Here is a 57671-nt window from a genome sequence, read left to right as displayed (position 1 = left end):
TGACCGTCACGCACTCGTCGACGACCACCGGCGCGAGCCCGCCCGACGCGACGACCGCGACCGGGGCGCGACCCTCGGGGTCGCGGGCGGCGATCTCGCGGCTGACGCGGGCGACGAGGCCGTCGACCTGCGCGGCGGCCCCGAGGACGAGCCCGGCCTGCATGCTCTCGACCGTGTTGCGCCCGAGCACCGAGCGCGGCACGACGAGCTCGACCGGGCGCAGCGCCGCCGCGCGCACGGCCAGGGCCTCGGCGGACACCGCGACGCCCGCCGCGATCGCCCCGCCGAGGAACTCGCCGCGCGCCGACACCCCGTCCACCGTCGTCGACGTCCCGAAGGTGACGACGACGCAGGGCCCGCCACGGCGCTCGAACGCCGCGAGGACCTGGACGACGCGGTCGGCGCCGACCTCCTTGGGGTTGTCGACGAGCAGCGGGACGCCGGTGCGCACACCGGGCTCGACGAGCAGGTGATCGAGCCCGGCGAAGTGCCGGGTGACCATGCCGCGCAGCTCGCGCAGCAGCGCCGGCACCGTCGACAGCGCGGCCACGGACGTCACGTCGGCGACCCGTGTCCCGAGGACACCCCGCACGAGCAGCGCCATCTCGTCGCCGGTGGCCCGGGGCTCGGTGCGCAGGCGGGCGTCCCAGACCGCGGGCCCGTCGTCGGGGTAGAGAGCGAGCGCGGTCTGGGTGTTGCCGACGTCGATGCAGAGCAGCACAGGTGGGTCTCGGGGGGCCGCGTGCTCAGTGGTCGGTGGAGAGCAGCGCGTCGAGCCGGCGGGCGTCGGTGGTCTCCGAGCCGTCGCGACGCCGACGTCCCCCGGCCGGTTGCGGCTCGGCACCCGGACCGCCGCCGACCAGGGTCATCGCCGGGCCCGCGGCCGCCCCGTGGCGCCGCGCCGGGCGGGCCCCCTGGGCCTCCGCACCGGGACGCAGCAGCGACGTGGTCGGCGCGGCGTCGGGCACGTGGGTCGGGTCGGCGCCGCGGTCGAGGACCCGGTTGGCGTCGTCGACGAACACCACCCGCGGCTGGTAGGCGCGGGCCTCGGCGTCGTCCATCACCCCGTAGGAGATGAGGATGACGAGGTCGCCGGGCGAGACGAGGTGCGCGGCGGCCCCGTTGATCCCGATGACGCCGGAGCCGGCGGGACCGGTGATCACGTAGGTCTCGAGGCGCGCCCCGTTGGTGACGTCGACGATCGCGACCTGCTCGCCGGGCAGCAGGTCGGCGGCCCGCATGAGGTCCTCGTCGACGGTCACCGACCCCACGTAGTGCAGGTTCGCGTCGGTCACCGTCGCACGGTGGATCTTGGACTTCAGCATCGTGCGCTGCACGTCAGACTCTCCTCACGAGGGACACCGCGACGTTGTCGATCAGGCGGGTACGGCCGGCCCGGGCGGCGACCAGGAGCCGCGCCGGACCGATGTCAGGGGTGGGACCGAGGTCCTCGTCGCGCAGCTCGAGGTAGTCGACCCGCAGGCTCGGCTCGGTGGCCAGGACCTCGCGGGCGGCGTCGAGGACGGCCTGCGGGCCCTGCTCGCCGGCGTACTGGCCGGCCGACAGTGCCGCGGACAGGGCCACCGCGGCGTCCCGCTCGTCGGCGGACAGGTAGGCGTTGCGGCTCGAGAGCGCCATGCCGTCGGGCTCGCGGACGGTGGGGACGCCGACGATGTGGATGTCGATGTCGAGGTCGCGCGCCATGCGGCGGATCAGCGTGAGCTGCTGGTAGTCCTTCTCACCGAAGAACGCGACGTCGGCGACGGTGATCGCGAAGAGCTTGTTGACCACCGTGAGCACCCCGGCGAAGTGCCCGGGACGGACCGCACCCTCCAGCTCGCCGCCGAGGGGGCCGGGGTCGATGGAGGTCGCGCTCTGCCACCTCTCGTGGCCTCCCGGATACATGTCCTCGACCGACGGCGCGAAGACCAGCTCGACGCCCTCCTCGCGGCAGATCTCGAGGTCGGCCTCGAAGGCGCGCGGGTAGCGGTCGTAGTCCTCGTTCGGCCCGAACTGGCGCGGGTTCACGAAGATCGACACGACGGTGGTGGCGCCGGGGATCCCGCGGGCGCGGCGCATGAGCTCGCGGTGGCCCTCGTGCAGGGCGCCCATGGTGGGCACGAGCGTCACCCGGCGCCCGGCGGTGCGCAGGGCACGGGTGACGCGGCGCAGGCCGGCGGGATCGCGGTGCACGGTCAGCCCGTCGGCGCTGTACCGGGGCCGCGCGCGCCCGACCAGGTCGTTCGTGCGCAGGCTGGAGGGTCGGGTCACCGTCGGGGCCTCTCGAGGGCGGCCACCACGTCGTCGGCGACGGCCGGGTCGACCAGTCCGCCGGCGCGGGCACGCTCGGCGGTGCGCCGGGCCAGGGCCCGGTAGAGCGGAGCCGCGTCGGGGGCGCGGTCGTCGAGGTGGCGCAGGTGCGTCGCCACCGTGCCGGCGTCCCCGCGGACCACGGGTCCGGTGAGGGCCCGGTCGCCGTGGCGCAGCGCGTTGTCGAGGGCGGCGGACAGCAGCGGCGCGAGGACGCGCTCGGCGGGCTCGATGCCGGCGCCGGAGAGGATGTCGGCAGCCTCGCGCACGAGCGTGACCAGGTGGTTCGCGCCGTGGGCCAGCGCCGCGTGGTACAGCGGTCGCATCGCCTCGGGGATCCGGACCGGCTCGGCGCCCATCTCGACGACCAGGGCCTCGCCGACCAGCCACGCGGCGTCCGCGTCCTCGGAGACGGAGCCTGCGGAACTCGACCGTCGATCGGAGACGGAGCCTGCGGAACTCGACCATCGGCCGGCGCCGGGGCCCTCGGGACCGGTCACGCCGACGCAGGCGCCGGTCAGGCGGGTGACGTCCTCGGCGCGGCCGGTGACCGTCATCGCCGGGTGCAGCGCGATCGGCAGCACGGCGTGCTCGGCGGCGGGGGCCAGGACGCCGACGCCGGCCGCGCCGCAGGTGTGCACGACGATCTGCCCGGGGCGCAGGCAGTCCGACGCCGCGAGCCCGCGCACCAGGCCCGGGAGCACATCGTCGGGGACCGCGAGCAGGGCGAGGTCGGCGCGGCGCACGACCTCGTCGGGCGGGAGGATCTCGGCGCCGGGCAGCAGCTCCTCGGCGCGGGCGCGCGAGGCGCGGGAGACCGCGGAGGCGGCGACCACCGTGTGCCCGGCGTTCGCGAGCGCGGCGCCCAGCACGGCCCCGACCCGACCGGCGGACACGACGCCCACCGCGAGCCGGGATCCTTCGCGCGGGGTGGGTGACGGCCCTGTTCCGGCCTCTTCCCACCGCCCGGCGCCCTCGCCGTCGGTGCCCACGCGCCACCTCACTCGTTCGGCTCGTTCCCGTCCCGCTCCCGCGGGTACCGGACGATCACTGCTGCCACGGTAACCGTCCGGACGCCCCGCGGCGGGCGCGGTGAGCGGGTTCACGCCGACTCGGGGGCGCGTCTCGTACCAGCGATGTCTCGTACCAGCGATGTCTCGTACCAGCGATGTCTCGTACCAGCGATGCGGCATCGCTGGCGTGTGACGCCAGGATCGCCACATCCTCGCTCGCGCGACACGCCGAGGGGCGTCTACCCCAGCCCACCTCAGCCCACCTCAGCCCACCTCAGCCCATCGGTGGGCGGGGCGGCGCGCCCGGTTCGTAGGGCCCGGCCGGCCCCTGCGGAGCGCCGGGCCAGTTCGGCGGCGGCCCGCCGGGACCGGGCGCCGGGCCGCCGGTGGGCCCCTGGACGCCGGGCGCGTTCACCGCGGCGAGCCGGGTACGCACGACGTTGTCGAGCAGCTCGGCGTGCCAGTCCGAGCGCGGCGGTAGCGCGCCCCGCTCGGCCCGGGCCCGTAGGAAGGCGAGCTCGGTGACGGCGTGCTGGTAGTCCTCGACGGCCCGGGCGGCCTGCGCGCCGGCGCGGCGGTGCACCGCGGTGCGCCACCGGCGCCGGCCGGCGAGGCTCGAGAGCAGCGGCACCTCGCTCGGCGCGATCCACCCGGCGGCGGCGAACCCCGGCATCTGGCGGGCGAGGACGTCGGCCTCACGCCGTCGCTGCCACACGACCAGCCCGATCATGCCGGCGAACAGCGGCAGCATGATCAGCACGTAGACGCCGAAGAACCCGGCGCCGAGCTGCGTCGACGAGTTCCACAGGGCATGCAGGACGACCGCGAGCACGTAGCCGCCGAGCACCGCCAGCGTGCCCACCACCCGCGACCGCGCCTGCGACGCGATCCCGACACCGATCCCGATCATCGCCGTGAACAGGGGGTGCGCGAACGGTGAGAGGACCCCGCGCAGCACGAACGTCGCGAGCACGGCCGGGCCCACGCCGCCCTCGGCCTCGGCGAACGCGCGGCCGAAGTAGATGATGTTCTCGGTGAACGCGAACCCCGCGGCCGTGATCCCCGCGTAGACGACGCCGTCGACGATCCCGTCGAACTCGCGGCGCCGGACCAGCAGCAGGCCGACGACGAACGCGCCCTTGACGAACTCCTCGACCAGCGGCGCCGAGATCACCGCGCCGACGACGTCGCCCTCCCCCTGCCCGAGCAGCAGCTCCGCGGCGATGATCGCGCTGGAGTTGATGACGACGGCCACCAGCGCCGACAGGCCCGCGCCCCACAGGAACGCGCCCAGCAGCAGGCGTGGCGGCTCGGGCTCGAACCGGTCGATCCACAGGAACGTCGCGACGACCAGCGCCACCGGCAGCAGCGCGAGCACCACGCCGATGACGACGCCGACGGCCCCGATCTCGGTACTGGCGAGACCGACCGTCACGAGGGCGCAGATCCCGAGGAAGATCAGGCCGACGACCGGCCACACGAGCGTCCGGCGCTGCTGTGGCGCCAGGCGGACGGGAGGGGCGATCACTCTGCGGGAGGGTAACGACCCCCTCCGGGTCCTACCCGCCCCAGGGGTGTCCGAATCACGACGTGACCGTCACGAACGCGGAGTTCGGACGCATAGAGGCAGCGAACGCCACGTTCGTTGCCAACGGAGGCGCGCGTCAGGGGTCGCGGCGACGGCGTCCGACGGTGCCGCCGGAGGCCGCGTGCGCGGCGAGGAGCTCCGCGACGGTGCGGCCCGAGGTCGCCGAGTCGGCCGGCGCGCGCCGGGGGCGCTCGTCGGGCGGCGCCTCGGCCGGGCGGTCGTAGCCGGCGGAGCGGACGTACTGGTCGACGAAGGACCCGGAGGCGAGCACCGACGGGTCGGCCTGCGGGGCCTCGGGATGCGGCCGGGGCGTCGGGCGCCGCGGGTGGGGCTGGGACTGCGACGGGGCGACGCGCGCCGCGGGGGGCGCGGGCGCGCGGGGGGCCGGAGCGACCGGAGCCGCCGGCCGGCGCTGCGCCGGCGGCGGGACGTGGGGGAAGGCCGGCTGCGGGCCGGAGTCGCCGACGACCCGCAGGCGCGGGCCGGCCGCGCGGGCCGGCGTGCCCGGCGCCACCGGGAAGCCGACGCCCTGCAGCGTCACGGCGTCGGCACCGCTGCGCGCCCGCTCGAGCTCCTCGCGCAAGCACGCCGCGTCCTCGCGGGCCCGGACCGCGTCCCGCTCGGCCTCCTCGCGGGCGGCGACCTCGCGCGCCAGGCGGTCGTCGGCGTCGCGTTCGAGCACGGCGAGGCGCTCGTCGGCGTCCTCCTCGGCCGCGGCGAGCTCGTCGGCGGCCTCGCGGGCCTGCGCGGCGAGGTCGGCCTCGGTGCGGGCACGGCGGGCGAGCACGACGCCCGCGAGCACCGCCGCCCACAGCGCGGCCACCACGGCCAGGCGCAGCAGGCGGGCGTCGTCGGACAGGAGCGTCGCCACGCCGGCGAGAGCGGCGAGCACGGCCGCGGCGCTCAGCAGCGCGGCGCGTCGGCGGTCGGGGCCGGCGCTCGTGCGCTGCTCCCCGTCCGGGGTGCTCATCGCTGCAGGATACCGAGCCTTCACCGGCGCCCCGCCGCCCCCGGGAACCCGCCCCGCCGAGACCGCACCCGCGGTCACGACCGGCCCCGCGCGGAGTCGCGGGGGTCGTCGCCGCGCGGGTCGTCGGGGGTGCGCAGGCTGTGCTCCAGCCACAGGCCGGCACCGACGAGCACCGCCGACCCGATCACCCCGACCACCGCGCTCGCGGCGTCCGCGCCGGCGGCGTCGACGCGGTCGCGCAGCGGGATCACATAGGCCAGCAGCCCGAGCCACGCCCCACCGACGAGAGCCCCGGCCAGCGACGACGCCTTCGCCAGCGCGACCGCGCGCGCGGCGGCGAGCGCGTCGACCGGACGCGCGCCGGGCCGGCGGCGGATGCGGGCGCGCAGGACGGCCGCGAGCACGAGCTCGGCGACCCCGAGGACCAGCGGGGTCAGTCCCGCGAGCAGCGGCAGCGGCGGCAGCTCGCCGTACGCCGCCTGGACGAGCACGTTGACCCCCAGGGCGGCGGCGACGGCCGCCACGACCAGCAGCGACGGGCTCGTCCGGGTCCTCACGGTGTCGTTCTCCTCGGGCCGTCCTCCAGCGCGGTCTCGTCGCGGTGCACGCCGTCGCGCTCGTCGGGCGGGAGCGCGGCGAGCAGGTCCGCGACACGCCCCCGGCCGGCGATCTCGGCGTCCGGGTCGACGTCGAGCCACGGGACCAGCACGAACGCCCGCTCGTGGGCCCGCGGGTGCGGCAGCGTCAGCTCGGGGTCGTCGTCGGTGGCCCCGTCCACATCGAGGACGTCGACGTCGAGCGTGCGCGGCCCCCAGCGCACGTCGCGGGTGCGACCGGCTCGGGTCTCCGCGGCGCGGGCGCGGGTCAGCCAGTCGCGGGGCCGCGAGTCCGGGTCCTCGACGACGACCACGGCGTTGAGGAAGTCGTCCTGCTCGACCCCGCCCCAGGGTGCGGTCGCGTAGACCGGCGACACGGCGACCACCCGCGCCCCCGCAGCGCGCAGGGTGGCCAGGGCGCCGCGCAGGTTGGCGGCGCGGTCGCCGATGTTCGAGCCCAGCGAGAGGACGGCGCGGCTCATCGGGACGCCCGCTGCCGGCGCAGCACCACCGCGACGTCGTCGAACGGCACCGTGATCGGCGCCTGCGGCTTGTGCAGCGTGACCTCGACCGCCGTCACCCGCTCGTCGGCGAGCACCCGGTCGGCGACCTCGCCGGCCACCGCCTCGATCAGACGCCGTGGCGGGCCTGCCACGATCGCCGCGGCGCCCTCGGCCAGAGCGCCGTAGTCGACGGTGTCGACGAGGTCGTCGGAGGCCGCGGCGGCGGTGAGGTCGACCTCGAGCACCAGGTCGAGCACGAAGTCCTGGCCGTCACGGCGCTCGTGGGAGAACACGCCGTGGTGCCCGCGCACCCGCAGCCCGCGCAGTTCGATGCGGTCGCTTCCCGACGGTCCGGCTCCCCCGTCGGCGTGCTTCCCCGATCGCTCCGCGTCCATCACGGCTCGATCTCCGCCGGCGAGGTCCCCCACGACCAGGCCGCCGCCACCGCGACCGCGTCCAGTGACGGGCCGACCTCGTGCACGCGCACACCCCAGGCACCGTTCGCCGCGGCGAGCGCGGACACCGCCGCGGTGGCGATCTCGCGCCCGTCGGGCGGGCGAGGGGTGCCGTCGTCGGCGGCGAGCAGCGCCCCGAGGAACCGCTTGCGCGACGCCCCGATCAGCACCGGGAAGCCGAGACCCGTGAACACGGGCAGCTTGCGCAGCAACTGCCAGTTGTGGGCCGCGGTCTTGGCGAAGCCCAGCCCCGGGTCGAGGACCAGCAGCGACGGGTCGACGCCGGCGAGCACAGCCCGGTCGACCTGCTCGACCATCTCGGCGCGCACCTCGCCGACGACGTCCTCGTAGGAGGCGAGCGCGGTCATCCGGTTGCTCGGCCCGCGCCAGTGCATGATCACCCAGGGCATGCCGGTCTCGGCGACCGTCCGGGCCATGTGCGGGTCGGCGAGGCCCCCGGAGACGTCGTTGATCATCGCGGCGCCCGCCTCGACCGCCGCCGCCGCCACCGCCGCGCGGGTGGTGTCGACGCTGACCCGCACGCCGTCGGCGACCAGGTCACGGATCACCGGCACCACGCGCTGCGTCTCGGTCGCCGCATCCACGCGCTCCGCCCCGGGGCGGGTCGACTCCCCGCCGACGTCGACCAGGTCGGCGCCGCGGCGGTGCAGCTCGATGCCGTGGGCCACCGCGTGGTCGCGGTCGAGCCAGCGGCCGCCGTCGGAGAACGAGTCGGGCGTCACGTTGAGGACGCCCATCACGACGCACCGCCCCGGCTCCGGGAGGGCGTTCGCGCGGGCTGTCGGGTCGGGCGGACCGCCCACGTCAGCCGCTCCGGATGAGGTTGAGGGCCTCCGCCCGCGTGCTGGCCGAGGTCTTGAAGATCCCGCGCACGGCCGAGGTCGTGGTGCGGGCGCCGGGCTTGCGCACGCCTCGCGCGGACATGCACTGGTGCTCGGCGTCGATCACCACGAGCGCCCCGCGGGTGTCGAGCTTGGTGTCGAGCGCGTCGGCGACCTGGCTGGTCAGGCGTTCCTGGACCTGCGGGCGCCGCGCATAGAGGTCGACGAGCCGGGCGAGCTTGCTCAGGCCGGTGACGTGGCCCTGCGGCCCCGGGATGTAGGCGACGTGCGCGACCCCGTGGAACGGCAGCAGGTGGTGCTCGCACATCGAGAACATCGGGATGTCGCGGACGAGCACGAGCTCCTCGTGGTCCTCGGAGAACGTCCGCTCCAGCGCCTGCGCCGGGTCGGCCCGGAGCCCGGCGAAGAGCTCCTGGTACGAGCGCGTCACGCGCGCCGGCGTCTCCCGCAGGCCCTCGCGGTCCGGGTCCTCGCCGATGGCGATGAGCAGCTCGCGCACGGCGGCCTCGGCGCGTGCGGCGTCGAAGCCCGGCCACTCCGGGGCCAGCTCGGCCCCGACCGGTCCGCCGACGCCGTCGTCGGTGGGGCGCACCCGGGAGTCACCCAGATCGCCGTCCAGCTCCTGACTGGTGGTCACGTCTCCCTCGCGGTCTTCCTCGACCCGGCCGGCTCGCCCGTCAGGACGCGCCGGCCCTCTCAGCCCTGGCCGTGTCAGCCGCGCGGAGTGTCGGAGGCGCCGGTCGACCCGGTGCCACCGTCCGAGCCGGTGGTGCCGTCGTGTCCCCAGCTCGGGGTCCCCGCATGGCGGCCCTCCGACCGGCCCTCTCGGCTGCGGCCATCCGGGTCACCGTACGGGTTCGCGGCGGACTCGCCAGCCGAGCGTGACGTGCCGTACGGGCTGGTCACGCCGTCGCCGTACCCGCCGGCGTCGCCGTACGGGCCCGAGCTCCCCGAGCGTCCGGCACCGCTCGGGTTCCAGGTGGTGCCGTGCGGCACGGTCGCCGGGGTCCACCCGGGCGGGGCCCCGTAGTTCGGCGCCACCGACGAGGGCTTGTCGCCGGTCTCGCCGGCCCGTCGCCCGTTGGCGCCCGTCCGGTAGACGTCCGGGATCCCCGTCGCCGGCATGCCCGCCGGGGGCGTCGGCGTCGAGCCGCCGTCGGGGTTCTGCTGCCCCGTGCCGTAGCCCGCGTCGTGCCCGTTGCCGGCCGCGTGGGCGCCGGCGTAGCTGCCGTTGGCGCCGTGGACGGCCTGTCCGTTCCCGCTGCCGTTGCCCGCGACCGAGCCGACGGCGGTGCGCTCGGTGCGCTCGGCGCGCTCGGGGTCGGTGGCCTCGCCGGGCGGCGGCCAGGGCTCGCCGCGCTCGGTGGCCAGCTCGCGCCGCGTCTTGATCGGTGGGCGGTCCGACGGCAGACGCTCGCCGAAGTCGTTGAACGTCGTGATGCGCGGGCGCTTGGTGACCGACGCGAAGATGCGCTCGAGGTCGCGGCGCTGCAGCGTCTCGTGCTCGATGAGCTCACCGGTGAGCGCGTCGAGCGCGTCGCGGTGGGTGTTGAGGATGTCCCACGCCTCGGTGTGCGCGGCCTCGATGAGCTTGCGCACCTCCTCGTCGATCTCGTGGGCCACCTCGAGCGAGTAGTCGGGCTGGCGTCCCGCCGAGCGGCCGAGGAACGGCTCACCCTGCTCCTGGCCGTACTTCACGGCGCCGAGACGGGCGCTCATGCCGTACTCGGTGACCATCGCGCGCGCGATCTTGGTCGCCTGCTCGATGTCGGACGACGCGCCGGTGGTCGGCTCGTGGAACACCAGCTCCTCGGCGGAGCGCCCGCCCATGGCGAACACCAGCCGGGCCAGCATCTCCGAGCGGGTCATGAGCTCCTTGTCGTCCTCGGGGACGACGAGCGCGTGCCCACCGGTGCGCCCGCGCGGGAGGATCGTGACCTTGTAGACCGGCTCGATGTCGGGCATCGCCCACGCGGCCAGCGCGTGGCCCGCCTCGTGGTAGGCCGCGACCTTCTTCTCCTGCTCGGAGATGATGCGGCTCTTGCGGGCCGGGCCGCCGATGACGCGGTCGACCGACTCCTCGAGGGCCGTCCCCGTGATCTGCGTCTGCCCGAGACGGGCGGTGAGCAGCGCGGCCTCGTTGATGACGTTCGCGAGGTCGGCGCCGGAGAAGCCGACGGTGCGCTTGGCCAGACCGTCGAGGTCGGCGTCGGGCGCGAGCGGCTTGCCCGCGGAGTGCACCGCCAGGATCTGTCGCCGGCCGGCGAGGTCGGGCGCCGCGACCGGGATCTGGCGGTCGAACCGACCGGGACGCAGCAGGGCCGGGTCGAGGATGTCGGGCCGGTTGGTGGCCGCGATGAGGATGATCCCGCCGCGGGAGTCGAACCCGTCCATCTCGACGAGCAGCTGGTTGAGGGTCTGCTCGCGCTCGTCGTGGCCGCCGCCCATGCCGGCGCCTCGGTGGCGGCCGACGGCGTCGATCTCGTCGACGAACACGATGCACGGGGAGTTCTGCTTGGCCTGCTCGAACAGGTCGCGCACGCGGGACGCGCCGACACCGACGAACATCTCCACGAAGTCCGAGCCGGAGATCGTGTAGAAGGGCACGCCCGCCTCGCCGGCGACCGCGCGGGCCAGCAACGTCTTGCCGGTGCCGGGCGGGCCGTAGAGCAGGACGCCCTTGGGGATCTTGGCGCCGAGCTGCTGGTAGCGCGTGGGGTTCTGGAGGAAGTCCTTGATCTCGTAGAGCTCCTCCACCGCCTCGTTCGCCCCGGCGACGTCGGCGAAGGTGGTCTTCGGCATGTCCTTGTTGAGCTGCTTGGCCTTGGACTTGCCGAAGGACAGGACGCGGTTGCCCCCGCCCTGGGAGTTCATCATCCAGAACAGCAGCAGCAGGACCAGGCCCAGCGGGATCAGATAGATCAACATCTGGGTCAGGAACGAGTCCTGCGTGACCCGGGTGTCGAAGCCCGAGGGCGCCGGGTTGTCACGGACCAGGCCGAACACCTGGTCGGTCGCGGCGGCCGGGTACTGCGCGTAGATCTGGTTGGTCGTCGTCGGCTGGGCGCCCTCGACGCCCGGAACCTGCACCGGGTTGGTGAGCGTCAGCCGGAGGCGCTGTTCCTTGTCCTCGATCGTGATCTCGGACGCGTTGCGCGCCTCGACCTGCGCCAGGGCGAGCGACGTGGGGGCCTCGGTGTACCCGCGGGTGTCGCTGAGCAGCGACGAGATCCCGAGGTAGACCAGGAAGAACACCACGATCCAGATGAGTGGATTGCGGAGAAGGCGCTTGCGGTCCATGCGGTTGCGGCCTCCAGGCGGCCCTCGACCCTCCCCGGGTGGACCCTGCGGTCGGTGTCAGTCGTCTCGGCTCCGGGTCCGCGCACGCACGGACGTCCGTGGGGCCCTGATCTGCTCAATGTACCCCCCGGTCACGACACCGGTCCGCGCGCGACCGGCCGAACCGGACGGGGCGGCCGGGAGCGTTCAGCGCCGCCGGCGGGCGGTGCCGAACAGACCCCGTGTGATCTCGCGGCCGAGCTGGCTCGCCAGCGAGCGCACGAACGACTTCACTGCCGGGTTGGCCATCGCCTTCTCGACCATCCCCGGCTCCTCGTCCTGCCCGGGCGGCGGGGCCTGGGGCGGCGCCGGCTGCGGCTGCTGGCCCTCGGGGAGGGGCTCGGCCGGGGCCGGCGCCCCACTCGCGCCGGTGGCCGCCGAGAGCTTCTCGTACGCCGACTCGCGGTCCACCGGCTCGCCGTACTTGCCCCACAGCGGCGACCCCTTCGCCGCCTCGGTGACCGCCGGCTCACCGATCGCGGCCATCAGCGAGCGCGGCGCTCGCACCCGCGTCCACGCCACCGGCGTCGGGGCGCCCCGCTCGGAGAGCACGGTGACGATCGCCTCGCCGGTGCCCAACGATGTCAGCGAGGTCTCGATGTCGTAGACCGACGACTTCGGGTAGGTGCGCGCGGTGCGCGAGAGCGCCTTCTGGTCGTCGGGGGTGAAGGCGCGCAGCGCGTGCTGCACCCGGGCGCCGAGCTGCGAGAGGACGTCGTTGGGGACGTCGGTGGGCTGCTGGGTGCAGAAGAAGACGCCGACGCCCTTGGACCGGATGAGCTTCACCGTCTGCTCGATCCGGTCGAGGAAGGCCTTCGACGCGTCGGTGAAGAGCAGGTGCGCCTCGTCGAAGAAGAAGACGAGCTTGGGCTTGTCGATGTCGCCGGCCTCGGGGAGGTCCTCGAAGAGCTCGGCGAGCAGCCACATGAGGAACGTCGAGTAGAGCATCGGGTCGGCCTGCTGGTCGGCGAGCTCGAGCAGGGTGACGCGGCCCTTCCCGTCCGGCTCCACGACCAGCAGGTCGGCGGGGTCGAACTCGGGCTCGCCGAAGAACTTGTCGCCGCCGCGCGCCTCGAGGTTGACCAACGCGCGCAGGATGACGCCCGCGGTCGACGTCGAGACCCCGCCGATGCCCTTGAGCGCCGCCTTGCCCTCGTCGGAGAGCAGGTGCTGGATCACCGAGCGCAGATCCTTGGTGTCCAGCAGCGCGAGGCCCTGCTGGTCGGCCCAGTGGAAGATCAGGCCGAGCGTCGACTCCTGGGTCTCGTTGAGCCCGAGCACCTTCGACAGCAGGATCGGCCCGAAACCCGTGATCGTCGCGCGCACCGGGATGCCGATCCCCTCGCCGAGCGAGAGGAACTGCACGGGGTAGGCGGTCGGCGTCCAGTCGTCGCCGGTGTCGGTGGCGCGCCCGGTGACGCGGTCGTTCTGCTCGCCCGGGCGGGCGAGGCCGGAGAGGTCGCCCTTGATGTCCGCGAGCAGCACCGGCACCCCGGCCCCCGAGCACTGCTCGGCGAGGTTCTGCAGCGTCTTCGTCTTCCCGGTGCCCGTCGCGCCGGCCACCAGACCGTGCCGGTTCAGCGTCGCGAACGGGATCCGGACCTTCGCCGCGGGGTCGACGGCGCCGTCGACCACGACGGTCCCCAGTTCGAGGGCCGCGCCGTCCGTCGCGTACCCGGCGGCGATCTCTGCAGCAGCTCCCTGGTCGGCCACGGGGGCAGGCTAACGGTGATCAGGGGCCCGCGGGGACGTCGACGCGCACGGCGGTGATCGCGCCGTCGGTGCCGCGCTCCGCGTGCACCGTCACCTGCTGCCCGGCGCGCAGCCCGGCGGGCCCGTCGGGGCGGGGCACGGCGACACTCGTGCCGGCCGTGGTGCGCAGCGCGGTCTGGGTGCCGTCGCCGGACCGGATCGTGACGATCGGGAAGCCGCCGCCGGTGGGTTGCACGGACTCGATGACGCCGAGCAGGTCGGGCACCGAGCCGGGCCCGGTGTCCGGGGCCGTCGCGCGCCCGACGAGTGCGCCGAGCGCGAGGCAGACGATCCCGCCGAGCACCAGCAGCAGGATCCGCGTCGAGCGCGCCAGGCCGGGACGGCGCAGGCGCGTCGCGAGGTCGACGTTGTCGACCGGCTCGTCGAGCACCGTCGCCGCGTGGTCGGCCTGCGTCCGGTCCTCGTCGCGGTCCGGATCCGGGGGCTCCTGCTCCGCCGTCCGGGTGCTGCGCGGCGGCGGGTCGGAGCGCCGGGCCGCCTGCGGGACCGGGATCTGCTCGGTGGTCGAGGACGTGTCGGCCGGCCGGTCGCCGGTCCGGTCGCCGTCGGATGGCTGGGTCACGAGTTCCTCCCGGGGACGCGCCTCACTCGCGGCGCAGGGCTTCGATGGGCCGCAGGCGCGCGGCGCGGCGGGCGGGATAGGCACCGAAGAAGATGCCGATGGCGGCCGAGACGCCGACCGCGGCGACGACGGCGGAAGGCAGCACGACCGGTCGGAAGTCGCCGAGCGGCACGAGCGTGCCGGCGTAGCCCACCGCGACGCCGAACAGGCCGCCGACCACGGACAGGATGATCGACTCGACGAGGAACTGACCGAGGATCGCCGACGGCGGCGCGCCGAGGGCCTTGCGGATGCCGATCTCGCGGGTCCGTTCGGTCACCGACACGAGCATGATGTTCGTGATCCCGATCCCGCCGACGACCAGCGAGATCGCCGCGATGGCCGCGAGCAGCAGCGTGAACGCCCCGAGGGTGTCGTCCAGGACGTCGGCGAGCTGGCGGGCGCTGAGCACCTGGTAGTCCCGGTCGTCCGGGTTGTCGATGCCGTGGCGGCGGTCGAGGATGCTGTTGATCTCGCTCTCGGCGGCGGCCTGCGCCTCGGTGGAGCGCGCCTGCACCACGATCTGGCTGAGGTCGCCGAAGCCGGTCAGCGAGCCCTGCACGGCCGTGATCGGCGCCAGCACGTTCTCGTCGGGGTTGGACAGGCCCTGGCCCTGGCCCGCCGGCGCGAGCGTCCCGATGACGTTGAACGGCACCCCGCGCACGAGCACGTCCTGGCCGACGGGGTCGGAGCCGACCCCGAAGAGGTCGTCGGCGACGGTGCGGCCGAGCAGCACGACCTTGCGCCCCGCCTCGACGTCGGCGTCGGTGTACTCGCGCCCGGTGCCCATCCGGACGTTGGCGCCCGGGAAGTAGGACGGGGTGCTGCCGACGACGGTCGCGTCGGTGCTCGCCCGCCCGGCGTCGATCGACACCGAGAGCGAGACCACCGGCGAGACCGAGGCGATGTCCGGCGCGCCCTGGGGGTCGGCCAGCGCGCGGACGTCGCCGGTGGTCAGGGGACGCCCGTCGGTGCCCGCGCTCGCCGGCGGCTGACGGGGCAGGACGGTGATGCTGTTGGCGCCCAGGCCCGCGATCTGGCCCTGGATGTACTGCGACGCCCCGTTGCCCAGCGCGGTCAGCAGGATGACCGCGGCGATGCCGATGATGATCCCGAGCATCGTCAGCAGCGAGCGCAGCCGGTTCGCGACGAGGCCGCGGACCGCGAAGCGGACGATCTCCACAACGCTCATGCCGGGCTCATCGCCGCACCTGGGCTTCGGACAGCCGCCCGTCGGCGACCACGACGACCCGCTGCGCCCGCTCCGCGACCTCGTCGTCGTGGGTGATCAGCACGATCGTCCGGCCGGAGGCGTGCAGGCGGTCGAACAGGCCGAGCGCGTCGGCGGTGCTCTGCGAGTCGAGGTTGCCGGTGGGCTCGTCGGCGAGCAGCAGGGCGGGGGACGTGACGAGGGCGCGCGCCACCGCGACACGCTGCTGCTGGCCGCCGGAGAGCTGGTTGGGGCGGTGGTCCTCGCGGCCCTGCAACCCGACGAGCGCGAGCGCGGCCATCGCCCGCTCGCGGCGCACCCGCCGGCCCACCCCCGCGTAGACCAGCGGCAGCTCGACGTTGGCGAGCGCGGTCGTGCGCGGGATGAGGTTGAACGCCTGGAACACGAACCCGATCTGCCGGTTGCGCAACACGGCCTGCTGGCGCTCGTCGAGGTCGGCGACGTCGAGACCCTCGAGCAGGTAGCGCCCGGACGTCGGCGCGTCGAGGCAGCCGAGCATGTTCAGCAGCGTCGACTTGCCGGACCCCGACTGGCCGACCACCGCGAGGTACTCCCCGCGGCGCACGGTCAGGTCGACGTCGCGCAGCGCGTGGACCGCGGTCTCCCCCGAGCCGTAGACCTTCGAGAGCTTCCGGACGTCGAGGACGTTCGTCACCTCGGCGCCGGTCATCCCCCGCCGCCGCCCTGCTGGTTCGGCGGCGGCTCACCGGTGGTGAACGGGTTGGCCGTGTTCGGGTCGGGCAGGACGACGAGCTCACCGGGCGCGAGACCCGAGCGGACCTCGACGAGCGTGTCGGAGCTCAGCCCGAGGCCCACGGTCCGCGGCTGCGGGGTTCCGTCGGGCCCGAGCACCTGCACCGTGCCGTCCGTCGCCCCCTCGCCGCCGACGGGGGTGACCGCCACCGACGGGAGGAACGCGACGTTCGGCGCCTGCGCGACGGTGACCCCGACGCTCGCCGACATCCCGGGCCGCAGGTTCGGCGGTGGCCCGGTGAGGGTCACGACCGTGCCGTACTGCACCGACGTCCCGGCGCCGGGCAGGAGGTCGATCGCGGTCACCGTGCCCGGCAGCGCCTGCCCGGGCAGCGCGTTCACCGACACCTCCACGGGCTGGCCGACCGCGAGCCGGCCCACGTCGAGCTCGGGGACGTCCGCGCGGACCTGCAGCGAGGTGAGGTCGAGGATCGTCATCGCCGCCGGCGTGCTCGGCGATCCCGTGACCGACGACCCGCCACCGCCCCCGGAGCTCGCGCCGCCGCCCGCCGCGCCGCTCCCGCCGGACGAGGCTCCCGACGACGCCGCGCCGGCCGCGGCGCCGGTACCCCCGGCCGTGCCGTCGGGCAGCGTGCCGCCCGTGGGGTTGCCCGACGACGTCGAGCTCGTCGTCGTGCCGCCGGCCGGGACCAGCTGCCCGGGACCGATGTCGAGGCTGACCACCGTGCCGTCCTGCGGCGAGGAGAGCTCGAGGTCCTCGGCGGCGTTCTCGGCCTGGATCACCGACGCCTCGGCCTGCGCCAGCTGCGCCTCGGCCGACGCGACCTGACCCTCCGGCGTCGTCGCGGCGGCGCCGCCACCCGCGCCGCCACCCGCGCCGGCGCCGGACGAGCCGCCGGCGCCGCCGGACGAGCCGCTGGTGCTACCGGTGCCGCCGCCGGCGGGGGGCGTCGTGGTCGGCGGCGCCGGAGCCGCGGCGGGCACGGCCTTGGGGTCGGCGGACGGCATGCTGCGCAGCCCGTTGATCTCGACGAGCGGGCGACCCTGGTGCGGGGGCTGCTGACCAGAGGGCGGTTGCTGACCCGGAGGAGGCTGCTGACCCGGAGGAGGCTGCTGGCCTGGAGGAGGCTGGTGGCCGCCGGCGGGAGGCGCTCCCGGCTGTCCCTGCGGCACCCCACCGCCCTGCGACGCCCCACCGCCCGGCGGCACCGCGCCGGACTGCGTGGCGCCGGGCTGCATGGCTCCGGGCCGCATGGCTCCGGGCTGCATGGCTCCGGGCTGCGCGGCCCCCGCCGCCGGCTGCTGCTGTGCCGGGGCGGCCGCGCTGGTCGACGGGTTGTCGCGCGCCTCGCGGGCGTCGCGCAGCGCCTGGCGCGCGGAGTCGCGCTGCGCCCGGGCGGCGTCGAGGTTGGCGTCGGCGTACTCCGCGTCGAGGGTCGCCACGACCTCGCCGGCCTCGACACGGTCGCCGACCGCGACGCGCACGTCCTCGACACGCCCGCCGCCGGCGAAGTTGAGCGTGGAGCTGCGGGCGCTGGTGACCGCGCCGGAGGCCGTGACCGTCTCGGCGACCGTCCCGCGGCCGACCGGCGTGGTCCGCAGACCCGCGTCGTCGGTGCCGCCGCTCGAGGTGAGCGCGATGATCGTGCCTCCGGCAGCGAGCAGCACCACCAGAGCAATGGCCCCGTTGACGAGCCACAGAGAGCGACGCGAACCCGCCATGTGGCGGACGCTATCCAGTGGTCACCGAGCGCCTTCGCGCGGGGTCCCGTTTGGCTGAGTGAACGTTCAGCGATCTCAGGCGTAGACGCGCGGGTCGAGCGTGCCGATGTAGGGCAGATCCCGGTAGCGCTCCCCGTAGTCGAGCCCGAAACCGACGACGAACTCGTTGGGGATGTCGAAGCCGACGTACGCCACGTCGACGTCGAGCTTGGCCGCCTCCGGCTTGCGCAGCAGCGTCACGACGTCGAGGGAGGCCGGTCCGCGGGACTCGAGGTTCTTGCGCAGCCAGGACAGCGTCAGGCCGGAGTCGATGATGTCCTCGACGATGAGCACGCGCCGTCCGGAGATGTCCCGGTCGAGGTCCTTGAGAATGCGCACGACCCCCGACGACGAGGTCGACGACCCGTACGAGCTGACCGCCATGAACTCGAGCTGCGCCGGCATCGGCAGCCGGCGGGCGAGGTCCGTCATGAACATCACAGCGCCCTTGAGGACGCCGACGAGGACGAGGTCCTGGTCGCCCTCGCCGTACGTGGCCCCGATCTGCTCGGCCAGCTCGGCGATCTTGTCCTGGATCTGGTCCTCGGTGATCAGTACGGACGCGATGTCGCCGTCGTACACCGTTGTCGGGCTCCTCACCGGATCGGGGACGGCCCGGCGGGGCGGGCCGGGGCTCCCGGGCGGTCGCCGGGGCCTTCGAGCACCCGAAGCCTGCCACGTGCCCGGACCACCACCAACTCGCCCGGGAGGGGCGGGACACCCTGGCCACGCCACTGCACGACGACGTTGTCCACCGCACGAAGGTGCGCGTCGGAGAGCTCCCGTGCGCCCGCGCCCGCCAGCCAGGACCGCAGGACGCGCCGGCGCACGGCGGGCGGCTCCGCGGCCAGGAGCACCGCGTCGAGGGATCCGTCGGCGGCGACGAGCACCTCCCGACGCTGGTCGGCCAGGGCGGAGAGCGCGGCGTCGTCGTCGGCGAGCTGCGCGGCCGTGCGGGCGAGGGCGGGCGCGACACCGCCGCCGAGCGCCTCCTCGAGCACCGGCAGGACCTCGAGGCGCAACCGCACGCGGGTGTAGCGCGGATCGGCGTTGTGAGGGTCGTCCCACACCGCGAGATCCAGCGCCGCGCACGCCGCCCGGGTCGTCGCCCGGCGCAGACCGAGCAACGGCCGGCACCACGGCGGGTCCCACACGGCCATGCCCGCGAGCGACCGCGCCCCCGACCCGCGCCCCAGCCCGAGCAGCACCGTCTCCGCCTGGTCGTCGAGCGTGTGCCCGAGCAGCACCGGCGCGTCCCCGCGCGCCCGCGACGCGCCGCGCAGCGCCGCGTACCGGGCCGCGCGCGCGGCCGCCTCGGGCCCACCCGCGGTGCCGACCTCGACGGCGACGACCTCTGCGCTCGTCACCCCGAGCGCCCCCAGCTGCTCCGCGACCCGCTGCGCGTGCCCGGCGGAGCCGTCCTGCAGGCCGTGGTCGACGACCACGCCGTGCACCTCGCCGGGCGCGACATGCACCGCCGCGGCCGCGAGCGCGAGGGAGTCCGCGCCGCCCGAGCACGCGACGATCAACGGGGAGTTCGCGCGCCTAGAGGCAGCGAACAGCACGTTCGCTGCCTCAGAGAGCACCTCGCGCACCGCGCGCCGGACCTCGGCGACGGGCTCCGGCGCGCGCACGACGGGAGGTCAGCCGTGGACGCGGGCGAGCCAGGCGTCCGGGTCGGTGATCTCGGAGCGCCGCGGCAGCGTGTCCGGTGAGGTCCACACCGCGTTGAGCCCGTCGAGGCCCACCCGGGCGACGACGTGGTCGACGAACACGCGGCCCTGCTCGTACTGCCGAATCTTCGCGTCGACGCCCAGCAGCGTGCGCAGGAGCCGGTCGACGAGGCTCCCGCCGCGGCGCCGGTGGGTGAACCGCGCCCGGATCGTCGCCACCGACGGCACCACGGCGGGCCCGACGGCGTCCATGACGTGCTCGGCGTGGCCCTCGAGCAGCGTGGTCAGGGCGAGCAGCCGGTCGAGGACGGCGCGCTGCTCGGGGCCCTGGAACATCTCGACCAGCGCCATCCCGTCGCGCGGCGGTTCGCGGCGGATCGCCTTGACGATCTCGGGCAGCCGGTCGACCGACCCGGACGCGGAACGGTCGAAGCCGCCGGCGAACGCCGCGACCTCGCTCTGGAAGTGGTCGCGCAGCCAGTCGACGGCCGTGAACTGCAGCCGGTGGGTGGCCTCGTGCAGGCACACCCACAGCGCGAAGTCGTCGCCGTCGACGTCGAGGGCCTGGCGGGCGGCGACGACGTTCGGCGCGACGAGTAGCAGGCGTCCGGCCTGCTCCCCCGTCGGGCCGGCTCCCGCTTCGCTCCGCGACACGGGACTGCCGAACGGGTCGTACTGCCCGAGCACGCGGCTGCCGAGGAACGCGAGCAACGTGCCCATCTGCAGGCCGGCCGCCGAGCGCGTCACCCGCCCGACGGTGCTCCCGACGATCCCCTCGGGCGGGCCGGGCAGCGGCGCGTCGGCCAGCAGCGCGGCGATCCCGTCGACGGCGGAGCGGATCCAGCCCGGGCGGTCGACGACGTCGGCCTCGGGGATCGGCAGGCCGGCGCCGAGCCCGGTGACCGACCGCACGTGGTCCTCGGAGATCCGGGCGCCCTCGCGCAGCCGGGCCACCTCGGCGGCGGCCTCCGCGGGCGAGACGGCGGGCCCCGCGGGCACCAGGCGCGTGCCGGTGGCGATCGCGAGTCCCCAGTCGACGGGCAGCCCCGTGCCGCGGGGCGCGGAGGTCAGGTCGACGGTCACCGTTCCACCGTACGTCGCGGTCCGAACGGGTCGAGCTCCGCGGCGCTCCGGCTCCCGGACCGGGCTCAGCGACAACCGCAGTCGTGCAGCGCCGCCGCCAGTGCGTCGAGGCGTGGTCGGGCCGTGCCGGGGTCGACGCCGTTGCTCATGAACGAGAACACGAGCGTGCGCCCGTCGGCGGTGTCGACGACGCCGGCGAGCGCGTTGGCGGCCGTCAGCGTCCCGGTCTTCGCCCGCACCCACCCGCGGCCGTCGGCGCCGGGCGTGCCGGGGACGTAGCGGTCGGCGAGCGTGCCGCCCCCGCCCGCCACGGGCAGCCCGTCGAGCAGCGGGCGCAGGGCGGCGGTGCGCGGATCGGAGCCGGTCGGGGCGGCGGCGGGCGCGAGCACCCCCGACAGCGCGGTCGCCGGCACGCGGTCGTTCACCGAGAGCCCGCTGGTGTCGGCGAGCACCACGCCGTTCGTGTCGATCTGCGCCTCGCCCAGCACGCGCGTCACGGCCCGCGCGGCACCGTCGAAGGTCGTCGGCTCGCCGACGGCGCGGGCGACCTCGCGGCCGAGGGCCTCGGCGAGCACGTTGTCGGAGTTCTGCAGCGCCGTGCGCACGAGCTCGGTGACCGGGGGCGACTGCACCTGGCCGAGCACCGCCGCGTTCGGCGGCGCGGTGCCGACCGCGACCGACGGGGCGGTGCCGCCGCGCTCCAGGCGCGCGCCGAGCTCGCGGGCGGCGTCGGAGGCCGGGGTGGCCGTGCGCGGCACGTCGAGGACGGTCGGGTCGCTGCGCCCGCCGTCGAGCATCACGGGCACGATCGGCGCCACGAAGCCGCCCGCGACGTCGGTGGGGTCCCAGCCGGGGGCGACGCCGTTGCCGCCACCGTTCTCGTAGTGCGAGACGTCGACCAGCACGCGCGTCACCGGCGGCTGCCCGGCCCGGGAGGCGTTGACGGCGGCGACGAGGTCGTCGAGGCGCGCGGCGTCGGGGTAGACGGTCTGGCGCCCCGCGGGCAGCGACGACAGCGTCGGGTCCCCGCCGCCGACCAGCACGATCGTGTCCGGGGTCGGCCCGGCGACCACCGAGGTCGTCAGCCGCATCATCGGGTCGAGGCGCAGCAGGGCCGCGGAGCCGGTCAACAACTTCGTGACCGACGCCGGCACCTGCGGGTCGTCGGGGCGCCGGCTCCAGAGCGCCTCGCCGGTGGCCGGGTCGAGGACGGCGCCGGTGAGGTCACCGAGCGCGGCGGCGCGCGCGTCGAGCGCCGTCGCGAGCCCCGCGCGGGTGGGGGCCGGGGCATCGGCGCCCACCGCGGCCAGGCGCAGCTGGGGCGTCGCGGGGTCCGGCGGGTCGGCGGCCTCGCCGCCGAGCAGCGTCACCGGGAGGCCGGCCGCGCGGGCGAACGAGGGGGCGGTGAGCGTGACACCGACGACGACGCCGGCCAGCAGCGCGACGACGACCGCGACGCCCAGGAGGGGCAGGCCCCACCGGCGAACGACGGATGACGGGTCGGGGACCGCGCGGTGACCGTCGCCGCTCAACGCCCCGCACCCCTCCTCACCTGCAGTTCACCTCACCCGGACGAGAGCCGGGTCACCCCACGGTGTGCCGGGTCACCCCGACCGGTGCCCCACACTAGAGAAGGGCGAGGGCCCTCGGCCGACCCACGGGGGCGGGTCCGCCGGAGGAGTCACGGCCGACGGACACGGACGACCGAGTACAGGAAGCGGTGAGCGACGCCGTGGAGTTCGACGTACTGATCGAGATCCCCAAGGGGGTCCGCAACAAGTACGAGATGGACAAGGCCACCGGGCGGCTGCGGCTGGACCGCACGCTCTTCACGGCCACGCAGTACCCGGCCGACTACGGCTACATCGAGGAGACGCTCGGCCAGGACGGCGACCCGCTCGACGCGCTGGTCCTGATCCAGGAGCCGACGTTCCCCGGCTGCGTCGTGTCCGCCCGTGCGATCGGCATGTTCCGCATGACCGACGAGGCCGGCGGCGACGACAAGGTGCTGTGCGTGCCGGCGGGCGACCCCCGCCAGGAGCACCTGCGCGACATCCACCACCTCTCCGAGTACGACCGCCTGGAGATCCAGCACTTCTTCGAGGTCTACAAGGACCTCGAGCCCGGCAAGAGCGTCGAAGGCGCCTCCTGGGTCGGCCGCGCGGACGCCGAGGCCGAGATCAAGGCGTCGCTCGCGCGTGCCGAGGACCTCAAGGCCACCACGGCGCACTAGGGCCTGCCCGGCGGCCGGTTCTCAGCGTCCCGTGCGGGTGAGGTCGGCGTCGGTCACGTGTTCCGCGGCCCGCCCCGACGGGGCGGGCCGCGGGGGCGTCACCAGGAGCTCCACCTCGCCCGGCGCGGCGCCGTCCACGAGGATCTGCCTGCTGACCGGCGCGAACCCGCTCGCGGTGAGCATGTGCCGGCCGGGCGCGAGGTCGTCGACGCGGAACCGGCCGTCGGCACCGGTGACCGCCGAGGCCACCACGCCGCCGTCCCGGCCGACGAGCACCACCAGCGACTCCGCCACCGGCGCCCCGCTCGCGGTGCGCACCGCTCCGGCGAGGCCGTAGCGCGCCGCCGGCACGGTGACGTCCCCGCGGGCGCCCTCGTCGCCGACCTCGACCCGGGAGGCGTGGGGTGCCCGTCCCGGCGCGAGGACGGTGACCGTGTAGCCGCCGGGCGACAGCTCCCCGGCGTCCCACAGACCGTCGGCGTCGCTGCGGCGGACGCCGACGACCCCGCCGGCCCGGTCGGTGACCGTCACCGTGGCTCCCGCGACGGGCGTCCCGTCGGTCTCGGTGACGCGCCCGCCCAGCGTCGCGACGCCGGCCAGGGCGACGTCGCGGCGCAGGGGCACGCCGTCGACGGTGACGAGCTCCGCGAACGGGCGGCGCCGGGGCGACGCGGCGATGAGCACGTAGGTCCCGGCGGCCGGCGCGGCGAGGGTGTAGCCGCCGCGGTCGTCGAGGCCCGTGCGCCGGATCGGCGCCCCGTCGAGCCCGTGCAGGGAGACGGTGACCTCGTCCTGCGCGCCGACCGGGCTGCCGCCGGTGCCGGTGATGCGGCCGTGAACCGTCGGACCGGTTGCCGCGTGCACCGGGCGGGCGTCCGCGGTGTCCGGCGGGCCCCAGTCGGCGGTCGTCGAGGCCGGGGCCGGCGTCGTCGAGGCCGGGCCGTTCACGGCGGCGGCCGGTGCCGATCCCTCGGCGTCGCGGGCCTGGATCCCGGACTGGGTGCGCAGCGGCACCTCACGCAGGAACAGCACCAGCACGAAACCGACGGCGATGACGCAGGCGGCGATGAGGAACACCAGGTCCATCGCGTTCGCGAAGCCGACGAGGTACGGCTCGGCCAGGCGCGGATCCATCCGCGGCAGCACCGACGAGTCCTGGGCGACCTGTGCCGCCCCCACGGCCGGGTCGAACGCGACCTGGTTGGCCGGGTTCGCCAGCGCCGCGGGATCGGTGAGGGCCGCGCGGAACTCCGGGGTCGGGGCGATGGACGCGAAGGCGTCGCGGATGCGGTCGCCGACGGTCGAGAACAGCACCGAGAGGAAGACGGCGACGCCCAGGGTGCCGCCCATCTGGCGGAAGAAGGTCGCCGACGCGGTCGCGACGCCCATGTCCCGGGCCGGCACGGCGTTCTGCACCGCGAGCACGAGGGTCTGCATGCAGTTCCCGAGCCCGAGGCCGAACACGACCATGAGCAGCGCGATCTCCCAGTACGGGGTGTCGGCGTGGAGCCGGAGTCCGAACAGCAGCATGCCGGCGGTCATCAGCGCGAGGCCGATCACCGGGAAGACCTTGTAGCGGCCGGTGCGGCTGGTCAGCTGACCGGAGACGATCGAAGCGACCATGATGCCGCCGACCAGCGGGACCATCTGCAGTCCGGCCTGTGTCGGGCTCGCGCCGGTGACGATCTGCAGGTACTGCGGGATGATCGCGATCCCGCCGAACATCCCGATGCCGGTGATGATCGCGATGATCGACGTCAGGCTGAACACACCGTTGCGGAACAGCCGCAGGGGCAGCAGGGCGTCGTCGCCGTAGGCCCGCTCGGCGAGGAGGAACGCCACCAGGCCGGCGACGCCGATGGCGTAGCAGACGATCGCCGAGGTCGAGCCCCAGCCCCACTCGCGGCCCTGCTCGGCGACGATGAGCAGCGGGACCAGGGCGACGGCCAGCGCGGCGGCGCCGGGGAAGTCGAGCCGGTGCTCCCGGCGGGTGTGCGGCAGGCGCAGGACGTTCCAGACGACCAGGAAGGCGATGACACCGATCGGGACGTTGACGAGGAACACCCAGCGCCAGCCGGTGATGCCGAGGATCGTGTCCTGGCCGGCGAGGAAGCCGCCGACGACCGGGCCGATGACGCTGGACGTGCCGAACACCGCGAGGAAGAAGCCCTGGTACCGGGCGCGTTCGCGAGGCGGGACGATGTCGCCGATGATCGTCAGGGCCAGCGACATGAGGCCGCCGGCGCCGAGCCCCTGGACGGCGCGGAAGGCCGCCAGCTCGTACATCGTCGTGGAGACCGTGCACAGCACCGAGCCGAGGACGAAGAGCCCGATCGCGGTGAGGAAGAACGGCCGGCGTCCGTAGAGGTCGGAGAGCTTGCCGTAGAGCGGTGTCGTGATCGTCGCAGTGATCAGGTACGCCGTCGTCGCCCACGCCTGGAGGTTCAGGCCCTGCAGGTCGTCGGCGATGGTGCGGATCGACGTCGAGACGATGTTCTGGTCCAACGCGGCCAGGAACATGCCGAGCATGAGCCCCGAGAGGATCACGACGATCTGGCGGTGGGTGAAGCCGGTACTGCTCGCTGCGGACGGAGTGGGGGGCGCCGCGGTGGCGGGCGTGCTCATGAGGCCTCCTGGCCGCGCACGGCGACCGACGGCGGGGTGGGGGTGTGGTGGCGCTCGAGGTCGCCGGCCAGCTGCTCGAGCAGGTCGACGAGCCGGATGCGGTCGGCCTCGTCCCAGTACTCGGTCATGGCGCTGATCTCGCGGTTGCGGCGGTCGCGGTTGGCGTGGAACACGCGCAGGCCCTCGTCGGTGGGCGCCAGCAGCGTGGCGCGGCCGTCCTCGGGGTCGGGGCGGCGCTCGACGAGCCCGGCGCGGACCAGCCCGGCGACCTGGCGGCTGACCGTCGACGGATCCGAGTGCACGGACTCCGCCAGCGCGTTCGACCGCCGCGGACCCTCGAGAACGAGCCGGGCGAGCAGCACGTAGGCGGCGCGCTCGACCCCGTCGGGACCGACGGACTTCCCGGCCTTCGCCCGTTCGACCGCCCGCATGACGCGGATGAGCTGGTGCCCGAGGCGGTCGGAGACGAGCCAGCGGTCGTCCACCTCGGGCGGCGCCGGGAGCCGAGGAGATTCCATTGCATGCTCCGTACAATCGGTTGCTGCGTACAAGCATGCTCCCGTCGTCGCGACGAGCGCCAGCCGGGTCCCCCAACGAGCGCGCCACACCTCGCCGTGTGGCCCGCTCGGGTTGCGGCTGCGGGGGTGTTTCCGACCGAAGGGCCCCTTCGCTCGCGTGGACGGGCCGAGCGTGCCCTTCGCCGGACCGGTGCGGGCGCGCTCGATGACGTCGTCGCCCCTCGCGCCACGAGATCCCGGTCCGAGGAGCGTGCGTTCCGCGGAGCGGAGCGTTCGCTCCGGACTCTCGGATCTTCTGGCGCAGCCGGCGGGCCGGCGCCCCCGGGGCCCTACGGTGTCGGAGCGTGGCGAGCGAGCGCGTCACCGACGAGCGCGACATCCACGTCGCGACGATCACCTCCTCCCGCCCGGAGGAGCTCGACGCGATCGACGGGCGATGCGCGAGGGGGTTCGACGCGGCGTTCGACCGCCTCCGCGCCGAAGACGGGGCCGGGGCCGGGGCGGGGGCGGGGGCGGGGGCGGGGATCGTGACGGACGAGGGGCGGGCGTTCTGCGTCGGCGCGGACGCGCGCGGCGAGGGCAACCCGGCCGGCGACGTCCCCGGCTCCTTCTGGGAGCGCCCGACCGTGAACTCGTTCGAGAGCGGCTGGGAGATCGACGAGCCGGTGATCGCCGCGGTGAACGGGCACCGCCTGGGTGACGGGCCCACGCTCGTGACCTGGTGCGCGACCTCGTGATCGCCGGCGAGCGGGCGACGTTCGGCGTCCCTGAGGTGCGCCTGGGCATCCCCACCATCGTCGGCGCCATCCGCCCGCTCCCGCCGCATCGGCTGGCAGCCGGCGATGGAGCTGCTGCTCACCGGCGAACAGGTCGACGCCGACAGCGCGCGCGAGAGGGACCTGGTGTCGCGGGGTCGTGCCGCACGACGAGCTCTCGCCGAGGCACGCTCCCTCGCCGACCGTCTCCTCGCCGCGGCGAGCCCGGCGTGTCGCGCGAGCGAGGATGTGGCGATCCTGGCGTCAGACGCCAGCGATGCCGCATCGCTCGAACTAGGCGACGCGCTCGAAGACGGCGGCGAGGCCCTGGCCGCCGCCGATGCACATGGTCTCCAGGCCGTAGCGGGCCTCGCGGCGCGCCATCTCGCGCACCATCGTCGTCAGGATCCGCACCCCGGTCGCACCCACGGGATGTCCCAGCGAGATCCCCGAGCCGTTCGGGTTCACGCGCTCGTCGGTGACCAGGTCGATCCCCCACTCCCGCCCGACCCCGAGCGCCTGCGCGGCGAAGGCCTCGTTCAGCTCGATCACGTCGATGTCCGCCCACGACAACCCCGCCCGCGACAGCGCGAGCTCAGTAGCCGGCACCGGCCCGATCCCCATGACCTCGGGACCCACCCCCGCCAGACCCCACGACACCAGCCGCGCCAGCGGCCGCAGACCCAGCTCCGCGGCCTTCTCCGACGACGTCACGATGCACACCGCCGCGCCGTCGTTCTGCCCCGACGCGTTCCCCGCCGTGACGGTCGCCGAGGGGTCCTGCTTGCCCATGATCGGCCGCAGCTTCGCCAGCGACTCCAGCGAGGCGTCCGGACGGATGTGCTCGTCGGCGTCCACGACCGTGTCCGACTTGCGGCCCGGCACCGTGACCGCCACCAGCTCGTCGGCGAAGCGCCCGTCCTTGACCGCCGCGGTCGCCTTCTCGTGGCTACGCACCGCCAGCCGGTCCTGCTCCTCGCGAGGAATCGAGTACCGCTGGCGCACGTTCTCCGCGGTCTCGATCATCCCGCCCCACACCGGGTGATTCCTCCCGCCCGCGTGCACCCGGCCCTGGGCCAGCGCGTCCTTGAACTCGAACCCGCCGGCCCGGGTCCCCCACCGGGGAGCAGCCGAGTAGTAGGAAGCCCCCGACATCGACTCCGCGCCCCCGGCCAGCACCAGCGACGCCCCACCGGTCTGCACCGCCATCGCCGCGTAGAGCACCGCCTGCAGCCCCGACCCGCAGCGCCGGTCGACCTGGATGCCCGGCACCGACACCTCCAGCCCCGCGTCCAGCGCCGCCACCCGCCCGATCGCCGGCGCGTCCATGGTCGGGTAGCAGTGCCCGAAGATCACGTCGTCGACCTGGTCCGCGGTCAGCCCGGTCCGCGACACCAGCTCCCGGATCACCGTCGCCCCCAGCTCCTGGGGCGCCACGTCGCGCAACGCACCCCCGAACCCGCCCACCGGCGTCCGCAGGGGCTCACAGATCACCGCATCGGCCACGGCCGACCTCCTCGAAGAGCTAGAGCGCGTACCGCAGGATGACCTCGGCGACGCACGCCGGCTTGGGCCATCCCTCGATCTCCACCGTCCCCCCGATCGTCGCCTGCACGCCGTTCGGGACGTCGGTGACGTCCACCAGGCGGCAGTGACCTCGCACACGGCTGGGCACCGGGACCGGCGCCGGGAACCGCACCTTGTTCAGCCCGTAGTTCACGGTCATCGCCACGCCCTTCACCTCGAAGGTGTCCCACCCGAACTTCGGCATGAGGGCGACGGTGAGGAAGCCGTGAGCGACGGTCCTCCCGAACGGGCCCTTCGCGGCGGCCTCGGGGTCGACGTGGATCCACTGATGGTCGTCGGTGGCGTCGGCGAAGATGTCGACGCGGTGCTGGTCGACGGTGACCCACTCGCTCGTCCCGAGGTCCTCCCCCACCGCAGCACGCAGCTCGTCGACGTCGGCGAAGACACGCATCGCAGGCACTCCTAGAGATCGACTAGAGATCGGCGGCGAGTTCCTTGACCTGCCCCACCAGCGACACCCGCTCCGCCGGTGTCCCCGCCAGGGGCGTGACGTTGATCGTCGTGACGCCCGCGCCGGCGAAGGCCCGCAGGCGCTCGGCGACGTAGGAGCGCGGCCCGATCAGCGACATCGAGCGCACCAGGTCCTCGGGCACCGCGGCGGCCGCCTCGTCCTTCTTGCCGTCGAGGTAGAGGTCCTGGACCGTGGCGGCCTCCTCCTCGTAGCCGTAGCGCTGGGCGAGCTCGTTGTAGAAGTTCTTGCCCTTGGCGCCCATGCCGCCCACGTAGAGCGCGACGAACGGGCGCATGCCGTCGAGCATCTGCTGCGCGACGTCGGCGTCCTCGGTGATGCACAGGGACGCCTGCAGGTAGGTCTGCAGCGGACCCAGCGAGGAGTCGCGTTTCGCCTTCCCCGCCTCGAGCGAGGAGCCCCAGATCTCGTGCGCGCGCTCGGGCACGAACAGGATCGGCAGCCAGCCCTCGGCGATCTCGGCGGTCAGCGCCACGTTCTTCGGGCCGATCGCGGCGAGGACGATCGGGATCCGGTCGCGCACCGGGTGGTTGATGATCTTCAGTGGCTTGCCGAGCCCCGTGCCCTGGTCGGGCGGCAGCGGGATGTCGTAGTACCGCCCGGAGTGCTGCACCTTCTCGCGGCGCCACACCTGTCGGCAGATGTCGACGATCTCGCGGGTCCGACCCAGCGGGGCGTCGTAGCGCACACCGTGGAAGCCCTCGATCACCTGCGGGCCGGACGCCCCGATGCCGAGCGTGAAGCGCCCGCCGGAGACGTAGTCGAGGCCCGCGGCGGTCATGGCCGTCAGCGAGGGCGTGCGGGTGTAGATCTGCAGGATGCCGGAGGCGATCTCGAGCCGGCTCGTGCGGGCGGCGATGAACCCGAGCTGGCTCACCGCGTCGAAGCTGTAGGCCTCGGGCACGAACGCGATGTCGAGCCCGGCCGCCTCGTGCTCGGCGAGCTCCGCGACCGTCTCCTCGAAGCCACCGCTGTAGTTCAACCCCATCCCGATGCGCACGGGGGCACCCTGCCACGATCGCGACGATCACGGGCGGCGGGAGGAGACCGGGTGTTCTCGACGACGGTGACGGTGCGCGGCTACGAGTGCGACGCCAACGGGCACGTCAACCACGCGGTCTACCACCAGTACGGCGAGCACGGCCGGACCGAGACCCTCCGGGCGCTGGGCATCGAGATCACCGACATGACGGCGGCCGGTCTCGGCCCGGTGATCCTGGAGACGACCGTGCGGTTCCTCTCCGAGCTGCGCGCCGGCGACGAGATCGACATCCTGCTCGACCTGCGCTTCGGCGAGGGCAAGACGTTCCGGATGGACATCGAGCTGCGCCGCCGCGACGTCGTCGCCGCGACGATCACCGGCACGATGGGCCTGCTCGACCACGCCACGCGGCGCCTGGTCGCCGACCCGCGCGGACGTCTCCGGGCCCTCGCCGGCCCGGAGGGCGTTCAGCTGCTCGACGACTCGGAGAAGTGACCGGGCCAGTCGCGGTAGCGGATCCGCGGGGTCGCGACGACCTCGCCGAGCGTCGACCACTCGTCGCCACCGAGGCGGGCGAGCGGCGCGAGCCGGCGGGCGTCGGGGTGCCCGTCGACGAGCACGTCGTCGGAGACGGCGACGTGCACCACCCGGCCGAGGACGAGCGTGCAGTTGCCGACGTCGAGGGTCCGCTCGAGACGGCACTCCAGCGCCACCGGTGACTCGGCGATCCGTGGCGTCTTCACGTGCAGCGACGGCTCGCGGGTCAGACCGGTCGCGTCGATCTCGCTCTCGTGCGACGGGAAGTCGGTCGCGGTCGCGTTGATGTGCTCGAGCAGCGGCTCGGGCGTCAGGCAGATCGTGAACTCCTCGGTGGCCTGCGCGTTGCGCAGCGAGTCCTTCTCCCCCACGGACGTGAACTGCACGATCGGCGGGTCGGTGCTCGCCACGGTGAAGAACGAGTGCGGCGCGAGGTTGTCGACGCCGTCGGCCGAGCGCGTCACCACCCAGGCGATCGCCCGCGGCACGATCACCGCGGTCAGCAGCTTGTAGATGTCGCGGGCGCCCACGGCGTCGGGGTCGAAATCGGTGCGCACGGTCAGTTCTCACCCGGCAGCAGCCCGGACGGGACCAACTGGGGGGCGCGCGACGTCGTGGTCGTCGGCTCCGGCTCGCTGGTCTCGTCCGCGCCGCTGGTCGTGGTGGCCGGCGCCGACGTCTCCTCCGTGCCGCCCTCCGGGGCGCTCGACGTCGTCTCCGGCGCGGAGGGTGCGGTGGAGGTCTCGGGCGCCGTGCCGAGCACCGAGCCCACGCTGGTGCCCGACTCCCCGCCCGACAGCGGCGAGCCCTTGATCCGTTCGATGCCGGTCACGGCCAGCATCGCGATCAGGAAGATCAGCAGCGCGGTCGCCGCGAGAAGGGCGTAGCGCCGCCAGGGCGGACGCCGAGGCGGCTCCTCCTCGTCGGGGTGGTCGGGATCGTCGGGGCCGCCCGGGGCGCCGACGAGGGCGGTCTCGTCGTCCTCGGACGAGGACATCACCCGCGTGCCGGGCCCGACGACCTGCGTCCGGCCGTCTCCGGGGCCGCCGAGGGTCGTGCGGGTCGCGTCGTCCGACCCGATCACGACGGTCGGGGTGTCGTCCGGGGCGCCCGTCGTCCGCGTCCGGTCGTCGGCGGGAGGGCCGCCGGTGACCCGGGTGCGGTCGCCGGCGGTCATCGCGCTGGCGACCATCGTGCGGTCGTCGGCCTGCGGCGCACCGCGCTCCGGGGGGTCCCCGGGGCGGCGGGTGCGCAGCCGGCGGCGGACGGTGTCGCGGGTCCGCTCGATCGAGCGCTGGTAGACGGCTTCCCCGACGGTGGTGATGACGGCGGCGAGCCCCGCGCCGGCGACGGTGCCCATCGCGCCGCCGACGAACGAGCCGATGCCCGCCGTCGTCACGGCCGCCGCGGCGCCGCCGCTGAGCTTGACGATCGACAACGAGGACGCCCCCGGCGCCGCCGCGTGGGTCGTCGGAGCGTCGGACGGGGCGTGGCTGGACGGCGTGTCGGTGGGAGTGGCGTGGCGCGTGGGCGCCTCCGCGGGCGGGCGCCCGGCGTGCGCCGGGCCACCCGCGGGCACGGGCGACGGTCCGCCCCGGCCGTGAGGTGCCCCCCGCCCGTGCGGCCCGACCTGCGCCCGGCCGGGAGGACCGCCCGGCGGACCGGGTCGACCCGCGCCGGGCGAGCCGTACGGCCCCGGGGGCGGACCCTGCGGCGCGCCGCCGGGGGGCGGACCCGCGGGGCGCGGCGGCATCGGGCCCGGCGGACCGGGCGGCGACGGGGGCTGCGGCTGAGGCGCCTGCGGCGGGGACTGCTGCTGAGGCGCCTGCGGCGGAGGCGCCTGCGGCGAGGACTGCTGCTGAGGCGCCTGCGGTGGGGCGGGCCGGCCGGCCCGCTCCGCCCCGTGGCGGCCGACGGGCGGCGACGTGTCGGGGGCGGGCACGTCGGGCAGGGGCACGTCGGGTAGGGGCACGTCGGGCTGGGGGACCTCGGGGTCGGCACCGTGTCGCGACGCGGCCGCGTCGTCGGGGTCCGGCCCCGGCGCGGCATGTCGCCCGCGGGGCCCAGGGGGGCCGGGCTGCTCGCTCATCCTGCCCTCGCTGACCTCGACGATCCCCCCGCCGGCACGGGGCGGGCCGCCCTCAACCCTGCCCCACGGCCCCGACGGCCTGCGGTCGGGGCCCCGGGTCGGGACTCCGGGCGGGTGGTCCGAGGACGGACGATCGTCGCTGCTCAGTCGCCGGCGCGCCGGTGCCGACCGCCGGTGCCGCGGAGCATCACCGGCCGGGAGGGACGGTCCTCGCTCCCGCCCGCCCCGTCCTCCCGGAACGCACGCCGTTCGAAGCCGCGATCGGTACGGCCGAACGCCCGGCGGACTTCCTCGTAGATCGGCGTCTGCGACATGTGCGGCACCCTACGACTCCGTCCGGGGGTGCCGAGCAGCACACCGACCTCGGTGCCACGCGTGTGACTCGACCTCTGACCTGGGAACACTCGCCCCATCGCGGCACCACGGTGATCGTGTTCACCGGGCTCCGCCGGGTCGATCACGGACCTGGATCCGAGGTCCACCCGGTCGGATCAATCCGCCCTGCGGCGCCCTCACCCGGTGTTGCCGAACCCAGGAGCGGCATCGACACCCAGCCGGCGGAGATGACCGTCCACTCGGCGCAGCCGTACAACGCCGAGCCCGCGCGGACCGCCCTCGCCGGCCGCGACCTGACGCCTGTCTGGGACTCCGCGGCCGGGGTGCAGCCCGCGGACCCCGCCGAGCTCTGGAACGCCAAGGGCTACGTCAACCTCCTGGGCGCGCGTGACGCTGCACGCGGTCCCCGGCACCATGGAACCGTAAATGTCCCGACATTCCGGGGAGAGTCCGTGGGTGAGGCGCCCGACGAGCAGCGGCAGGGCGAACCCGAGCACGAGCCCGACTACCGCTTCACCCTCGCCAACGAGCGGACGTTCCTCGCCTGGCTACGGACCTCGCTGTCGCTGCTCGCGGCCGGCGTGGCCGTGGTGCAGCTGCTCCCCGAGTTCGCCGTGCCGGGCACCCGCGGGGTCGTGGGTGCGCTGCTCGCGGCGCTCGCCGTCGTGACCGCCGCCGGCGGGGTGCTGCGCTGGCGCGGGGTGGAGTTCGCGATCCGGCGCAGCATGCCCCTGCCTCGCCAGCGCCTGCCCTGGGTGCTCGCCGGCGGGCTCGTCGTGCTCGCCCTGTTCGGCCTGGCGCTGGTCGCGCTGCGGGCGGGCGCGTGACCTCCCCGTCCGACGCCGGCCTGCAGGCCGAGCGCACCGGTCTGGCGTGGAGCCGCACGTCGCTCGGCGTCGCCGCCAACGCGGTGCTGCTCGCGGTCCGGGAGCTCACGCACGACGAGCCGGGCCCGTCGCTCGTGCTGGCCGGGGCGGCGGCCGTGCTCGCCGTGGTCGTCGCGGTCTACGGGCGGTTCCGTACCGTGCGGATCAGCGACGCCCCGCTGCCCTCCCCGCTCGCCGCGACCAGGGCCGTCCCGCTGCTCGGGATCGCGGTGGCGCTCCTGGCGCTGGTCACGGGCGTGGTGCTGTCGCTGCGGTAGCCGGTGCCCGTTGCTCCGGGGTGGGCCCCGAGCGGATGAGCGTGACCAGCCCCGACACGGCGACGACCGCGCTGACCGCGGCGAGGACCGCACCCGGGACGCCGAGGGAGAACCGCTCGCCGAGCACGACGATGCCGATGGCCATCGCGGCGACCTGGTCGACGGTGATCTGCGTCGACAGGCCCGCGTCGAGACCGCCGTCGCGGTAGGCCGTCTGGAGCAGCATGATCGACGCCACGGGCAGGATCGCGGCCGCGGCGAGCACGGCGGCGACCAGCCAGGGCGAGCGCCCGTCCTGGACCAGCCGGAACGTCAGGCGGACCAGCCCCGACGTCGCGCCCGCGCAGAGGCCCGAGATCGCGGCGCGGACCACGGCTCGCGGCACCGGCGGCGCGCGGCCGCTCGCCACGGTGAGCATGCCCGCCACGACGAGGACGACGAGCACCGTGCCGAGCACGAGGTCGGCGTTCGGCGGCACCTGCGAGGGCTGGTGCTCGGCCAGGCCGAAGAGCCCGGCCAGCCCGATCACCAGCACCACGGCGCCGATCCACTCCGCGCGGTGGATGCGCCGTTTCTCGAGCCAGGCGTCGAGGGGCAGGGCGAGGATCAGCGCGGTCACGCCGATCGGCTGGACCAGCGTGATCGACCCGAAGCCGAGCGCGACGACGTGGATCATCGCCCCGACGACCATCGACGCGACCCCGCCCCACCACCACGGCCGTCGCAGCAGGGCGCCGAAGAACGGCAGGCCGGCACCCGTGCGCTCGCCGGCGTCGACGGTGCGGGCGGTCTCGCGCCGCTGCAGGGCCGCCGAGAGCGCGTAGGCGAGGGCGGAGCAGCCGGCGAGGGCGACCGCGATCGTCGAGTCGGCGGTCACCTCAGCGCACGAACGCGCTGTGGCCGGTGATCGCCTTGCCGACGATCAGCGTGTTCATCTCACGCGTGCCCTCGAAGGAGTACAGGGCCTCGGCGTCGGCGAAGTAGCGGGCGACGCCGTTGGCCAGGAGCACGCCGTTGCCACCGACGAGCTGGCGCGCCCAGGCGACGGTCTCGCGCATGCGGGTCGCGCAGAACTCCTTCGCCAGCGCCGAGTGCGCGTCCGACCCGCCCCCGGCGTCGAGGAGCTGGGCGTTGCGCACCGCCATGCCGAGCGAGGCGGTGACGTTGCCCAGCATCTGCACGAGCAGCTCCTGCATGAGCTGGAACCCGGCGATCGGGCGGCCGAACTGCTCGCGCTGCCGCGCGTAGGACACGGCCATCTCGTAGGCGCCCATCTGCGTGCCGGTCGCGCCCCACGAGGCGTTGGCGCGCGTGACCCGCAGGACCCCGCCCGCGTCGGCGAACGTGCCCGTGCCGCCCGCGAGGCGGTGGTCGTCGGGCACCCGCACGCCGCGCAGGGCGATGTCGGCGTTCTGCACGATGCGCAGCGCCGTCTTGCCCTCGATCTTGACGATCGTCATGCCCTCGGTGTCGCGGGGGACGACGAAGCCGCGCACCTCGTTCGTCTCGACGTCCCTCGCCCAGACGACGATCAGGTCGGCGAAGGTCGCGTTGCCGATCCAGCGCTTGTCGCCGTCGAGGACCCACCCGGCGTCCGGACCGGAGCCGTCGCGGTGCGCCGTGGTCTCCATGCCGCCCGCGACGTCGGAGCCGCCGTGCGGCTCGGTGAGCCCGAAGGCGCCGATCGACTCCATCCTCGCCATCGCGGGCAGCCAGCGCCGCCGCTGCTCCTCGGTGCCGCCGGCCCAGATCGACCCCATGGCCAGGCCGCAGTGCACGCCGAAGAAGCTGTTCACCGACGGGTCGACGCGCGCGATCTCGGCGGCCACGAACCCGAGGAACAGGCGACGCGCGGGCTCGTCGGCGCTCGCGCCGAGCCCGTAGGGCAGCCCGGCGAGGTCGAGGTCGGCGAACCCCTTGACCAGCTGCATCGGGAACTCGGCGCGCTCCCAGGCGCCCTCGACCAGCGGGGCGACGTCCTCGGCGAGGTAGGTGCGCAGGCGGCGCAGGGTCGCCGCCTCGTCGGCCGTCAGCAGGTCGGCGTAGTCGTAGAAGTCGGCGATCGCGTCGCGGTCCGGGTCGAGATCGAGCGCGGGGCGCGGCAGCGCGGGGAAGTCGGACGGGAGCTCCGGCATGCTCCCAGCCTGGACGCACCACCATCGGGGCGCCAACCGGTCGCCGGCGCGCCTCCGCGAGATGATGCTTGTACTATCCAAGCAAATGCCCTCACGGTGGGCGACCTCGCGGGCGCGGGGTGCGCGGCCGGTGGACCATGGGACACGGGTCGGTGCAGGGACGGCCCGCAGCGCGTCGAGAGAGGTGGACGTCGGTGGACGGACAGGAACCGATCATGATCTTCGGTCGGGTGACGCGGAGCGACGGCGCGCCGGTGCCCGGCGCGGCGCTGACGCTGTGCGACCTCTCCGGTGACCAGCTCGACCGGGCGTCCGCGGACGAGGGCGGCCACTACCAGCTCGTGCCGCCGACGGGCGGGACCTACCTGGTCATCTGCGCCTCGTCGACCCACCAGCCGCAGGCCTCGCTCGTGGCCGTCGCGGACCGCCCGCTGCGCCACGACGTCGGCCTCGCGGGCGGCGGCGCCTCGCTCGGCGGCACCGTCGGGGTACGCCACGGAGGCGGCACCAATGGCGCCGGGACGGGCATCAGCAGCGGGTGGGGCGACGTCGTGCTCACCCTCACCGACGTGCGCGGCACCGTCGTCGCCGTGACGCGGTCGGCCGCCGACGGCAGCTACCGCTTCGCCGACCTCAGCGAGGGCACCTACACGCTCACCGCCGCCGCCCCCCGCCTCGCGCCGATCGCCGAGACCGTGCACGTGCCCGCCGAGGGCCACGTCGCCCACCACGTCGCGCTGGCGACCCGCACCCGGCTCTCGGGCAGCGTCCGCTCCGCCGGCGCCGGGCGCCCGGTGGCCGAGGCGCTGGCGACCCTGGTCAGCGAGGACGGCCACGTCGTCGGCTCCCGCGTCACCGGCGAGGACGGCTCGTTCCGCTTCGACGACGTGGCCCCCGGCGTCTACACGATCACCGCGAGCGGCTACGCCCCGGTGGCCTCGGAGATCGAGATCGGCCCGGGGCACCCGTCGGACGTCGTGCTGAGCCTCGTGCCGCCGGCCGTCGACGGTGCCGCGGACACCCCGTCGCGGCCCGACGCGCCGCGCGGGGACGACGGTGCGGCCGCGGGCCACGGGACCAACGGCTTCGGCGGGCGTCACGGACAGCACGGGGAGGCCCCCTCCGAGTCCCACACCCAGTCCGGCGGCGAGCGCTGGTGAGCGCGGGCGAGCGCGCCTCGTCCGGGCTGACCACCACGCCGCGCGGCGGCTGGATCCGCGGGTCCGCGGTGACCAGCGACGGCTGGCCGGTGCCGTTCGCCGTGGTGACGGTGATCGACGCCGCCGGCACCCAGATCGGCGCGACCTCGGTCGGCGGCGACGGGGCGTTCCTCGTCGAGGGGCTCCCGGAGGGCCCGGCGACCGTGATCACCTCCGCGGTCGGGCACACGCCGGCGGCGCGCCCGACGGCCGGGTCCGGCGACCTCGGGCGGGTGGTGCTCACGCGCTCGGGTGCCCTGAGCCTGCCGGCCCCCGGGCGATGGGACATCGACCCGGTGCACTCGCGGATCGCGGCGTCGGCGTTCCACCTCGGCATCACCAAGGTGCACGGGCGCCTGCGCCGCTTCACCGGCGCGATCGAGATGGGCACCGACCTCGCGAGCACCCGCGTGCAGGCCGCCATCGACCCCGCGAGCGTCGACACCGACGACGACACCCGCGACCAGCACCTGCGCGCCGGCGACTTCCTCGACGTCGTCGCGTTCCCGCGCATCGACTTCACGTCGACCGCGGTCACCGGCCACAGCCCCGACCACTGGACGATGACCGGCGACCTGGTGCTCAAGGGCGTGCGCAACACGGTCGCCCTCGACGTCGTCTACCACGGCGCGGGCCCGGACCTCTGGGGCGGCGAGCGCGCGGGATTCTCGGCGACGACACAGCTCTCGCGCGACGACTTCGACATCCGCTGGAACCAGTCGGTGATCGCCGGCATCTTCGCGGTCGGGCGGACCCTGCGCATCGAGATCGACATCGAGGCCGTCCGCGCGACCTGAGGGATCCGCGCGGAGATCACGAGCGCGTGATGCACCCCGCGCCGACCGCTCGGGTCCACGAGGTGCCGTCTGGTCACCGGGAACCCGGCCGCCCTCACGTGGACGCGGGCTGATGCCCCGCCTCCCCCGCGGCGGCGCCGAGGACGAGGTCGTGCACCACCGGGTGCCCGTCCACCGAGATCACCGCGGCCCGGGGCCGCGCGGCGCGTCCGCCCATCCGGTGCGGGGTGCAGATGAGCATGAACTCCCCGGCCTCGGGCGGCTCGAGGCAATAGCTCCCGTCGGGCTCGGTGTGCACGCGGCCGACCTGCTCGCCGCCGCCCGAGACCAGGGTCAGCACGGCCGGGCGCGCCTCGCCGTCCTCCCCGAGCACGCGACCGTGCACCGGGCCGACGGTGTCGCCGCCGTCGCGCTCGTCCTCGCCCGCGTCGGGCACCTCCTCGCGGGGGTCCGGGGCGAACTGGGGCTCGCCGGCGGTCAGACCGCCGCTGTTGGCGCGCGTCACCACCGCCATCAGCACGATCGCGATCGCCACGAGCACGACCGGCGCCACGAACGACCAGGCCGGGTCCAGTCGCTGCACCACCGCGTTGCCCCCGGCCGCGGCGACCACCGCGAGCAGGCGCAGCGGGGAGTTCCAGTTCCACGTGAACGGCTTGTGCAGCTCGACGAGGCTCGAGACCCAGTTGGTGACCGTGCCGGACAGGAAGCTGGTCGGCGTGCCGGCCGGGCCGACGTAACGCAGCGCCGCGGCCTGGACGCCCATCGCCAGACCGGCGCCGAGGACGAGCACGACGACCTTCCACGGCACGATCGAGCTGGCGTCGTCCACGCCGTACCAGAACGCGCCGAGCAGGAGCAGCAGCGCGAGCTCGAACGTCAGCGTCGCGCCGACCGCGTTGCGCCACGGCCAGCGCCGCATCGCGAGCCCGCAGAAGACCGTCCCGGCGATCAGCCCGCCGCAGTAGCCGGCGATCGCGCAGATGTTGTCGACGATCTGCCCGACGTCGCCCTCGCCCAGCCCGAGGCCGAGCAGCACGAGGTTGCCGGTCATCGTGCTGGCGAAGACCTGGTTGAAGGCGAAGTAGGTCACCACGTCGATCGCGCCCGCCGCGGCGGTCAGGATCACGGTCACGGCGCTGAGCGTGCGAGGGCGCCGCTCCGGTTCGTCGAAGCCGGTCACGCGTCCCGACGCTCGCAGTGATCTTTTGCGATCCCATTACTCGGGCGCGGCGTTCGTGTGAGCCGGTTGCGACGAACGGCACAGTTTGGATCAGCGAACGGCCGCGCGGTCCCGCAGGACGACGTCGATGTGCACCGGCGAGCCGTTGACGGTCACGCGCGTGACCGCCGGGGCCGCGCCGCCGCGCCCACGCGGGCTGGCGATCACCAGGTAGTCGCCGGAGCGGCCGTCGGCGCTGAGCGTGAAGTGCCCGGTGTCGTCGGTGGTCGCGCGGTCGGCCTCGTGCCCGGCGGCGTCGACGAGCGTGATCACCGCCGTCGCGGGCCCCTCGTCGGGCGCCAGGATGCGTCCCGCGACGGCCACGGGCCGGGCCGGAGCGGGCACCACGTCGTCGGACTCCTGCCCCAGTGCCTCCCCCGGGGCCTCCGCCTCCTGCAGCGACGGGTTGGCGGTGTCGAACAGCGACGCGATGGCCGCGACGAAGCAGCAGGCGGCCGCGAAGCCGAGGGCGAGGAACAGACCCTCGGCGAAGGGCCCCGAGATCAGCTCCGGGAAGAAGCTGCGGCCCGTGAGGAAGCCGGCCTGCTCGGGCCCGACCTGGGCCAGGACGCCGGGGCCCAGCAGCGTCTCGATGGGGTTGTAGCCCAGGAGCGCCGCGAACAGCGTGCTCACCGGCGGGAGCTCGGAGATGCGGCCCGCGACGTCGGCCGGCACGCCCTGCCCGGTCAGACCGTCGAACAGCGCCGACGGCAGCGTCGAGGCGAGCCCGAGGATCAGCATCGAGAAGAAGATGCCGATCGAGAGCACCGTCGCGCCGTTCATGAACGTCGCGGTCATGCCCGCCGCCGCCCCGCGCTGGCGGGCCGGCACGCTGTTCATGATCGAGGCGCGGTTGGGCGAGGAGAAGAGCCCCATCGCGAGGCCGTTGACCGCGAGCAGGAGCGCGAACAGCGGGTACGGGAAGTCGACGGGCAGGAAGCCCATGAGTAGGAAGCTCGCGGCGGCCACGATCATCCCGCCCGCGGCGTACCAGCGGGCGCCGTGGCGGTCGGAGAGGAAGCCCGAGATCGGTCCGGCGACCAGGAAGCCGATTGTCAGCGGAACCATGTAGATGCCGGCCCACAGCGGCGTCGACTCGTAGTCGTAGCCGTGGCGGGGCAGCCAGATGCCCTGCAGCCAGATGATGAGGATGAACTGCAGGCCACCGCGGCCGAGCGCGGAGAGCAGGTTCGCGATGTTGCCCGCGGTGAACGAGCGGATGCCGAACAGCGACAGGTGGAACATCGGGTGCGCCGCCCGGCGCTCGATGGCCACGAACCCCGCGAGCACGACGACGCCGCCGACGAGGCAGACGAGCACCGTCGGGCTCGTCCACCCCATGACGTGGCCGCCGTAGGGCTGGATGCCGTACGTGATGCCCATGAGCACCGCGATGAGGCCGACGGCGAAGGTGATGTTGCCCCACCAGTCGATGCGGCCCTCGTGTCGCTCGCTGGTCTCCTTGAGCTTCGCCGCGGCCCAGAGCGTGCCGCCGACGCCGATCGGGACGGAGACGACGAACACGAGGTGCCAGGCCACCGGGGCGAGCACGCCGCCGATGATCAGGCCGAGGAACGAACCGGCGATCGCGGCGATCGAGTTGATGCCCAGGGCCAGCCCCCGCTGCCGGGCGGGGAACGCGTCGGTGAGGATCGCCGTCGAGTTCGCGAGGAGCAGCGCCCCGCCGATGCCCTGCAGGACGCGCATCGTGATCAGCCAGATCGCGCCCGCGTCGCCCTGCAGCCACGTGACGGCGAGCAGGATCGAGAACACGGTGAACACCGCGAACCCGAGCGTGTACATCCGCGTGCGGCCGTACATGTCGCCGACCCGGCCGAAGGTGACGACGAGGACGGCCGTCACCACGAGGTAGCCCATGATCAGCCACAGCAGGTAGCTGATGTTCTCGGGCCGCAGCGGGTCGAGCGCGATCCCGCGGAAGATGTCGGGCAGCGCGATCAGCAGGATCGACATGTTGATCGTCACGATCAGCACACCGAGCGTGGTGTTCGTCAGCGCGACCCACTTGTACCGCGGGCCCAGGTGGGCCACCGCCGGCGCCACCCCCGTCTCAGTCGCCACGTCGCCTCCGGGCTCACACCAAGATTATTAGTATCGGGCAACTATCCTAAGCATGCCCCGCCGGCGGCCGGGGTGTGACGTCGTCGACCACCGCACCCGCTCGTGGCGCTCTGCAGCGTGCCGACCCCTGTCCACCCCGCTCACGGCCGACGCCGTGCGCCGTTCGATGATCGACGCCCGCCTAGGAGCCCGACTGGGGCACGAGCACCGGCAGCGCCCGCAGGGCCAGGTCGACCAGCACCGGCTGGGCCTGGTCCACGGGCACCGGGCGGTCCGGGCTGAGCGTGAAGCTCGCCGTGACGCGGCCGTACACCACGACGAGGACGGGTCCGTCGGGATCCGGGTAGTAGACGGCCTCGGCGGCGCCCATCGGCACCGGCTGCGACGGCACGCCGGCGCTCGCCTGGGCGTCGCGGTTGACCCGCGACTGCGCGGACGCCGCCTGCGGGTCGGTGTAGCCGCTGGTCAGCATCTTGAGCACGAGCGTGTTCGACGGCGGGGCACCGGGGCCGCCCTGCGAGAAGTAGTTGCAGGTGACGCGCTCGAGCCGCCCGACCGACGGCGCCGGCACGTCGCGCAGCGCCGTGACGCGCACGGAGCCGAGGGGCATCCCCAGGTAGTTCGGCATCTGGTCGGACGCCAGCACCTGGTCGCACTCGGTGGGCAGGATGCTGTTGCGCGGCGGCGGCGCGCTGCTGACCGGGGCGGCGCCGGGCCCGGGGAACTCCGGGATCGGCGGGGTGCCCGTCGACGCACCGGACGAGCAGGCGGCCGCGACGAGGGCCGCGGCGGCCAGCGTGCCCGCGAGCAGCACGCGTCGTGCCCTGTCCCGACGGGTCGCCGCCGGTCCCGCTCCCGCGCGCTCCATCGCCCCCGCCCGTCGTGCTGCGTCTCGCCGTGAGGACCGTACTGGCCGTCCGCCCACGGTAGTGCCGTCCTCCGTGCCGCGGCGCGGCGCGGGGTCAGTCGTCCGGCTCGGCCAGCGCCCGCTGGGCCACGGCGAACGCCCGGTTGGCCGCGGGGACCCCCGCGTAGACGCCGACCTGGAGCAGGACCTCCTGGATCTCCTCGCGGGTGAGACCGTTGCGGCGGGCGGCGCGGACGTGCATGGCCAGCTCGCCGTCGTGGTGCAGGGCGGCGAGCACCGAGAGCGTGACGATGCTGCGCTCGCGCCGCTCGAGCCCCGGCCGCGTCCAGATGCCGCCCCAGGCGTAGCGGGTGATGAAGTCCTGGTAGTCGGCGGTGACGTCGTCGGTGTTCGCGGCGGCGCGGTCGACGTGGTCGTCGCCGAGCACCGCCCGGCGCACCTCCTCGCCTGCGGGGTCCCAGTGCTCGGTCGAGGGGTGGGGGCTCACGTGGTCTCCTCCTGATCGGTGGGCCGAGCTTCCCTGCCGGAGTGCTCCCCTGAACGCTGCGGCTCCCGCGATCGCAGGACGTCGTCGACGAGCACGGCCGCCTCGCCCACCGCCCCGGCGGGGTCGAGCAGGGCGCCGACGTCGTCACCGACCGCGTCGCCCAGCACCTCGGCGAACGAGCGGCCCGCGTCCCGGGCGGTGGCCGCGACGGTGGTGACGAGGTCCCTGGCCGCCGCGTGGCCGAGCCGCTCGCGCAGGCCCGTGGTCGCCTGCTCGGCGAGCAGCAGACCGCCGGTGACGTCGAGGGACGCGGCGACCCGGTCGGGGTCGACGGCGAGGTGGGTGACGGCGTCGGCGAGCCAGGCCGCTCCGGAGCCGACGGTGCGCAGCAGCTCGGTGAGCGGGCGCCACTCGGCGTGCCAGGGACCCGCGGCGCGTTCGTGCTCGTGCAGCGACGCACCGGTGAGCACCGAGGCCACGAGGCCCGGCGCGGCGATCGCGGCGGCGCGGGCGGACACGGCGGCCACCGGGTTGCGCTTGTGCGGCAGCGTCGACGAGCCGCCCCGGCCCGGGACGTCCTCGCGGACCTCGCCGACCTCGGTCTGCGCCAGCAGCACCAGGTCGGTGGACACCGAGCCGACGGCAGCGCCGGCGCGGCCGAGCAGGCCGGCGAGCTCGGCGACGCGCCCGCGCTCGGTGTGCCACGCGAGGACGGGTTCGGCGAGGTCGAGACGGCGGGCGAGGGCGGCGCGGGTCGCGCGCCCGTGGCCGTCGAACGCCGCGAGGGTGCCGACCGCGCCGCCGAGCTGGACCGCCGGGCGCCACGCGGCCAGCGCGTCCGCCGCGGCGTCGAGCCCGGCGCACCAGCCCGCGAACCGGAGCCCGGCGGTGATCGGGGCGGCCTGCTGGAGCAGCGTGCGCCCGGCCGCGGGGCGGTCGCGGTGGTCGGCGGCGAGGCCGGCGGCGGCGTCGGCGGCGGACCGCAGGTCGGTGGTGATCGCCGCGACGGCGCGCCGGGCCACGAGCATCGCGGCGGTGTCGACGACGTCCTGGCTGGTGGCGCCACGGTGCACGCCGCTCGCCGCGTCCCCGCCGAGACGCCTGCGCAGCTGGGCGACCAGCGGGACGACGGGGTTGCCGGACGCCGCCGCCTCCTCGCCGAGCGCGGCGACGTCGACGGGAGCGCGGCAGGCCTCGGTGATCGCGTCGGCGTCGGCGCGCCCGAGGGTCCCGACGTCCGCGGCGGCCTGCGCCAGCGCGGACTCGACCTCGAGCAGCGCGGCGACCCACGCGTGGTCACCGACCGCCGCCCGGGCCTCCCCGCGGGCGAGCACGGGGTCGAACAGGCCGGGGCGGTCGGTCACCGGGGCAGTGTGCCTTGCGGGCACGTCAGCAGACATGAGTGCCGGGACACGCCGTTCTGCTCACGTGCGCGTCAGCGCACCCCCGCGGTGGCGCCCTCGTCGTGGACCGGGTGGGTACCCTCGCCGAACTCCTCGACGATCTTCGCGCAGAAGGCGTCGAGGTCGTTCGGGTTCCGGCTGGTCACGAGGCCCTCGTCGACGACGACCTCCTCGTCGACGGCGTTGCCGCCGGCGTTGCGGATGTCGGTGCGCAGGCTCGGGTACGAGGTCAACGTGCGCCCGCGTACGAGGTCGGCCTCGACCAGCGTCCACGGCGCGTGGCAGATGGCGCCGACCGGCTTGCCCGCCGCGAAGATCGCCTGCACGAAGGACACGACGTCGCCGCTCTGGCGCAGCTGGTCGGCGTTGATCGTGCCGCCGGGCAGCACGAGGGCGTCGAAGTCGTCCGCCGACACGTCCGCGATCGCCGCGTCCGGCGTGAACGTGTCGCCCTTGTCGATGTCGGAGTTCATCGCCTGGATCGCGTCGGTCGAGAGCGACACGAGCGTGGAACGCGCGCCCGCTTCGTCGACGGCCCGGCGGGGCTGCTCGAGCTCCACCTGCTCGACGCCGTTCGTGGCGATGATCGCGACCCGCAGTCCGTCCAGTGCGCCGGCCATGCCGGGTTCCTCCTCGATGGGTTCGACGGCAGTTGCTTGTCACCCACCGGGTTGCCGACGACCGGCCGGCCCGAAACGGTCAGCCCCGTCTCAGCCCCGTCTCAGCACCGTCTCAGCACCAGGCCCGGTGCGACCGGCCCGGACGCCTCGCGGGCCGCGGCCCACTCGGCGAGCGCGGGGAGGTCGACGCCGTGGCGTCGCGCCGCCGCCGGTGCCTCGGCCGCGGTCTCGGCGCCGCGGCGCAGCAGCGACGCCGCCCCCCGGGCGTTGCCGCGCTGCTCGTGGGTCAGGCCGACCGCGAGCTGCGCGAGGCCCTTCCACAGCAGCCGCTCGTCCTCCGGAGCCGCCTTCCACGCCGCCTCGAGCACGTCGTGCGCGTCGAAAGGCCGGTCCCCGTCGAGGAACGCCTGCGCCCGGGCGAACACCTCGTCGGGCGCGAGCTCCTCGTCCTCGTCGTCGTCGCGCGGGACGCCTGTCGCCCCGTAGGGCAACGGGCGTCCGCTCGCGTCGCGGGGTCGCGCGTTGCGGGCGCGGCCCTCGCCGTCCCGGTCCCGATCGGACCCCGTGTCCCGAGCCATGACCCGACCCTAGGAGGTGGAGCGGGACTCCTGCTCGGCGCTGTCGGACCCGGTCGTGCCGGTGGAGCCCGTGCCGTTCTCGGTGTCCGTGGCCTCACTGGCCTCACTGGCCTCGGTGGCCTCGGTGGTCTTCTCCCCGGACCCGAGCTCGGCGGGCTCCTGGTCGGACGCCTCGGTCTTCGCCTGCCCGTTCCGCGTCGAGCGCAGGCTGGTGACCGTCACGACCGCCAGGGTGACGACGATGACCACCAGCGAGAGCCATGTGGGGATCTGGGGGATCGCCGTCGAGACGTCCTCGTGCAGGTACAGCAGGATCAGCTTGACGCCGATGAAGGCCAGGATGAACGCCAGGCCGTAGGACAGGTGCACCAGGCGGTCGAGCAGTCCGACGAGCAGGAAGTACAGGGCCCGCAGACCGAGCAGCGCGAACGCGTTGGCCGTGAACACGATGTACGCGTTCTGCGTGATGCCGAAGATCGCGGGGATCGAGTCGAGGGCGAACACGAGGTCCACCGACAGGATCACCGCGACGACGATGAACAGCGGGGTGACGCCCCACTTGCCGTCGACGCGGGCGGTGAGCTTACCGTCGTCCTTGTAGCCCTCGTGGTCGCCGGCGTCCTCGTGCACGGTGACGAACCGGCGGACCAGCTTGACCGCGCGGTTGTCGTGCATGTCCTTCGGCTCCTCGCCGTGGGAGCGCACGAGCGTGTAGGCCGTGTAGAGCAGGAACGCGCCGAAGATGACGAAGACGAACGCGAACGCGGAGATCACCGCAGCGCCGATCGCGATGAAGATCGCGCGCATCACCAGGGCGCCGATGACGCCCCAGAGCAGCACCTTCTGCTGGTGGCGCTTGGGCACCGCGAACTGGCCCAGGATCACCGCGAAGATGAACAGGTTGTCGACCGAGAGGCTCTTCTCCACCAGGTAACCGGCGAAGTACTCGGTGCCCGACTGCGTGCCCATCGTGAACAGCAGCACGACGCCGAAGATCACGGCGACGACGATGTAGATGACCGACCAGAGCGTTGCTTCCCGGAAGCTGACCTCGTGCGGCGACCGTGCGTGCCAAATGTCGATGGCCACGAGCACGGCGATGCCACCGACCGTGGCCGCCCAGACCCAGAAGGGGACCGTCACGCCTGCTCCTCCACCATTTTGCCGTCGCTTTACGGAAAGGTCGCGGTGAGCCAACGCCTTCGTCACCGCGGGGGTTCCCCGGTGTGACGATACCGACGCGCGGGCGTTTTGCTCCGCGATGTCTTGTTCCGTCCCGTGTCACCCGTCCGGGCGGAGCCGCCGTGGCGTCCGTGTGTCGGGCGGGAGAGGCACGTCCTCGGCGCCCAGTGTGCCTGTCGGTCGGCGTCCTCGTCGGTCGGCGGTCGACCGGCCCGGCCGGACGAGGAGGCGGGCGTGGGAGCGAGCCGGTGGCGGGCGGCGTGCGCGGTGGCCGTCGTCGGGGTCCTGACGCTCGGCGCCGCGCCGGAGCCGCCCCCTCCTCCCGGGCGCGTCCTCGACGAGGTCCTGGCCCTCCGGGGCGCCCCGGATCTTCCCGGCACCGCCTACCGGGAGTTCACCACGACGCTGCCCGACCCGCGGGGCGGTCCGCTGCGCGGCGACGTCGTCGAGGTCGACCTCGCCTCGGGCGCCGTCCGCGTGGACCTGCTGACCCCGCCGGTCGTCCCCGCGGTCGCGACGGTCCCCGAGCTCGCGGGGCGGGCCGGGGCGATCGCGGCGGTGAACGGCGGCTTCTTCGACGAGGGCGGGACCGGCGCACCGGCCGGAGCCGAGATCGTCGACGGGGCGGCCCGCACGTCCGGGGTGCCGGTGGGCCGGCGCCCCTCGCCGCCGGCGCCGCCGGGCGAGGGGTCGGACACGGTCGTGGGGGTCGACGCCTCCGGGACGGCCCACCTCGCGCGGGTGCGGTTCCGCGGGACTCTGGGTGTGCGGGGTCGCTCGGTGCCGCTGGCGGGTCTCGACGGCTACGCGGTGCCCGTGGACGGCGTCGGGGTGTTCGACGCGGCGTGGGGCGACGCGCCGCGCTCCCCGGCGACGTGCGGGTCCGACGCCGAGCCCGAGGCCCCGTGCAGCGCGGACACGATCGAGGTGCGGATCGCCGCCGGGCACGTCGTCGCCGTGGGCCCGCCCGGTGCTGGGCGCCTGCCGGGCGGGACCGTGGCGCTCGTCGGGCGCGAGCGCGGCGCCGTCGCGTTGCGGGGGCTGGCGGTCGGGACGCCGGTGACCGTGGGCTACGGGCTGGACGCGGTCGGGGCCCCGCCGCTGCGCGTGGCGCTCGGCGCGCTGCCCCTCGCGCGGGGCGGGCGCGCGCTGCCCGGGCTGCAGGACACCGAGCGCGCACCGCGCACGGCCGTGGGGATCTCCGCGGACGGCCGGCGGATGTGGCTGGTGACGGTCGACGGGCGTCGGGAGGCGAGCATCGGCGTGACGCTGGCGGAGCTCGCCCGCCTGCTCACCGACCTCGGTGCGCCGGTGGCGGCGTCCCTGGACGGCGGTGGCTCGACGACCATGGTGCGCCGGGGACGTGACGAGGAGCTCACGATCGTCAACGATCCCGCCGCCGACCCCGTGCGCGCCGTCACCGACTCCCTCGCCGTGGTGCCCCGCTGACCTGCGAGCGATGCGGCATCGCTGGCGTGTGACGCCAGGATCGCCACATCCTCGGTGTCGCGACACGCCGTCTCGTTCCGCGCGCAGCCACGCCGCGTGGTGGACACCCCGGACGGATCCCTCCGCATCCTCGGGAACACGCGGCGCCGTCATGGGGTTCAATGGGGCGTCCGGACCGGGCGCCATGTGCCCCCGGGTCTCATGAACAAGAGCCGCCAGGGACGATCGTTCGGCTGAAGCCCTGGTGTGCCACGCGCCGCGAGGCGGCTCATCGCCCGGTTCGGACACCTGACGCGGAACGGCCCCCGCACTCGTCCGGGTGCGGGGGCCGTTCGTCGTCCGGAGCCGGGCGTCAGCCGCCGTCGCCGCCCTCCTCGCCTCCGGGCTGGCTGCCCGGGAGCTGCTGGTTGAACTGCTGGCCGCACTGCTCGATCGCCTGCTGCACCGCGGCGGGGTTCGGCTGGTTGGAGGCCTGGGAGAGGCAGTCCTGGAACTGCTGGATCGACTGCCCGCCGCCGAAGTTCAGGAAGGCGACGCCGACGAAGAACACCAGGATGCTCAGGATGATGTTGAGGATCAGGGTGATGATGCCGAGGACGAGGCCGGTGGTGGCCATGCCCTTGTTGTTCGCTTCGAGGCGCTTGGCCCGGCCCCGCCCGACGACGCCGAGGATGATCGCGACGATGCCGAGCAGGCCGCCGACGACCGGCAGCCACCAGCACGTCAGCAGCGCGAGGATGCCGAAGATCAGCGCGGCGACGCCCATGCCGTTGCGCGGCTTCGTCGGGACGGCGGGCTGACCCCACCCCGGCGTCTGACCGCCCGGCGCGCCGTAGCTGGGCTCGCCGTACGGCTGCTGCTCGTAGCCACCCTGTTGCCCGTAGCCCTGTTGGCCCTGGCCGTAGCCGTCGCCCGGAGTGCTCACATCGACGTCCCTTCGAGAGGCCCGGCCCGCCGCCGGGGGCGGCCATCGTGCCACCGGTACCCGTTTCGACCGGAGCCCACCGAACAGGACGCCCTCGAGCGGGTGGATCTCCTGACGTTCACCGCGGGTCATCCGCCTCCGGCACGGCGGCTCCGGTGCGCGACGTGCGGGCCTGTGGCCGCCACGCCGACTCACCCCTGGGGTCGCGTGCTCGGCGTGTCGCGCCGACGAGGATGTGGCGATCCTGGCAGGTGACGCCAGCGATGCCGCATCGCTCGCACCCGGGATCAGGACCGGGTGGCGGCGTAGGCGCGGGCCTCGTCCTGACGGCGCTGTTCGGCGCCCGTGGCGATCGGGGCCCCGATCCACGACTCCGGGATGCCGAAGGCGTCGACGAGCGCGCGGGCGTGGGGGCGCAGTTCCCGGCACAGGCGGTTGACCTCGGCCGTGATCGCCTTCGACCGCGCCGCCGAGATGCGACCGTGCTCGAGGAACCAGCCCTTGTCCTCCTCGATCAGCGACAGGGCGTAGAGGTCGCACACCTTCGCCAGGAGCGCCCGCGCGGACGGGTCGACGCAGGTGTCGATCCCGCGCACGAACGCGTCGAGCACCAGCCCGTCGAGGTGCGCGCGGGCCGCGCGCAGGAGGTGGTCCTGCGCGCTGTTGAAGATCGCGAACTGGCGCTCGGGCGAGATGCCCTTCTCGCGTGCCGGGCGCAGGCGCCGCACGAGCCCGTCGAGGGTGTGCTCCTCGCGGTCGTCGAGGAGCTTGACCTGCCACGACCGGTCGCGCACGTCCTCCTCGTCACGGCCGGGCGCCACGGCGCGCAGGCGCTCGGCGAGCTGACGCAGCGACGTGCGCTCGGCGACGGTGTCGAGCACCTGGTCGGCGACGAACCGCACGGTGCCGAGGGTGTCGAGGTGGCCGAAGTCGTCGGCGTACCCCGAGATCAGCCCCTTGGCGACGAGCTGGAGCAGGACGGTGTTGTCGCCCTCGAAGGTCGTGAAGACGTCGGTGTCCGCGCGCAGGGTGCCCAGCCGGTTCTCCGACAGGTAGCCCTGCCCGCCGCACGCCTCGCGGCAGGCCTGGATCGTCGCTGTGGCGTGCCAGGTCGAGAGCGCCTTGGTGCCCGCCGCCCGCGACTCGAGCTCGCGCTGGCGCTTCTCGCTGGGACCGCTGTCGTCGCCGCTCTCTCGTGCGGTCTGGATGTCGTGGAGCACCTCGACGAGCTCGTTCTGCGCGAACCGCATCGCGTAGGTGCGCGCGAGCCCCGGCAGCAGTTTGCGCTGGTGGGCGAGGTAGTCGAGGACGACGATCTCCTCGTCGCTCCCCGGCCCGGCGAACTGCCGGCGCGCCTCGCCGTACCGGATCGCGATCGTCTGGGCCAGCGACGCCGCCCCCACGGCGCTGCCCGAGACGCTGACCCGCCCGCGCACGAGCGCGCCCAGCATCGTGAAGAAGCGGCGGTTCTCGCTCTCGATCGAGCTGGAGTACGTGCCGTCCTCGGCGACCGTGCCGTAGCGGTCGAGCAGGTTCTCGCGGGGTACGCGCACGCCGTGGAACGACAGGCGCCCGTTGTCGACGCCGTTGAGGCCCTCCTTGTGCCCGTCGTCGAGGATCTCGACGCCCGGCAGCACCTCGCCGTCGTCGCTGCGCAACGGGACCAGCACCGCGTGGACCCCGTGCCGCTGTCGCTCTTCATCCGGCCGACCGGAGTACAGCTGCACGAACACCGCCGCCATCCGACCGTCTCGCGCGGCGTTGCCGATGTAGTCCTTCCGCGCCGACTCGGTCGGGGTGTCGATGACGAACTCGCCGGTCGCCGTGTCGTAGGTCGCCGTCGTGTGCACCGACTGCACGTCCGACCCGTGGCCGGTCTCGGTCATCGCGAAGCAGCCCGGCAGCGACAGGTCCATCACCCCGGGCAGATAGCGCCGGCGCTGCTCGGAGTTGCCCAGCGCCTGGATCGCGCCGCCGAACAGGCCCCACTGGACGCCGCTCTTCACCTGCAGCGACAGGTCGGCGTAGGCCAGCATCTCGAACGAGACCACCGACCCGCCGATGTCGCCGCGCCCGCCGACCGCGACGGGGAAACCGTGCCGGGCGTGCCCCTCGTCGGCCAGGCGGGCGAGCATCTCCCAGACCGCGGCCCGGTAGGACTCGACGTCGGTGGCGGGGTCGACGCGCAGGTGGGCGAAGTCGTCGCGGGCGCGGATCTCGTCGCGCAGCGCGTGCCAACGGCCGTCGAGGGTCCGCTGGACGGCGGCGACGGTGGCTGAACTGACAGGGGTGACGTCGGTGGACGGGCGGGTGCTCACAGGGTCCTCGCAGAAGGCGGTAAGTGATCACCGAGTGCCCCGTCAGGAGGCCGACGACGCGGCCGACGGCGTGACGGTGCGCGACAGACCCGACCAGGCGAGGTCCGCGAGCTGGCCCGCGAGGACCTCGCGCTCGAGATCCGGGCGGGCGGCCAGCCACTGGTCACCCGCGGCGCGGACCATGCCGACGAGGGCGTGGCCCCAGGTCTGGGCCGGCGCGGCGTCGCGGTTCTGACGGCGCAGCTCGGTGGAGATGATCTCCGCGATGTGGTCGCCGATGACCGTGCAGAGGTCGCTGACGGGGTCTTCGCCCTCGGGGCGGTCGAGCTTCGGGGGGCGCATGACGTAGCGGTAGACCTCGGGATCGGCCTCGATGAGCCCGAGGTAGGCGTCGATGCCGGACACCAGCGTCCGGCGGGGGTTCTCGGTGGCGTCCCGCATGGCACTCTGGAGCTGGCCGACGAGCACGGCCGCCACCCAGTCGCACACGGCGAGGTAGAGGTCGTTCTTGTCGGCGAAGTGCCGGTACACCACGGTCTTGCTGGTGCGTGCCTGCGCCGCGACCTGGCTCATGCCGACCTCGGCGCCGTGCGCACGGATGGCCACGATCGTGGCCGCGGTGAGCTCCTGGCGCCGGGCGCGACGATGCTCGTCCCACCGGCTGGAGCGCCGGTCGCGCCGGGGGCGGGATCCGTCACGCTCGCTGTCACGCCCGGTCTCGAGGTGATGTGCGGAACGACGGCTCACGTTACCGACGGTACCTGATACTTTCGGGTAACTACGGCCGGACGGTCCGCGTCGCGCCGCCGTGACCGCCTCGAGCCTCAGGACAAACCGGAAACACCGGGAGGAATCGTGCCCTCCGCTCCATCCGCCCCGCGCCGTGCGGCGATCGTCGGCGCCAACCGCATCCCCTTCGCCCGCTCGAACGGGGCCTACGCCCGGGCGTCCAACCAGGACATGCTCACCGCCGCGCTGGACGGGCTCGTCGCGCGGTTCGGGCTGGCCGGCGAGCGCCTCGGCGAGGTCGTGTCCGGCGCGGTGCTCAAGCACAGCCGCGACTTCAACCTCACCCGTGAGGCCGTGCTCGGCAGCCGCCTCGCGGCCGCGACGCCGACCTACGACCTCCAGCAGGCCTGTGGCACCAGCCTGCAGACCACGCTGCAGGTCGCCAACAAGATCGCCCTGGGCCAGATCGAGAGCGGCGTCGCCTCGGGCGTCGACACCACCAGCGACGCGCCGATCGAGGTCAACGACGACCTGCGCCGGGTGCTGCTCGCCGCCAACCGCGCGAAGTCCACCGCCGGCGTCCTCAAGGCGCTCGCCGGTCTGCGTCCCGGCCAGGTCGTCCCCGAGATCCCGGCCAACCGCGAGCCCCGCACCGGCATGGCGATGGGCGAGCACGCCGCCCAGACCGCCGCCGCGTGGGGCATCACGAGGGCCGCACAGGACGAGATCACGGTCGCGAGCCACCGCCACCTGGCCGCCGCCTACGACCGCGGCTTCTTCGACGACCTCATGACCCCGTTCCTCGGGCTCACCCGGGACGACAACCTGCGTGCCGACTCGACGCTCGAGGGCCTGGCGAAGCTCAAGCCGGTGTTCAGGCCGAAGGGCTACCCCGACACCGAGGCGACGATGACCGCGGCGAACTCCACGCCGCTCACCGACGGCGCCGCGACCGTCCTGCTCGCCAGCGACGAGTGGGCCGCCGAACGCAACCTGCCCGTGCTCGCGCACGTCGTCGACGCCGAGACCGCCGCCGTCGACTACGTGCACGGCGACGAGGGCCTGCTCATGGCGCCGACGTACGCGGTGCCGCGGCTGCTCGAGCGCCAGGGCCTCACGCTGCAGGACTTCGACTTCTACGAGTTCCACGAGGCCTTCGCCTCCACGATCCTCGCCACGTTCGCAGCGTGGGAGGACCCGAAGTTCTGCAAGGAGCGCCTCGGCCTCGACGGGCCGCTGGGCACCTTCGACAAGTCCAGGCTCAACGTCGCGGGGTCGTCGCTGGCCACCGGGCACCCCTTCGCGGCCACCGGCGCCCGCATCGTCCCGACCCTGGCGAAGCTGCTGCACGAGAAGTCGACCCAGGAAGGGTCTGACACGGTCCGGGGTCTGATCTCGATCTGCGCGGCCGGCGGCCAGGGCGTCGTCGCCATCCTGGAGGCCTGAGAGACATGTCCAACGACTGGTACTCCGACTTCGTCAACTCCGGGATCGGCAAGTCGATCGCCGGCACCGTCGGGCTGCCCCCGGTACCGCGGCTGCGCCGCTACGAGCCCGGCCAGCCGCTGCTGTCGGGCCCGGCGCTGCTCGGGACGGCGACGGCGAACGGGCGCGTCGCCAAGGTCGTGCGCTCGCTGCTGACCGACCTGGGCGTCGAGCTCCACGAGGACCCGCACGCCCCGGTCGGCGGAGGCAGCTCGTCGTCCAAGGTCGCCGCCGGGATCGTCGACGCCACGGGACTGTCGTCGCCGGCCGACCTCGCCGAGATCCAGGGCTTCCTCACCCCGGTGATGCGTCGCGTCGGGCCGTCGGGTCGGATCCTCGTGATCGGTGACGTGCCCGGGGAGGCGAGCGCGCCGTCGGTACGCGCCGCCCGCCGCGCCCTCGAGGGCCTCGTGCGCTCCGCGGCGAAGGAGGCGCGCTACGGCGCGACGGTCAACCTCGTCCACGTCGCCGACGGCGCCGAGAACGACCTCGAGTCGACGCTGAGGTTCTTCCTGTCCTCGCGCTCGGCGTTCGTCGACGGGCAGCGGCTCGAGGTGGGCACGGTGCCGGGGTATCGCGGCTCGCTGCCCCAAGGTGTCGACTGGGACAAGCCCCTCGCCGGGCGCACCGCCGTCGTCACCGGGGCCGCCCGCGGTATCGGCGCGACGGTCGCGAAGACCCTGCGCCGCGACGGCGCGACGGTGATCTGCGTCGACGTTCCCGCCGCGGGCGACGCGCTCGCGCGCACGGCCAACGACGTCGGCGGCAGCGCGCTGCAGCTCGACATCACCGCCGACCACGCGCCGGCGACGCTGCTCGACCACGCGAAGCGCCACGGCGGGCTCGACGTCGTGGTGCACAACGCCGGCATCACCCGCGACAAGCTGCTGGCCAACCAGGACCGCGACCGCTGGAACTCGGTCATCGACGTCAACCTGACCGCGCAGCTCGCGATCAACGATGCGCTGCTCACCTCCGAGGTCTTCCACCGCGGCGGACGCATCGTCACCGTGTCCTCGATGGCGGGAATCGCCGGCAACCGCGGCCAGACCGCGTACGGCGCCTCGAAGGCCGGCGTCATCGGGATGGTCGACGCGACGGCCCCGCTGCTGGTGGAGAAGGACGCGACGATCAACGCGGTCGCGCCGGGCTTCATCGAGACCGCGATGACCGCCGCCATGCCCGTCGGCACCCGCGAGGCCGGGCGGCGGCTGTCGTCGATGACCCAGGGCGGTCTGCCGATCGACGTCGCCGAGACGATCGCCTGGTTCGCCCAGGGCGCCTCGTACGCCGTCAACGGGCAGGTGCTGCGCGTCGACGGTCAGAACTACCTGGGGGCATAGGGATGCCCATCGAGACCCTCGACCGCTCGCCGACCCTCGGCGTCCTCTACGGGCGGGCGCTGCTCACGGCGCGCTCGGGCGGCACGACGCTGCCCGACCGTCGCCTCGAGCTCGCCGGCGTGCGCATCGACGCCGACGCGGTCGCCGACTACGACCAGGTGTGCGGGTTCGCCGTCGGCGGCGTCGTGCCGCCGACCTACCCGCACATGCTGGCGTTCCCGCTGCAGATGCGGCTGATGACCGACCGCGAGTTCCCGCTGCCCGCGCCGGGCATGGTGCACCTGCGCAACGTCATCACCCAGGTCCGCCCGCCGGAGGTCGGCGAGCCGCTGCGGGTCGCGGTGCACGCCGACCGGCTCGCCGCGCATCCCAAGGGCGCGCAGGTCGACCTCGTCACGGCGGTGACCGACGAGGACGGCGCGGAGATCTGGGGCTCGCGCAGCACCTATTTCGTGCGCGGGGCACCGGCGCCCGACGAGGAGTCCGCCGCGCCACCCGAACCGGACCCGCACGTCGGGCGGCTCCCGCACGCGGTCTGGACGATCCCCGGCGACATCGGCCGGCGCTACGGCGCGGTCTCCGGCGACGTGAACCCCATCCACGTCAACGGGCTCGCCGCGAAGGCGTTCGGGATGCCGGGCACCGTCGCGCACGGGATGTGGACCAAGGCCCGCGCGCTCGCGGCGCTCGCGGGTCGTCACGGTCCGGCGTTCACCGTCGACGTCGTGTTCAAGGCGCCGGTCCGCGCGCCGTCGAAGGCCTGGTTCCACACCGCGCGCGCCGACGGCGGCTGGGACGCGAAGCTGGTCAGCCCCAAGGGCCGCGACCACCTGCTCCTGACGCTGCGCGAGGCCTGAGCGCGCCGGCGTTTCGCAGCGAACGCGCTGTTCGCTGCTTCTATGCGTCCGAAGTCCGCGTTCACGTCGATGGCGCTGGTAGCCCGCGTCGGCGCGAACGGGGACTTTCGGCGCATAGAAGCAGCGAGATACCCGTTCGCTGCGATAACCCGGGACCCGCTACAGCGCGATCGTCTCGCCGCGCCCGACGACGTCGCCACGATCCGACCAGCCGCGCCGGTCCACCTCGCCCAGGAAGTCCGACAGCGGCGAGCGGAAGACGCCGTAGTCGTCGTGGTGGATGGGGGTCGCGCCGCGGGGCGCGCTGGTCTCGCGCACGTCCGCGCCCATCCGGCCGTCCGTGGTGACGACGAGCCCGCCCGGCGGGGTCGTCCCGCCGAGGTGCAGCACGGCGCGGTCGACCCTCGCCGACGTGCTCGCGGATCGCCGCGAGCTCATGCGCCGGCTCCGCCGCGCCGCGCGTCCCTCACGGCGACAGGACCACCTTGATGCACTCGTCCTGCTTCTTCTGGAAGATGTCGTACCCGTGCGGCGCCGACTCGAGCGGCAGGCGGTGGGTCCGCAGGTCGTGCACGCCGAGCGGGTCGTCGTCGGTGAGCAGCGGCAGAATCTCGGGGGTCCAGCGCTTCACGTGCGCCTGGCCCATCTGCAGCGAGATCCCCTTGTCGAAGATCTTCAGCATGTTGATCGGGTCGGCGGTGCCGCCGTAGACGCCCGAGAGCGAGACGACACCGGCGCGACGGACCGCGTCGACGGCGCCGACCAGCGCGGCGGTGCGGTCGACGCCGGCCACCTGCATCAGCGGCGCCGAGATCGCGTCCGGCAGCTTGTTGACGACCTTCTGCGCGAGCTCCGGGATCGCCGAGCCGCCGTGGGCCTCCATGCCGACCGCGTCGACGGCGGAGTCGGTGCCCCGGCCGTCGGTGAGGTCGCGGATGGCGGTGGTGACGTCGTCGACCGTGCTCGCGTCGACGACCTCGATGCCGTGCCGGCGGGCCATCGCGTTGCGCTCGGGCACGCTGTCGACGGCGATGACGCGGTAGCCGCGGTAGCGGGCGATCCGCGCGGCCATCTGCCCGATGGGGCCGAGCCCGAACACCGCGACGCTGCCGCCGTCGGGGATCCGCGCGTACTCGACGGCCTGCCACGCGGTGGGCAGCACGTCGGACAGGTAGAGGAAGCGCTCGTCGGCCGGGCCGTCGGGGACCTTGATCGGGCCGAACTGCGCCTGCGGCACCCGGAGGTACTCGGCCTGACCACCCGCGACCTGCCCGTAGAGCTTCGTGTAGCCGAACAGCGAGGCACCCATGCCCTGCTCGCGGTTCTGCGTGGTCTCGCACGCCGCGAACCACTGCCGCTCGCACATCCAGCAGTGGCCGCAGGAGATGTTGAAGGGGACGACGACGCGGTCGCCGGCCTTCAGGTCGCCGGTCTCCGAGCCGACCTCCTCGACGACGCCCATCGGCTCGTGACCGAGGATGTCGCCCTTGTCGAGGAACGGCCCGAGCACCTCGTAGAGGTGCAGGTCGGAGCCACAGATCGCTGTGCTCGTGACCTTGATGACGGCGTCGGTCGGCGCCTGGATCGTGGGGTCGGGGACGGTCTCGACGCGGACGTCGCCCGGTCCCTGCCATGTCAGTGCACGCATGCTTCGGGCTGCCCGACGATGTTCCGGCTCGAAACGGCGGGCGACGTCGGTCACGCAGCGCGCCTGTTCGATCACCGTTCACTCACCCGGTGCCCCGCCGCCTCCTCCCGGACCTACGGTCCCTGCGACCACCACGATCGGAGATACGGGAGTTCTCGTGCGCCTGCTGCCGCTCGCCGTGCACCGCCCCCACGGACGTCCCCACGTCACGTGCCGCTACCGGTGCAACGACGCCTGTGCGCGCGAGGCGCCCAACCCGACCGACGCCACGCCGTTCCGCGAGATCGCCGCCGCGGCCCTGAGCCGGCGCCGCGTGCTGCAGGCCGGCCTCGTCGCGGGGATGGCCGGGACGCTGGCCGCGTGCGGGGCCGGAGGCTCCGGGACCGGCGCCGCGCCGTCGGCCGGGGCGAGCACCCCGATGCCCTCGCCGTTCGGCTTCACCGCCGTCGCGCCCAACACCGAGGACGCCGTCCGCATCCCCGAGGGGTTCGACCAGCAGGTCGTGATCCGCTGGGGCGACCCGGTGCTACCCGGCGCGCCCGCGTTCGACCCGAACGCGCAGACCGCCGCCGCGCAGGCGCAGCAGTTCGGGTTCA

General features: G+C 74.4%; 56 protein-coding genes (2 of these 56 only partly in view). 12 read left to right on the top strand and 44 right to left on the bottom strand.

The genetic code is table 11. From position 1 onward, the window contains the following. The 21 genes from AC2A1K_RS14820 to dacB form a co-directional block, all read right to left on the bottom strand. A protein-coding gene (locus AC2A1K_RS14820; RefSeq protein WP_483897063.1) for a type III pantothenate kinase crosses the window boundary here: on the bottom strand, positions 1–721 show its 5' portion. Its footprint begins 119 nt before the window's first position; only the first 721 of its 840 coding nucleotides appear in the window; its start codon is at positions 719–721; its stop codon lies off the left edge, out of view. Positions 722–746: 25 nt separating this feature from the next. Continuing rightward, a complete protein-coding gene (gene panD / locus AC2A1K_RS14815; RefSeq protein ID WP_483897062.1) occupies positions 747–1337 on the bottom strand; it encodes an aspartate 1-decarboxylase in 591 nt (196 codons plus the stop codon). A gap of 1 nt (position 1338) precedes the next feature. After that, positions 1339–2253, bottom strand: coding sequence for a pantoate--beta-alanine ligase (panC, locus tag AC2A1K_RS14810; RefSeq protein ID WP_483897080.1), 915 nt, complete (start codon positions 2251–2253; stop codon positions 1339–1341). A 14-nt stretch (positions 2254–2267) separates the two neighbouring features. After that, a complete protein-coding gene (locus AC2A1K_RS14805; protein WP_483897061.1) occupies positions 2268–3215 on the bottom strand; it encodes a Rossmann-like and DUF2520 domain-containing protein in 948 nt (315 codons plus the stop codon). 382 nt (positions 3216–3597) lie between these two features. Then, positions 3598–4851, bottom strand: a complete 1254-nt coding sequence (locus tag AC2A1K_RS14800) for a PrsW family intramembrane metalloprotease (RefSeq protein WP_483897060.1) — start codon at positions 4849–4851, stop codon at positions 3598–3600. Positions 4852–4987: 136 nt separating this feature from the next. Continuing rightward, positions 4988–5881 carry a DUF6779 domain-containing protein gene (locus AC2A1K_RS14795; protein WP_483897059.1) on the bottom strand — a complete coding sequence of 298 codons (894 nt, stop codon included), beginning with the start codon at positions 5879–5881 and terminating at the stop codon, positions 4988–4990. A gap of 74 nt (positions 5882–5955) precedes the next feature. Then, a complete protein-coding gene (locus AC2A1K_RS14790; RefSeq protein ID WP_483897058.1) occupies positions 5956–6438 on the bottom strand; it encodes a DUF3180 domain-containing protein in 483 nt (160 codons plus the stop codon). Further along, the gene (folK, locus tag AC2A1K_RS14785; protein ID WP_483897057.1) at positions 6435–6959 is read right to left on the bottom strand and encodes a 2-amino-4-hydroxy-6-hydroxymethyldihydropteridine diphosphokinase; all 525 of its coding nucleotides are present in this window, start codon (positions 6957–6959) and stop codon (positions 6435–6437) included. Before folK ends, AC2A1K_RS14790 begins: the two co-directional genes overlap by 4 nt. Beyond that, positions 6956–7375, bottom strand: a complete 420-nt coding sequence (gene folB, locus AC2A1K_RS14780; RefSeq protein WP_483897056.1) for a dihydroneopterin aldolase — start codon at positions 7373–7375, stop codon at positions 6956–6958. The genes folK and folB overlap by 4 nt, the downstream gene beginning before the upstream one ends. Then, the gene (gene folP, locus AC2A1K_RS14775) at positions 7375–8193 is read right to left on the bottom strand and encodes a dihydropteroate synthase (protein WP_483897079.1); all 819 of its coding nucleotides are present in this window, start codon (positions 8191–8193) and stop codon (positions 7375–7377) included. The genes folB and folP overlap by 1 nt, the downstream gene beginning before the upstream one ends. Positions 8194–8260: 67 nt before the next feature. Beyond that, a complete protein-coding gene (gene folE / locus AC2A1K_RS14770; RefSeq protein WP_483897078.1) occupies positions 8261–8845 on the bottom strand; it encodes a GTP cyclohydrolase I FolE in 585 nt (194 codons plus the stop codon). A 164-nt stretch (positions 8846–9009) separates the two neighbouring features. After that, positions 9010–11598 (bottom strand): ATP-dependent zinc metalloprotease FtsH, encoded by a 2589-nt coding sequence (gene ftsH / locus AC2A1K_RS14765; RefSeq protein WP_483897055.1) that lies wholly within the window; start codon positions 11596–11598, stop codon positions 9010–9012. Between the two features lie 186 nt (positions 11599–11784). Further along, positions 11785–13350, bottom strand: a complete 1566-nt coding sequence (locus AC2A1K_RS14760) for a helicase HerA-like domain-containing protein (protein WP_483897054.1) — start codon at positions 13348–13350, stop codon at positions 11785–11787. Between the two features lie 19 nt (positions 13351–13369). Further along, positions 13370–13972 (bottom strand): hypothetical protein, encoded by a 603-nt coding sequence (locus AC2A1K_RS14755; RefSeq protein ID WP_483897053.1) that lies wholly within the window; start codon positions 13970–13972, stop codon positions 13370–13372. Between the two features lie 22 nt (positions 13973–13994). Then, complete coding sequence (locus AC2A1K_RS14750; RefSeq protein ID WP_483897052.1) at positions 13995–15203, bottom strand: ABC transporter permease; 1209 nt, start codon at positions 15201–15203, stop codon at positions 13995–13997. 7 nt (positions 15204–15210) lie between these two features. After that, complete coding sequence (locus AC2A1K_RS14745; protein ID WP_483897051.1) at positions 15211–15912, bottom strand: ABC transporter ATP-binding protein; 702 nt, start codon at positions 15910–15912, stop codon at positions 15211–15213. Then, entirely contained in the window at positions 15909–17678 is a 1770-nt protein-coding gene (locus tag AC2A1K_RS14740; protein WP_483897050.1) for an efflux RND transporter periplasmic adaptor subunit, read from the bottom strand. The genes AC2A1K_RS14745 and AC2A1K_RS14740 overlap by 4 nt, the downstream gene beginning before the upstream one ends. Before the next feature lie 75 nt (positions 17679–17753). Then, positions 17754–18299, bottom strand: a complete 546-nt coding sequence (gene hpt, locus AC2A1K_RS14735) for a hypoxanthine phosphoribosyltransferase (protein WP_483897049.1) — start codon at positions 18297–18299, stop codon at positions 17754–17756. A gap of 14 nt (positions 18300–18313) precedes the next feature. Next, the gene (tilS, locus tag AC2A1K_RS14730) at positions 18314–19351 is read right to left on the bottom strand and encodes a tRNA lysidine(34) synthetase TilS (protein ID WP_483897048.1); all 1038 of its coding nucleotides are present in this window, start codon (positions 19349–19351) and stop codon (positions 18314–18316) included. Between the two features lie 9 nt (positions 19352–19360). Next, positions 19361–20473, bottom strand: coding sequence for a zinc-dependent metalloprotease (locus tag AC2A1K_RS14725; protein WP_483897047.1), 1113 nt, complete (start codon positions 20471–20473; stop codon positions 19361–19363). A gap of 65 nt (positions 20474–20538) precedes the next feature. Then, the gene (gene dacB, locus AC2A1K_RS14720) at positions 20539–22005 is read right to left on the bottom strand and encodes a D-alanyl-D-alanine carboxypeptidase/D-alanyl-D-alanine endopeptidase (protein WP_483897046.1); all 1467 of its coding nucleotides are present in this window, start codon (positions 22003–22005) and stop codon (positions 20539–20541) included. A gap of 200 nt (positions 22006–22205) precedes the next feature. Here dacB and AC2A1K_RS14715 point away from each other — a divergent pair, with 200 nt between their 5' ends. Continuing rightward, positions 22206–22706 (top strand): inorganic diphosphatase, encoded by a 501-nt coding sequence (locus tag AC2A1K_RS14715; RefSeq protein ID WP_483897077.1) that lies wholly within the window; start codon positions 22206–22208, stop codon positions 22704–22706. A gap of 21 nt (positions 22707–22727) precedes the next feature. Here AC2A1K_RS14715 and AC2A1K_RS14710 read toward each other — a convergent pair whose 3' ends face one another. Beyond that, positions 22728–25331, bottom strand: a complete 2604-nt coding sequence (locus AC2A1K_RS14710) for an MFS transporter (protein ID WP_483897045.1) — start codon at positions 25329–25331, stop codon at positions 22728–22730. Next, positions 25328–25849 carry a MarR family winged helix-turn-helix transcriptional regulator gene (locus AC2A1K_RS14705; RefSeq protein WP_483897044.1) on the bottom strand — a complete coding sequence of 174 codons (522 nt, stop codon included), beginning with the start codon at positions 25847–25849 and terminating at the stop codon, positions 25328–25330. Before AC2A1K_RS14705 ends, AC2A1K_RS14710 begins: the two co-directional genes overlap by 4 nt. 344 nt (positions 25850–26193) lie before the next feature. Between AC2A1K_RS14705 and AC2A1K_RS14700 the strand changes: the two genes are divergently transcribed. After that, positions 26194–26586, top strand: a complete 393-nt coding sequence (locus AC2A1K_RS14700; protein WP_483897043.1) for an enoyl-CoA hydratase-related protein — start codon at positions 26194–26196, stop codon at positions 26584–26586. A 312-nt stretch (positions 26587–26898) separates the two neighbouring features. Here AC2A1K_RS14700 and AC2A1K_RS14695 read toward each other — a convergent pair whose 3' ends face one another. The 3 genes from AC2A1K_RS14695 to AC2A1K_RS14685 are packed head-to-tail and all read right to left on the bottom strand — an operon-like array spanning position 26899 to position 29660. Next, on the bottom strand, positions 26899–28110 hold the full coding sequence (locus AC2A1K_RS14695; RefSeq protein WP_483897042.1) for an acetyl-CoA C-acetyltransferase: 1212 nt from the start codon (positions 28108–28110) through the stop codon (positions 26899–26901). Positions 28111–28129: 19 nt separating this feature from the next. Continuing rightward, the gene (locus AC2A1K_RS14690) at positions 28130–28582 is read right to left on the bottom strand and encodes a MaoC family dehydratase (RefSeq protein ID WP_483897041.1); all 453 of its coding nucleotides are present in this window, start codon (positions 28580–28582) and stop codon (positions 28130–28132) included. 22 nt (positions 28583–28604) lie between these two features. Continuing rightward, complete coding sequence (locus AC2A1K_RS14685) at positions 28605–29660, bottom strand: LLM class F420-dependent oxidoreductase (protein WP_483897040.1); 1056 nt, start codon at positions 29658–29660, stop codon at positions 28605–28607. A 51-nt stretch (positions 29661–29711) separates the two neighbouring features. Between AC2A1K_RS14685 and AC2A1K_RS14680 the strand changes: the two genes are divergently transcribed. Then, a complete protein-coding gene (locus AC2A1K_RS14680; protein WP_483897039.1) occupies positions 29712–30137 on the top strand; it encodes an acyl-CoA thioesterase in 426 nt (141 codons plus the stop codon). Here the strand turns inward: AC2A1K_RS14680 and AC2A1K_RS14675 are convergent. From AC2A1K_RS14675 to AC2A1K_RS14665, 3 genes are all read right to left on the bottom strand, one after another. Further along, positions 30110–30736: a flavin reductase family protein gene (locus AC2A1K_RS14675; RefSeq protein WP_483897038.1), complete on the bottom strand. Its 627-nt coding sequence runs from the start codon at positions 30734–30736 to the stop codon at positions 30110–30112. The two genes, AC2A1K_RS14680 and AC2A1K_RS14675, sit on opposite strands and share 28 nt — an antisense overlap. A 2-nt stretch (positions 30737–30738) precedes the next feature. Further along, positions 30739–31758 (bottom strand): hypothetical protein, encoded by a 1020-nt coding sequence (locus AC2A1K_RS14670; protein ID WP_483897037.1) that lies wholly within the window; start codon positions 31756–31758, stop codon positions 30739–30741. Between the two features lie 653 nt (positions 31759–32411). Continuing rightward, a complete protein-coding gene (locus AC2A1K_RS14665; protein ID WP_483897036.1) occupies positions 32412–32582 on the bottom strand; it encodes a hypothetical protein in 171 nt (56 codons plus the stop codon). Between the two features lie 249 nt (positions 32583–32831). Here AC2A1K_RS14665 and AC2A1K_RS14660 point away from each other — a divergent pair, with 249 nt between their 5' ends. Together AC2A1K_RS14660 and AC2A1K_RS14655 are read left to right on the top strand one after the other, a co-directional pair. After that, positions 32832–33431, top strand: a complete 600-nt coding sequence (locus AC2A1K_RS14660; RefSeq protein ID WP_483897035.1) for a YidH family protein — start codon at positions 32832–32834, stop codon at positions 33429–33431. Continuing rightward, a complete protein-coding gene (locus AC2A1K_RS14655; RefSeq protein ID WP_483897034.1) occupies positions 33428–33748 on the top strand; it encodes a DUF202 domain-containing protein in 321 nt (106 codons plus the stop codon). The genes AC2A1K_RS14660 and AC2A1K_RS14655 overlap by 4 nt, the downstream gene beginning before the upstream one ends. Here the strand turns inward: AC2A1K_RS14655 and AC2A1K_RS14650 are convergent. After that, the gene (locus AC2A1K_RS14650) at positions 33720–34625 is read right to left on the bottom strand and encodes a DMT family transporter (RefSeq protein WP_483897033.1); all 906 of its coding nucleotides are present in this window, start codon (positions 34623–34625) and stop codon (positions 33720–33722) included. The genes AC2A1K_RS14655 and AC2A1K_RS14650 overlap by 29 nt on opposite strands. Position 34626: 1 nt before the next feature. Then, positions 34627–35883, bottom strand: a complete 1257-nt coding sequence (locus AC2A1K_RS14645) for an acyl-CoA dehydrogenase family protein (protein ID WP_483897032.1) — start codon at positions 35881–35883, stop codon at positions 34627–34629. A gap of 194 nt (positions 35884–36077) precedes the next feature. Here AC2A1K_RS14645 and AC2A1K_RS14640 point away from each other — a divergent pair, with 194 nt between their 5' ends. Then, the gene (locus tag AC2A1K_RS14640; protein WP_483897031.1) at positions 36078–37043 is read left to right on the top strand and encodes an MSCRAMM family protein; all 966 of its coding nucleotides are present in this window, start codon (positions 36078–36080) and stop codon (positions 37041–37043) included. After that, positions 37040–37879, top strand: a complete 840-nt coding sequence (locus AC2A1K_RS14635; RefSeq protein WP_483897030.1) for a YceI family protein — start codon at positions 37040–37042, stop codon at positions 37877–37879. Before AC2A1K_RS14640 ends, AC2A1K_RS14635 begins: the two co-directional genes overlap by 4 nt. 94 nt (positions 37880–37973) lie before the next feature. Here AC2A1K_RS14635 and AC2A1K_RS14630 read toward each other — a convergent pair whose 3' ends face one another. The 8 genes from AC2A1K_RS14630 to AC2A1K_RS14595 form a co-directional block, all read right to left on the bottom strand. Next, the gene (locus AC2A1K_RS14630; protein WP_483897029.1) at positions 37974–39014 is read right to left on the bottom strand and encodes a DUF1275 family protein; all 1041 of its coding nucleotides are present in this window, start codon (positions 39012–39014) and stop codon (positions 37974–37976) included. A gap of 138 nt (positions 39015–39152) precedes the next feature. Next, positions 39153–41165 (bottom strand): MFS transporter, encoded by a 2013-nt coding sequence (locus AC2A1K_RS14625; protein ID WP_483897076.1) that lies wholly within the window; start codon positions 41163–41165, stop codon positions 39153–39155. 199 nt (positions 41166–41364) lie between these two features. Continuing rightward, a complete protein-coding gene (locus tag AC2A1K_RS14620; RefSeq protein WP_483897028.1) occupies positions 41365–41997 on the bottom strand; it encodes a hypothetical protein in 633 nt (210 codons plus the stop codon). 148 nt (positions 41998–42145) lie between these two features. Next, a complete protein-coding gene (pcaC, locus tag AC2A1K_RS14615; RefSeq protein ID WP_483897027.1) occupies positions 42146–42538 on the bottom strand; it encodes a 4-carboxymuconolactone decarboxylase in 393 nt (130 codons plus the stop codon). Continuing rightward, on the bottom strand, positions 42535–43902 hold the full coding sequence (locus AC2A1K_RS14610; protein ID WP_483897026.1) for a lyase family protein: 1368 nt from the start codon (positions 43900–43902) through the stop codon (positions 42535–42537). The genes pcaC and AC2A1K_RS14610 overlap by 4 nt, the downstream gene beginning before the upstream one ends. 71 nt (positions 43903–43973) lie before the next feature. Further along, positions 43974–44561: a type 1 glutamine amidotransferase domain-containing protein gene (locus AC2A1K_RS14605; RefSeq protein ID WP_483897025.1), complete on the bottom strand. Its 588-nt coding sequence runs from the start codon at positions 44559–44561 to the stop codon at positions 43974–43976. Positions 44562–44662: 101 nt separating this feature from the next. Further along, positions 44663–45139: a DUF309 domain-containing protein gene (locus AC2A1K_RS14600; RefSeq protein ID WP_483897024.1), complete on the bottom strand. Its 477-nt coding sequence runs from the start codon at positions 45137–45139 to the stop codon at positions 44663–44665. A gap of 9 nt (positions 45140–45148) precedes the next feature. Beyond that, entirely contained in the window at positions 45149–46282 is a 1134-nt protein-coding gene (locus tag AC2A1K_RS14595; protein WP_483897023.1) for a TerC family protein, read from the bottom strand. Between the two features lie 273 nt (positions 46283–46555). On the opposite strand from AC2A1K_RS14595, the gene AC2A1K_RS14590 reads away from it, so the two are divergent. Beyond that, a complete protein-coding gene (locus tag AC2A1K_RS14590) occupies positions 46556–47770 on the top strand; it encodes a phosphodiester glycosidase family protein (protein WP_483897022.1) in 1215 nt (404 codons plus the stop codon). A gap of 352 nt (positions 47771–48122) precedes the next feature. On the opposite strand, the gene AC2A1K_RS14585 is transcribed toward AC2A1K_RS14590, so the two are convergent. The 3 genes from AC2A1K_RS14585 to AC2A1K_RS14575 all read right to left on the bottom strand — a co-directional run bounded on the left by AC2A1K_RS14585 (position 48123) and on the right by AC2A1K_RS14575 (position 51760). Then, positions 48123–48695 (bottom strand): DUF4190 domain-containing protein, encoded by a 573-nt coding sequence (locus AC2A1K_RS14585; protein ID WP_483897021.1) that lies wholly within the window; start codon positions 48693–48695, stop codon positions 48123–48125. Between the two features lie 287 nt (positions 48696–48982). Next, positions 48983–51013, bottom strand: a complete 2031-nt coding sequence (locus tag AC2A1K_RS14580; RefSeq protein ID WP_483897020.1) for an acyl-CoA dehydrogenase family protein — start codon at positions 51011–51013, stop codon at positions 48983–48985. Positions 51014–51055: 42 nt separating this feature from the next. Further along, positions 51056–51760 (bottom strand): TetR family transcriptional regulator, encoded by a 705-nt coding sequence (locus tag AC2A1K_RS14575; RefSeq protein ID WP_483897019.1) that lies wholly within the window; start codon positions 51758–51760, stop codon positions 51056–51058. 108 nt (positions 51761–51868) lie between these two features. On the opposite strand from AC2A1K_RS14575, the gene AC2A1K_RS14570 reads away from it, so the two are divergent. The 3 genes from AC2A1K_RS14570 to AC2A1K_RS14560 are packed head-to-tail and all read left to right on the top strand — an operon-like array spanning position 51869 to position 55427. Beyond that, positions 51869–53188, top strand: a complete 1320-nt coding sequence (locus AC2A1K_RS14570) for an acetyl-CoA C-acetyltransferase (RefSeq protein ID WP_483897018.1) — start codon at positions 51869–51871, stop codon at positions 53186–53188. A gap of 5 nt (positions 53189–53193) precedes the next feature. Continuing rightward, complete coding sequence (locus AC2A1K_RS14565) at positions 53194–54570, top strand: 3-oxoacyl-ACP reductase (RefSeq protein ID WP_483897017.1); 1377 nt, start codon at positions 53194–53196, stop codon at positions 54568–54570. 2 nt (positions 54571–54572) lie between these two features. After that, positions 54573–55427 carry a MaoC/PaaZ C-terminal domain-containing protein gene (locus AC2A1K_RS14560; RefSeq protein ID WP_483897016.1) on the top strand — a complete coding sequence of 285 codons (855 nt, stop codon included), beginning with the start codon at positions 54573–54575 and terminating at the stop codon, positions 55425–55427. A gap of 159 nt (positions 55428–55586) precedes the next feature. On the opposite strand, the gene AC2A1K_RS14555 is transcribed toward AC2A1K_RS14560, so the two are convergent. Together AC2A1K_RS14555 and AC2A1K_RS14550 are read right to left on the bottom strand one after the other, a co-directional pair. Next, positions 55587–55865 carry a hypothetical protein gene (locus AC2A1K_RS14555; protein ID WP_483897015.1) on the bottom strand — a complete coding sequence of 93 codons (279 nt, stop codon included), beginning with the start codon at positions 55863–55865 and terminating at the stop codon, positions 55587–55589. Positions 55866–55893: 28 nt separating this feature from the next. Beyond that, positions 55894–57075 (bottom strand): zinc-dependent alcohol dehydrogenase, encoded by a 1182-nt coding sequence (locus AC2A1K_RS14550; RefSeq protein ID WP_483897014.1) that lies wholly within the window; start codon positions 57073–57075, stop codon positions 55894–55896. 157 nt (positions 57076–57232) lie between these two features. Between AC2A1K_RS14550 and AC2A1K_RS14545 the strand changes: the two genes are divergently transcribed. Further along, positions 57233–57671: the beginning of a PhoX family protein gene (locus tag AC2A1K_RS14545; RefSeq protein WP_483897013.1), read on the top strand. It continues 1616 nt past the right edge of the window; the window shows 439 of its 2055 coding nt (coding positions 1–439); its start codon is at positions 57233–57235; the stop codon falls past the right edge of the window.

This window comes from Actinomycetospora sp. 2LY8.5 (assembly GCF_057180585.1).
Note: the sequence above shows the minus strand (reverse complement) of the source record. Positions and strands in the feature narration are given on the sequence as shown.

Coding starts and splice junctions, on each gene's coding strand:
- AC2A1K_RS14795 (WP_483897059.1), bottom strand. CDS start 5,881: ATGAGCACCCCGGACGGGGAGCAGCGCACGAGCGCCGGCCCCGACCGC.
- folK (WP_483897057.1), bottom strand. CDS start 6,959: ATGAGCCGCGCCGTCCTCTCGCTGGGCTCGAACATCGGCGACCGCGCC.
- folB (WP_483897056.1), bottom strand. CDS start 7,375: ATGGACGCGGAGCGATCGGGGAAGCACGCCGACGGGGGAGCCGGACCG.
- folP (WP_483897079.1), bottom strand. CDS start 8,193: ATGGGCGTCCTCAACGTGACGCCCGACTCGTTCTCCGACGGCGGCCGC.
- ftsH (WP_483897055.1), bottom strand. CDS start 11,598: ATGGACCGCAAGCGCCTTCTCCGCAATCCACTCATCTGGATCGTGGTG.
- AC2A1K_RS14750 (WP_483897052.1), bottom strand. CDS start 15,203: ATGAGCGTTGTGGAGATCGTCCGCTTCGCGGTCCGCGGCCTCGTCGCG.
- AC2A1K_RS14745 (WP_483897051.1), bottom strand. CDS start 15,912: ATGACCGGCGCCGAGGTGACGAACGTCCTCGACGTCCGGAAGCTCTCG.
- AC2A1K_RS14740 (WP_483897050.1), bottom strand. CDS start 17,678: ATGGCGGGTTCGCGTCGCTCTCTGTGGCTCGTCAACGGGGCCATTGCT.
- AC2A1K_RS14710 (WP_483897045.1), bottom strand. CDS start 25,331: ATGAGCACGCCCGCCACCGCGGCGCCCCCCACTCCGTCCGCAGCGAGC.
- AC2A1K_RS14705 (WP_483897044.1), bottom strand. CDS start 25,849: ATGGAATCTCCTCGGCTCCCGGCGCCGCCCGAGGTGGACGACCGCTGG.
- AC2A1K_RS14690 (WP_483897041.1), bottom strand. CDS start 28,582: ATGCGTGTCTTCGCCGACGTCGACGAGCTGCGTGCTGCGGTGGGGGAG.
- AC2A1K_RS14665 (WP_483897036.1), bottom strand. CDS start 32,582: ATGTCGCAGACGCCGATCTACGAGGAAGTCCGCCGGGCGTTCGGCCGT.
- AC2A1K_RS14660 (WP_483897035.1), top strand. CDS start 32,832: ATGACCGTCCACTCGGCGCAGCCGTACAACGCCGAGCCCGCGCGGACC.
- AC2A1K_RS14645 (WP_483897032.1), bottom strand. CDS start 35,883: ATGCCGGAGCTCCCGTCCGACTTCCCCGCGCTGCCGCGCCCCGCGCTC.
- AC2A1K_RS14605 (WP_483897025.1), bottom strand. CDS start 44,561: ATGGCCGGCGCACTGGACGGACTGCGGGTCGCGATCATCGCCACGAAC.
- AC2A1K_RS14600 (WP_483897024.1), bottom strand. CDS start 45,139: ATGGCTCGGGACACGGGGTCCGATCGGGACCGGGACGGCGAGGGCCGC.
- AC2A1K_RS14565 (WP_483897017.1), top strand. CDS start 53,194: ATGTCCAACGACTGGTACTCCGACTTCGTCAACTCCGGGATCGGCAAG.
- AC2A1K_RS14560 (WP_483897016.1), top strand. CDS start 54,573: ATGCCCATCGAGACCCTCGACCGCTCGCCGACCCTCGGCGTCCTCTAC.
- AC2A1K_RS14555 (WP_483897015.1), bottom strand. CDS start 55,865: ATGAGCTCGCGGCGATCCGCGAGCACGTCGGCGAGGGTCGACCGCGCC.
- AC2A1K_RS14550 (WP_483897014.1), bottom strand. CDS start 57,075: ATGCGTGCACTGACATGGCAGGGACCGGGCGACGTCCGCGTCGAGACC.